Source organism: Dongia sp. (assembly GCF_041918875.1).
GTDB lineage: Bacteria > Pseudomonadota > Alphaproteobacteria > Dongiales > Dongiaceae > Dongia.
The window spans coordinates 1-57,047 of record NZ_JAYRUV010000018.1 but is presented as its reverse complement, the minus strand read 5'-3'; the positions used below and the strand labels follow the sequence as shown (position 1 = coordinate 57,047).

The window sequence follows — 57,047 nt, the reverse complement described above, 5'->3', positions numbered from 1 at the left end:
CGGCCGGTTGAGCAGTTCCGTGCCGCGGAAGCGTACGCTGCCGGTGGCGCGGCCGTTGCTGGCCAGCAACCCCATGATGGAAAGAAGCATCTGGCTTTTGCCGGACCCGGATTCGCCGACGATGCCGACCACTTCGCCGGGCCGTATGTCGAAGCCGACATTGTCGAGCGCCGTCACCCAGCCCTGCGGCAGCTTGAAGCGCACGCTCAAGCCCGCGACGGCCAATAGGGGCTGCTCAGCGTTCATTGGGGTCGAATGCATCGCGCAAGCCGTCGGTGATGTAGTTGAGGCAGAACAGCGTCAAGGCAAGGAAGCCGCCCGGCAGCAGCAGAAGGCGGGCGTCCGTTTCCAATTCCCGCGCGCCGTCGGAAATCAAGGTGCCCCAGCTCGCCGCCGGCGCCTGCACGCCGATGCCAAGGAACGAAAGGAAGCTCTCGGTGAGGATCGCCTCCAGCACCAGCAGGCTCGAATAGACGATGACGACATTGACCGAATTGGGTGCCACATGCTGCCAGATGATCTGCCAGCTGCTCATGCCGCCAGCCCGTGCCGCCTCGACGAATTCGCGATTGCGCAGGCTCACCGCCTGGCCTCGTGCGATGACTGCCGGGGTCAGCCACAGCGTGATCACCACGGCGATGAAGAGAGAGACATTCTTCATGCCCAGGAGGTCGCCCAGGCTCACATTGATCATGATCACCAGGAACATGAAGGGGACGCTGAGGAGGATATCGACGAAGCGCATCATCAGATCGTCGATGCGTCCGCCTAGATAACCGGCCGTGGCGCCGTAGACGACGCTGATGAGGACCGAGGCCAGGGCGCCGACGAAGCCCAGCGCCAGCGACACCTGCCCACCATCGAGCACGCGCAGCAGGAGATCCCGCCCCAGATCGTCGGTGCCGAAAGGATGCAGCGAGAAGAGATCGACCGGGGCCGAGAGGTTCTCGAAATCCGCATCTTCCGCCGTATAGGGCATGAAATGCGGCACGACGAAGCAACCGAAGATGATCAGCAGCAGGATACCGAAGCTGACGACCGCCAAGCGGTTGCGCGAAAAGCGATAGAGCGAGGCGCGGAAGGGCGAGAGCCCCCTCTGCGGCGCCGTCACCGGGGCGGCTTCGGCCAGATCACTCATAGCTCACCTTCGGGTCGAGCCAGCTGCGCGCAAGATCGGTCAGGATGTTGGCGCCGATGACGATGGCGCCATAGAACATGGTGACACCCATGACCAACGGATAGTCGCGGCCCGTCGCCCCTTCGACGAAGAAGCGGCCGATGCCGGGAATCTGGAAGATCTGCTCGATGACGATCGAGCCGGTGATGGTGACGGCGGTGGCGGGGCCCAGATAGGCCACGACCGGCAGGATGGCGCCGCGCATGGCGTGGGCGATGATCGTACGCCTGGCGCCGATGCCCTTGGCGCGCGCGGTCCGCACATAGTTGCTGCGCAGAGTTTCGATCATGCTGGCGCGCATCAGGCGCGAGACATAGGCGATGCCGGGCAAGGACAGCGTGACGATGGGCAAGACCTTGAAGGACCAGGTCCCATCCCATCCGGCGATGGGCAACCAGCGTAGATCGAGACCCAGCGCCAATTGCAGGACCGGGCCGATGACGAAGACCGGAATGGCAAGCCCCACCATGGCGACGGCCCCGGCGGCGTAGTCGACCGAACCGTTGCGGCGAAGCGCGCCGGCAATGCCGAGAGCAAGGCCGATGAGGGTGGAGATGATCATGGCCCAGATGCCGACTTCAAGCGAGGTAGGCAAGCCGATCGCGATCAGTTCCGAGACGTTATAGTCGCGGTATTTCATCGACGGGCCGAAATCGAAATGAAGCACACCCCAGATCCAGCGGCCGAACTGCATCCACAGCGGTTCGTCGAGGTGGAAGGCGCGCTCGACATTGGCGCGGATTTCATCGGGGACGCGGCGATTGCCCGAAAAGGGCCCGCCCGGGGCGATGCGCATCATGAAAAAGCTGATCACCGCCAGCGCGATCAAGGTCGGGATGGCGCCGAGCACGCGGCGGATGGCGTAAGTGAGCATGAGCTTCCAGTGGCGGCCAGGCTGTGACGGGGCGGCGCTCCCTGCGCCACCCCGCCCGCATCCTATTCGGAAAGCGACATGAAGCGTGTCGGATGCACGTCGGCCGGATTGTCCACCCAGCCCTGGAGCTTGCTGCCGATCAGATGACGGTTGGGACTGGAGGCGATCGGCGCCACCAGATAATCGTCGAGCAGCGCCTTCTCGGCCTCGGCCAGGACCTTCCAACGTTCGGCCTGATCGGTCAGCGGCATCGCCTTGTCGAAGGCCGCCTCGAAAGCCGGGCTCTTCCAGTGATAGCCGACCTCGGCGCGGGGATCCATATAGGCCAGATAAGTCTCCGGCCCCGGGAAATCGCCGATGAGGTTGTCGTTGAACACATCCCAGCCGCCGGCATTGAATGCCGCGAGCCAGCCGTCGCGGTCCTGCGCATTCACCTTGGCATCGACGCCCAGCACCTGCTTCCACATCACGGCGATGGTCTCGGCCTGCTTCTTATAGGCGTCGTTGTTGCTGGATTCGATGGTGAGCGAGACCGGCTTATCGGGACCGAAGCCCGCTTCGGCATAGAGCGCCTTGGCCTTGGCAACCCGGTCTTCCTTGCTCATGCCGGCCTCGGTCACTTTGGGCGCATCGTAGCCGGGAATCGGCACGACATAGCCATAGTTGACGACATAGCCGCCCTTCACCACCTTGTTGACCAGCGTCTCGCGGTCGATCGCCATGGAGAGCGCCTGCCGCAGCTTGATATTGTCGAAGGGCGGCTTGGTGATGTTGAAGCTCATATAGTTGGTCTCGGTCGAGGCCGAGATATGCACCTGCTCGCCGAATTCACCCTGCAGCGCATCGATCTGCGCGGTCGGGATATCGGCGGTGGTGTCGAGTTCGCCCGCGCGCCACAGTTTCACGGCGGTGCTGTCATCTTCGGTGACACGGTAGACGACCTTGTCGATCTTGACGCTGGCGGCATCCCAGTAATTGGGGTTCTTTTCCAGCGTCACATGGCTCTGCGGCACGTTCTCGGTCAGGATATAGGCGCCGTTGGTCACGATATTGCCCGGCTTGATGAAATCCTTGCCGAACTTCTCCAGACTCGCCTTGTGCAAGGGCGGCGCATAGAAGGAGCCCAGCACGAAGAGCGTATGCGGCGCCGGCGCGTCGAGCTTCAGCACCAGGGTACTGGCGTCCGGTGCGGAGATGCCGACCGATTTCGGATCCTTGCTCTTGCCCTCGACGAAATCCTGCGCGCCGGCGACGCGGATGGTCGAGGTGAAGATGTAGGATTTGTCGGAGGCGGTATCGGGCGAGATGGTGCGGATGATGCCGTCGACGAAATCCTGCGCCGACAGCGGATCGCCGTTCGACCATTTGAGGCCTGCGCGCAGATGGAAGGTATAGGTGAGGCCGTCGTCGCTGATGTCCCACTTTTCGGCGGCACCCGGAATGACGGCACCGGCGGCATCGCTGCCCACCAGCCCTTCATAGGCGTCGTCGAGCACCCAGCCTTCCCAGGCGAGGAAATTGATATGCGGGTCGAGCGTGCCGATGGTGGCGCCGATCCCGCGGTTGAGCACCGTCTCCGCCGACGCCGTGCCGGCCGAAAAAGCCAGCAGCGCCGCCACGCCGGTCGCCAGCGCGAACTTCCTCATCAACATGATTTTCTTCTCCCGATCGTTTCAAACCCTGTCGTCGATATCGCCGGTCGGTTGTTCCGACCTGTCCGCACCACCCTAGCGCCCCTCGCCCAAATTGCACAAATGGGCTAAAAGAGATGGTGAGCGCATTTGCTGCGCCGCAACAATGCGTTATAATTAGCTGTATACAGCTTTTCAGCCACTCTAATCGACGATATGGGGGCCCTGTCAAGCGGCTCCCCCGAATTCGAGGATCCCCCATGAACGTTTCCCTTGATGCCGCCCTTGCCGAAGCGGAAAGCCGCTATGCCGCCGCCAATCCGGCGAGCCTTGCCCGCCATGAGGGCGCCCGGAGCGCCATGCCGGGCGGCAATACCCGGACTGTCCTCCATTATTCGCCCTTTCCCCTGGCCTGGAGCAAGGGCGAAGGCGCCGTGCTGACCGATCTCGACGGTCACACCTACACGGACTTCCTCGGCGAATATTCGGCCGGCCTCTACGGCCATTCCAATCCGAAGATCCAGGCGGCGCTCAAGCGCGCGATCGACGACGGCACCGTGCTGGGCGGGCCTAATATCTATGAGGCCGAGCTCGCGGGCCTGCTCAAGAACCGCTTTCCCTCGCTGCAGCAATTGCGCTTCTGCAATTCCGGAACGGAAGCCAATGTCTTTGCGCTGATGACGGCGCAGGCCCATACGGGCCGCAGGAAGATCATGGTGTTCGACGGCGGCTATCATGGCGGGGTGCTTTATTTCGGCCATGGCGGCATTCCCATCAACCTGCCGCTCGACTGGATCGTCGCCCCCTATAACGATGTCGAGGGCACGCTCGACCTCATCCGCCGCCATGGCAGTGACCTCGCCGCCATCCTGGTCGAACCGATGCTGGGCAGCGGCGGCTGCCTGCCGGCGCGCAAGGATTTCCTCAGCGCGCTCCGCCAGGCCGCGAGCGAACTCGACATCATTCTCATCTTCGACGAAGTCATGACCTCGCGCCTCTCCTCCGGCGGCCTGCAGGCGGCCCTCGGCGTCACCCCGGACATGACGACCCTCGGCAAATATCTGGGCGGCGGCTCCTCCTTCGGCGCCTTTGGCGGGCGGGCCGATATCATGGGCCATTACGATCCGGAAAAGCCCGGCCATTGGCCCCATGCCGGCACCTTCAACAACAATGTGCTGAGCATGGCGGCGGGCCTCACGGGCCTGCGCGACATCTACACGCCGGCGGCCGCGATGGAACTCAATGCCAAGGGCGACCGCCTGCGCGACGGATTGAATGCGCTCGGCGAAAAGCACGATATCGGGCTGAGTACGACCGGTTACGGTTCCTTCATCGGCCTCCACTTCACCAGGGAGATCGTCGACCGGCCGCAGCATCTTTCGGCGGAAGAAGAAGCGCAGCACGGCAAGCTGCATAAGCTGATGCATCTCGATTTCATCGCCGCCGGCCTCTTCTTCGCCCGGCGCGGCTACATGGCGCTGAGCCTCGCCTTGACCGACGGTGATATCGACCGCTTCCTCTCGCAGACAGAGGAATTCATCACCTCGCGCCGGCCCCTGCTCGCGGCCTGATCATTAAGCCCCCTCGCCCCGCGACAGCGGGGTGAGGGCCGGGGTGAGGGGTTGTCGCGTCAGTCTCTCACGTCCCCAGATAGTCGCGGATGGCGGGGTGCCGTGATGCCAGCACCTCGGCCGTCGGACCGCTCACGGCGACCTTGCCGGCGGCAATGAAGGCGGTGTGATCGGCGGCGAAGGCCGCGTCCGCCGGATCGTGGGTCACCATCAGCACGGTCAGGCCGTTCTGGTCCTTGAGCGACAGGACCAGGTTCAGCATCTCGCGCCGCAGGGCGGGTCCCAGCGCGGCAAAGGCTTCATCCAGCATCAGCACAGGGCGCTTCCTCAGGATACAGCGGGCGATGGCGACACGCTGGCGCTCGCCGCCCGAAAGCTGGCCCGGCAGGCGGTCCTCGAAACCGGAAAGCCCGACCTCGCTCAGCGCCCAGGCGACCGCATCCTTCTCCGCCGCGTTGAGGCGCAGGCCCGGATGAAGTCCCAGCCCTACATTCTGCACGACGCTGAGATGCGCAAAGAGATTGTGATCCTGGAACAGCGTCGTCACCGGCCGCGCATCGGGGGCAAGGTCCGTGATATCCACGCCAGCGACGGCGATGCGGCCGGTCTGCGCCGTCTCGAAGCCGCCGATCAAGGCCAGCAGCGTGCTCTTCCCCGCCCCGCTCGGGCCGATGACGGCCATCACATCGCCCTGCTCGACGCCGAGGTCGAAATGCATCAGCAGGTCTTCATAGGTGAATTCGAGACCCGTTACCTCAATGTAGCTCACGGCCACCCACCACGCGTTCGATCGTTGCATAAGCGGCCAAGGTCAGCGCCAGCAGGACGAGCGCCGTGCTGGCGGCTCCTTCCAGGCGATAGGCGCCGAGCTGGCCATAGAGCAGCAAAGTCAGGTTGACCAGGTCTTGATTGCCGAACAAGGCGATGGCGCCGAGATCGCCCATCGAGATGACGCTGGCAAGCGCCAGCGCCGTGCCAACGGGCCGGCGCAGGGTCGGCCAGTCGATTTCGCGCCAGCGATGCCAGCCCTTGATGCCCAGGGCCGCGCAGAGCTTGTCATGGCGCTCGGCGGCGACGCCCAGGGCCGGCTCCAGGATGCCCAGCACGAAAGGCAGAGCCATCGCCGCATTCAGGATCATGACGCCCGGCATGGCCAGGCGGTAGAGATCGACGCGTCCGGCAGCCGCCAGGAAAATGCCCGTGCCGATCACCATCGGCGAAACGAAAAGGCCGAATCGCCCGACAAGGCCCAGGAAAACGGCGCTACGCCGATAAGCGCGCGCGATCAGGCGCTGGCGCGCCTGCGCCAGGAAATAGCCGCAAACAGTTGCGAGCGCGCCGCCGGCAAGGCCCAGAGCGAGACTGACGAACGACGCATCGATAAGGCTGGCCGGGGCGGCGGCGGCCTTCATCCCGGCAATCCCCCTTTGCAGCAGGGCCACCACCGGCAAGGCGAGGAACAGGGCGCCCGCCAGGATGAGTGCATAGTCGATAAGACGCGCCTGCAGGCCGTTGCCGTCATAGCGGCGGATCGAGAGACGCGTGCTGGTGCCCAGCGCCATCTCCCGCCCCGCGCGCCACACGGCCCATGCGCCGCCGGCACAAAGCACCACTTGCAGCAAGGCGAGCATCGCTCCCAGGCGCAAGTCGAAATCGAAGCGCAATGCCTGATAGATCGCCACCTCCAGCGTGGTCGCGGCGGGCCCGCCGCCCAGCGTCAGCGCCACGGCGAAGGTCGTGAAGCACAGCATGAACACGATGACGGCGATACCCGGCAATTGCTGGCGCAGGAGCGGCAGCTCGATGAAGCGGAACACGTCCCGCCCGCCCATGCCGAGCTGGGCGGCGAGGCGCCAACTTTCCGGCGGCACCGCGGCATAGGCCGGCAGCAGCAGACGGATGGCCAGCGGTAAATTGAAGAAGACGTGTGCGACGAGGATGCCGCCCAGCCCATAGAGGCGCGGCTGCCAGTCCACCCCCATGCCGGCGGCGGCGCTCGCGAGATAGCCGCTGCCGCCATAGACCGCGACGATTCCGAAAATGCCGACGATGGTCGGCATCACCATGGGGAGCGCGCACATCCGCAGCAGCCATGCGCGGCCGGGAAACGCCGCGCGCCGCGCCAAAGCCCGCGTCATCGGAACGGCTGAAAGCAGCGACAAGAGAGTCGAGAGCAGCGCCTGCCACAAGGTGAAGCCGAGAACCCGGCCCAGATAGGCGAAGGATATGGCGGATTCGCCACCGCCGCCGGCCACCAGCAACAGCACGAAAACGGCGACGGCAAACCCCGCCAGGACCGCCGCCAGTCCGAAACCGGTAAGGACAGACGCGGAGAATGCGCCCACCCTCCCCGTCCCGATCCGCGTTACTGGCTGATGCTCTCGACCCATGCCCTGATCCAATCGTCGCGGTGGGCCGCGGCATCGTCGGCCGAGAGCAGCAGCGATTTCCGCGGCTTGGACAGGGCGGCGAATTCCTGCGGCAGGTCGGCGCCGATATCGCGCACCGGATACATGTAGTTCGTGGTCGGGATGATCTTCTGCGCCTCAGCCGAAATCAGGAATTGCAGGAAGGATCTGGCGAGATCCGCATGGGTCGAGCTTGTCGTCCGCCCCGCGACCTCGACCTGCATGTAATTCCCTTCCGGAAAGACCAGCGCCTTGTAGCGGTCGGTCTTCTCCACGATCTGGTGATAGGCGGGCGAAGTCGTATAGGAGAGCACCATCGGCGCCTCCCCTTGCGTGAAGAGGCCGTAAGCCTCGCTCCAGCCCTTGGTCACGGTGAGAATCTTCGGCTTCAGCCCGGCCCAGGCATCGCCGGCCCTTTCGCCGTAAACCTCGCCCAGCCACATGACGAGGCCGAGCCCCGGCGTGCTGGTGCGCGGATCCTGGATGAGAATCTTCGGCGCATCCTTGCCGTCGATGAGTTCGGCAAGGCTCTGTGGCGGGTCTTTCAGCTTCTCGCTGTCATAGACGAAGGCGAAATAGCCCCAATCGTAGGGCACGAAATCCGCATCCCGCCAGTCGATCGGCAGGGCAAGACCGGAGAGATCGGCGCCGTGCGGCGCGATGAGGCCGGTAGCCTTCGCCTCGGCCGTGAGATTGGTGTCGAGGCCCAGCACCACATCGGCCTTGGTGTTCGCGCCTTCGAGCTTGAGCCGCGCCAGCAAGGCGGCGCCGTCTTCCAGCGCCACCCAGGAAACGTCGCACTGGCACTGCGCTTCGAAAGCCTTTTCCAGGACCGGGCCCGGGCCCCATTCGCTGGTGAAGGAATTATAGGTGTAGACGGTCAGGACCGGCTTTTCGTCGGCGCCGGCGGCGTTCGCCGCGAGAAGGCCGGCCGAAGCCAGGATGGTGGAAAGCAACAGATGGCGCAGCCGCATGATTTCATCTCCTCCGCTGGGGGTGCCGGCGGAAGATAGAAATCGGGATTGGCGCTGACGGAGCTTCAATCGCTGACTCATATCCCTCCGCCGGCATGACCCGGATCAGGTTCCGCGGGTTGAAGCGCCCATTCGCTTCTCTCAGCCCCTGGAAAAATGGGGCACCCCGTTGAGTGGCGGCCACTTTCTGCGAGGACGGGCTTGTTTGTCAAGCGGTGCGGGAATCAGGCTCGGCCCAGCCATTCGGCATGGCGCGGATGGGCAAGGCGTTCGCCGAGCCGGTGCAAGCGCGCGTCACGCAAGGCAATGAGGTATGGCGAGTCGTTGCCGGCCACCATCTCCGCCTCGCACCAGCTGGCGGCGACCAGATTGAGCGTGGTCTTATATAGTTCAAAGCGCGGCATCTGCGCGGCACCGATCCGCGGTTCGATCAGCGCTGTTTCCGCCGCGACACCGAGACCCGTTTCCATCGACACCGCCGCGAGATCCCAGAGCGGCTCCTCCATGGCGGCGAATTCCCAATCGATCAGCAGCAGCCGGCCATCGGCACGGCGCAGGAAATTGGCGGGGTTCGGATCGATATGGCAAGGCGCCAGCGGCATCGGGTTGCGCTGCAGGGCAAGGCGCACGGGTTCTAGCATGCGCCGCGCTTGCCGCATCGCCGGCGCGGGCGCCAGGTCCAGATAGAGATCGATCGCCTGGAAGAGTCCCTGCCGGAAGGGAAAGGCGATCTTCGACCGATGCAGCCGCGACAGAAGATCGAGCGCCGCCGCCAGGGTCGCGGGGTCGGCGAACGCCGCATCGTGCAGGGCTTCGGCGCCGCTTGCAAAGGCGGTGATGTACCAGCCGGCGTCGGGATCGGCGGCAAGCACGGGCGGCGCTATACCGAGATCGGCAACGGCGGCCGCATTGAGCGGTTCCGCGCGGCGGTCGAGATAGCGCGAGGCACTCGTTCCCGGCCAGCGCAGGACCAGATCCAGATCCGCCGCCTGCAGCCTAAAGGAACGATTGGTGATCCCGCCCAGCAGGCTGACCCGCCAGGCCGCGCGCGGATGGGCGGCCAGCAGGGGTACGATGGTAAACAGAGTCTCGATTTCAGGTGCCGGATGCATGCAGCCGCATAACTTATCGCGGGCCATGATGGCAAGGAACGCTTAGCGCCTTGCCAGAAAGGAACGGCTCTGTCACGGTCCCGGAACCCCGGCCCGGAACCCCAGCCAAGGAGCGAGCTAGAGATGCCCGGCGACGTCCATTTCTTTTCCGTCCCCGATTCCAGGGTGACGCTGGTTGCACTGACGGGCGACGCGACCTTGACCGCCGAACTGAAGCTTCACGTCTCGGCGGCCGGCCACGAAGCGGTGACGCTCGTCGTCGTGACGGACCCGGAGAAGGCCGCGAAGGCCCTTGCCGAGGCTGGCACGCAGGGTGTCGCCCTTTACGATCTGCGTGGCGGCGGCACCAGCCACCATAACCTGCTGGCGGCGATCCCCGCCATTTCGCGCGGCGGTCCCGTCATCGGCCTGGTCGACAGCGAAGCCTCGCAGATCGCCCAGGGCGCGCAGGCGGCGGGGGCTACCGATGTCATCGCGCGCGCCGATCTGTCGCCGCCGCTGCTGCGCCGCGCCTTGCGCTATGCCCTGGCCAGGAAGGAATCGGAACGAAAGCTGGCGCGCCTGCGCCTGTTCGATCCGGTGACCAGCCTGCCCAGCCAGATCCTGTTCTGGGAGATACTGTCGCTGGCGGTCCGCCGCGCCAAGCGCAACCGCGATTTTTTCGCCGTCATGCTGGTCGATATCGAGAATTTGCCCGACGGGCAGGGAGAAGACGGGCCCTATCGCGACGTCGCCATGCGCGAGCTGGCTGAACGCATCGCGCCGATCCTGCGCGCCAGCGATACGATCGCCCGCTTCGAGCAGCAGCAACTGGCGATCCTCGCCGAATCGATGCCGCGCGTCGAGGATATCCAGATCGTCGCCGAGAAGATCATCGAGGAAGTGACCAGGCCGCTCGCCCACGGCATTGGCCCGGAGGCGATCAATGTCGCCGTCGGCATCTCGCTCTATCCGACCAGCGCCACGGGGGCCGAGGGACTCCTCTCCCGCGCTACCGATGCCATGCTGCAGGCGCGCGAGAACGGCAACAATCTGTTCGTGTTTGCCTGACCCTGCGGTTTGCCCGCGCATGCCGGCACATCCCTTGCATCGTCCCCGACGATGGATGAAGCAAGGGGAAGAATCTGCCCATGTTATCGATGTTCTCGAAGCGCTCCGACGCTGAAAAACCGAACGATCGCAGCCGCATGGACTTAGGCGCGCGCAAGGCGGAAACAAATGGCAATGTCACCCCGCTCAAGGTCCCCCAGGCAGGCTTTGCCGATACGCGGCCGATGCGGCCGGCAACGCCGCAGGCGCCCCAGCGCGCCAAGGTGTTCGAGAATGTGCCCAGCGTCGGCCAGTATCTCTATCACCTCAACGCCGATATCCGCGCCTTCACCCGGGCCGAGACGGCTCATGCCGTCAATTCCTGCACCCCCGTCGAAGTGCAGCGCGTGGCGCGGCTGCTGGCCAAGCTCAAGGGCCGCTATCTGGCGCAGATCGTCGACCTGACCAGCGGCAAGCGCGGCCCGATCGGCGAAATGGATATCGCCGACATCCGCCGCTCGCGCGAAATGGCGGAGGAGGTCGAGCTGGGCCTTGCCGCCCTGCGCCATGCGATCGAGAATGGCGATCTGCCGCTGGACGGTGTCAAAGCCGACTGAAGCCGGAATCGACCGGCGCCGGGCATCTTGCCCGCGCGCATGAGATCGCCTAATCCTGAAGGCCTGCCGATCATTTCACCAGCCTTCAGGACGGATAACAGCATGCGCACGCTCTACCCGGCGATCGAACCCTATCGCACCGGCATCCTCGAAACCGGCGACGGCCACCAGGTCTATTGGGAAATCAGCGGCAATCCGGAGGGAAAGCCGGCCGTGTTCCTGCATGGCGGTCCCGGCGCCGGCTGCAGTCCGGCGCATCGCCGCCTGTTCGATCCGAAGAAGTACCGCGTCCTGCTGTTCGACCAGCGCGGCTGCGGCCGCTCCAAACCCCATGCCAGTCTGGAGAACAACACGACCTGGGATCTGGTGAAGGATATCGAGAAGCTGCGCGCCGTCATGGGCGTCGACAAATGGCAGGTCTTCGGCGGCTCCTGGGGCTCGACCCTGGCGCTCGCCTATGCCGAAACCCATCCCGAGCATGTGAGCGAACTGGTCGTGCGCGGCATCTTCACTCTGAAGCCGCGCGAGATCGCCTGGTACTATCAGGACGGCGCATCGAACCTGTTCCCCGATCTTTGGGAATCGTTCCTCGCCCCCATTCCGGAGCCGGAGCGCGGCGACCTGGTCGGCGCCTATCGCAAGCGCCTGACCGGCAGCGACCCCAAGGCCCAGCTCGAAGCGGCACGCGCCTGGAGCGTTTGGGAAGGCAGCACCATCAAGCTGCTGCCCAACAAGCAGAACAGCAGCAATTACGGCCAGGACCAGTTCGCCCTCGCCTTCGCGCGGATCGAGAATCATTATTTCGTCAATCACGGCTGGCTGGAACCCGACCAGCTCATCCGCGACGCGGGGAAGCTCAGGAACATTCCCGGCATCATCATCCAAGGCCGCTACGACATCTGCACCCCAGCCGTCACCGCCTGGGAATTGCACAAGGCCTGGCCCGAAGCCGATTTCGTCATCGTCGACGATGCTGGCCACGCCTTCGACGAACCAGGCATCCTGCACCAGCTGATCGAAGCGACGGACAGGTTCGCAAAATAAGCCCCCCTCTCCCTAGCCCTCCCCCACGTTGGGGTGAGGGAATCCGGACGAGCTTGTCGGGGCGGACGATACCCTCTCCCCAACGTGGGAGAGGGTCAGGGAGAGGGGGATGGTGCGACCGGGCTTGCTCTACGCCGTTAATTGCCCGTGGCAGTGCTTGTATTTCTTCCCCGAGCCGCAGGGACATTCGGCATTGCGGTTGAGATTGGCCCAGGTCGCTGGATTGTTCTTGTCGATCCCGCCCGGCGCGGCAGGTAGCGGGGCCGCCGGTTGCGGCGCTTCGGCGCGCACTTCGATATGGGAGAGCATCGAGGTCGCCTGTTCGCGCAGGCGGTCCAGCATGCCTTCGAACATCTCGAAGCCTTCGCGCTTATATTCGTTCAGCGGATCGCGCTGGCCATAGGCGCGCAGGCCGATGGCATGGCGCAGATGGTCCATGGCCAGCAGATGCTCTTTCCAATTCTGATCGAGCACCTGCAGGACCAGCGATTTCTCGATGGCGCGCATCAGGTCGGGACCGATATTGGCGGCCTTCTCGGCCATCTTGCGATCCACGGCCTCGACCAGGCGCTCGCGCATCGCCTCGTCGGCGATACCCTCTTCCTTGGCCCAATCGACGAACGGCAGGTCGAGCGCGAAGATGCGCAGCACCTCCTCATGCAGGCCGTTCACATCCCACTGTTCGGCAAAGGCCTTCTCCGGCACATAGCGGCCGATCAGATCCTCGATCACTTCATGGCGCATCGAGAGGACCTCTTCCTTGAGGTCGGGGGCCGCCATCATCTCCTTGCGCTGTTCGTAAACGACCTTGCGCTGGTCGTTCATCACGTTGTCGAATTTGAGCAGGTTCTTGCGGATCTCGAAATTGCGCGCTTCGACCTTCTGCTGCGCCTTTTCCAGCGCCTTGTTGATCCAGGGATGGACGATGGCCTCGCCTTCCTTGAGGCCCAGACGCTTCAGCATCGTGTCCATGCGTTCGGACCCGAAGATGCGCATGAGATCGTCTTCGAGGCTGAGGAAGAAGCGCGAGGCGCCCGGATCGCCCTGGCGGCCCGAGCGGCCGCGCAGCTGGTTGTCGATGCGCCGGCTTTCATGGCGTTCGGTCGCGATGACGAAGAGACCGCCGGCCTCGAGGGCCACTTTCTTGGCCGCCTCGACCTCAGCCACGATCGCCGCGATCTTCGCTTCGCGCTCTGGCCCCGCCGGCATGTCCTTCAATTCGCGCTCGACGCGCATCTTGACGTTGCCGCCCAGCTGGATGTCCGTGCCGCGGCCGGCCATGTTGGTGGCGATGGTGACGGCACCGGGCACGCCGGCATCGGCGATGATATAGGCTTCCTGCTCGTGATAGCGCGCATTCAGCACTGAATGCGGAATCTTCTTCTTCTTCAGATAATCGGCCAGGAGTTCCGATTTCTCGATCGACACGGTGCCGACCAGCACCGGCTGCTGGCGCGCGCGGCATTCCTCGACCAGTTCGGTGATCGCCTTGAACTTCTCGGCCGCGGTCCGATAGACCTCGTCGTCGTAATCCTTGCGGCTGACCGGCACGTTGGTGGGGATCTCCACCACGTCGAGGCCGTAAATATCCGAAAATTCAGGCGCTTCCGTCATCGCCGTGCCGGTCATGCCGGCAAGCTTCGGATACATGCGGAAATAGTTCTGGTAGGTGATCGAGGCCAGCGTCTGGTTCTCGTTCTGGATCGAGACGTTTTCCTTGGCCTCGAGCGCCTGGTGCAGCCCTTCCGAATAGCGCCGCCCTTCCATCATGCGGCCGGTGAATTCGTCGATGATGACGACCTTGTCGTCCTTGACGATATAGTCGACATCGCGCGTGAAGAGCTTATGCGCGCGCAGCGCCTGATTGACGTGGTGGACCAGGCTGATATTGCCGGTATCGTAGAGCGTTCCCGCCTTCATCAGGCCGACGCCGCGCAGCAGTTGCTCGATATGTTCGTTGCCGGCATCGGTCAGCGTGACATGGCGCGACTTTTCATCCTTCTCGAAATCGGCCTCCGCGAGATGCGGGATCAGCTTGTCGACCTTGTAATAAAGGTCGGAATTGTCCTCGGTCGGGCCGGAGATGATGAGCGGCGTGCGCGCCTCGTCGATGAGGATGCTGTCCACTTCGTCGACGATGGCGAAATTGAAGGGCCGCTGCACCATGTCCTCGACCCGGTGCTTCATGTTATCGCGCAAATAGTCGAAGCCGAACTCGTTATTGGTGCCGTAGGTCACGTCGCAGGCATAGGCGGCGCGGCGCTCGGCATCGTTGAGGCCGTGGACGATCGAACCGACGCTCAGCCCCAGGAAGCGGTAGACCTGCCCCATCCAGCCGGCGTCGCGACTGGCGAGATAGTCGTTCACCGTCACCACATGCACGCCCTTGCCTTCGAGCGCGTTGAGATAGACGGCCAGCGTCGCCACCAGCGTCTTGCCTTCGCCGGTCTTCATTTCGGAAATCTTGCCCTGGTGCTGGACCAGGCCGCCCTTGATCTGGACGTCGAAATGGCGCTGGCCGAGGGTGCGCTTGGCAGCTTCCCGGACGGTGGCGAAGGCGTCGGGCAGGATGTCGTCCAGGCTCTCGCCCTTCGTGAGGCGCTCGCGCAAGCCATCGGTGCGGGCCCGCAGATCCTGGTCGGAGAGGACCTGAACCTCGGGCTCCAATGCGTTCACCGCGGCGACCGTCTTGTCCAGGCTCTTAATAAAACGGTCATTCGCGGATCCGAAGACCCGCCTCGCCAACGCCGCGAACATGCTGAGAAACCCTTAAAAATCCGGAATCTGGTTGGGGAAGAGATAGGTCGCGGGCGGGCCCCTGTCAACTTGGGGTGAAGTCACGGAAATCCTTGACCTTTCCGCTTGTAAGGGCCGTTCCCGTTCGGCATAGTCCCCGGCGCCCGCGCGGTTTGCGGCCCCTTTCGGCCGGCCGTCCCGCGAGCGCTTTCAGGCACCAAAGGACACCCCTAATCCCATGGCCAAACAGATTTTCCGCCAGGCTTTGACGGCCGGATTCCTCCTCGCCCTCGCGGCCCATCCCGGCTTCGCCCAGGACAATAGCAGCACGACCGAGCCGCCCGCCGCGGCGCCGGCGCCAGCCGGCCAGCCCGACCCCAAGCTGGTGGTAGCCAAGCTCAACGGGACCGACATCACCCGCCAGGACGTCCTCGATTCCGCGGCTGGCCTCGATCCGCAGATCCGCAACAATGCCGACCAGTTCTTCCCGCAATTGCTCGACCGCTATATTTTCCTGAAGCTGGTGGCCGAGAAGGGCCGCGCCGACGGTCTCGACAAGGATCCGGAGGTGACGAGCCTGGTGCAGGAATCGGTCCGCCAGATCGAAGACAACGCCATCCGCCAGATCTTCTTCAAGAAACTCATCGACGAGAAGGTCACCGACGCCCAGGTCGATGCGCGCTACGACGAGCTCAAGGGCAAGTTCGACGAGGATGCGAAGAAGCTGCCGATCGAACGCGAGATAGCGGCCAGCCACATCCTGGTGAAGACCGAGGACGAGGCCAAGGCCCTCATCGCCGAACTCGACAAGGGCGGCGATTTCGAGAAGCTGGCCAAGGAAAAGTCGATCGACCCCAGCGCCGCCAAGAATGGCGGTGCGCTCGGCTGGTTCACCAAGGGCGCCATGGTCAAGGAATTCGAGGATGCCGCGTTTGCCTTGAAGGAAGGCGAGACCAGCACGGCGCCGGTCAAATCCCAGTTCGGCTATCACATCATCCGCGTCACCGGCGATCGCAACAAGGCGCTGCCGACCTTCGACAAGACGAAAGAAGAGGTGCGGCTCGATTTGGTCGAGGAACTGCGCCAGCAGATCTTCAAGGACCTGAAGGATGCCGCCAAGCTCGACATCGTCGATCCCACCGGCGGCATGAAGCCGGCCCAGTAATCCGGAACGAACGCAACAACCCGACGAAAGGGCCGACGACAGATGGGCGCCAAGGTCTCGCCGCTTGCACCGACCGTGATTCATCCGTTGCCGGCCCTGAAGGGTGTCCGGCTCGCCGCCAGGGAATGCGGCGTCCGCTATAAGGGCCGCAAGGATGTCATGCTGATGGAGGTTGCCGCCGGCAGCACCATCGCCGGCGTGCTGACGCGCTCGCTCACCTGTTCGGCACCGGTCGATTTCTGCCGCAAGCATTTGAAGGGTGGCAAGGCGCGCGCCATCCTGGTCAATGCCGGCAATGCCAATGCCTTCACCGGCAAGGTCGGCGTGCAATCCGCCGATCGCTGCATCAAGGCCGCCGCGAAACATCTAAAGTGCCAGCCGCGCGAAGTCTTCATCGCCTCCACCGGCGTCATCGGCGAGCCGCTCAACGATACCCGCATCACCGACAATCTGCCGGCACTCATCAAGGATCTGCACGAGGATTCCTGGAACGACGCCGCCCGCGCCATCATGACCACAGACACGTTCGAAAAGGTGGCGACGCGCACGGCCATGATCGGCGATGTGGAGGTCACCCTCAACGGCATCGCCAAGGGTTCCGGCATGATCGCGCCGGACATGGCGACCATGCTGGCTTTCGTCGCCACCGACGCCAAGATCCCCGCCGCCATCCTGCAGACCCTGCTTTCGAAGGCGGCCGACCGCTCGTTCAATTGCATCACGGTGGACGGCGACACCTCGACCAGCGACACGCTGCTGCTGGTGGCGACGGGGCAAGGGCCCAGGCACAGGAAGCCGGCCGCCGCCACCGACCCACTGCTCAAGGATTTCCGCGCCGCACTCGACTCGCTCCTCACCGATCTTGCCGTGCAGGTGGTGCAGGATGGCGAGGGTGCCGAAAAGCTCGTCACCATCGACGTCTCGGGCGCCGCCAGCGCCGCCGCCGCCCGCCGCATCGGTCTCTCCATCGCCAATTCACCTTTGGTGAAGACCGCGATCGCCGGCGAAGACGCCAATTGGGGACGCATCGTCATGGCCGTCGGCAAGTCCGGCGAAAAGGCCGACCGCGACAAGCTTTCCATCAGCATCGGCGGCGTCGAGATCACGCGGAACGGCCAGCGCCGCGCCGATTACGACGAGGCGCCCGTGGCCGCCCACATCAAGACGCGCGACGTGCATATCGGCGTCGATGTCGGAATCGGCAAGGGTTCGGCCCGCGTCTGGACCTGCGACCTCACCCATCGTTATATCGAGATCAATGCCGATTATCGTTCCTGAGATCGAGACGGAACGCCTGCGCCTGCGGCCGCTCACCCAGGCCGATGCGCCGGAGATTGTCCGCCTCGTGAACGATTTCGAAGTGGCGCGCTACACCGCGACCATTCCCTATCCCTATGACATGAAGATGGCGCTGGACTTCATCGCCACGCCGGAAGCGGCACCCGAGGCGGCGTCGCGTTTCATCGACGATCCGGAAGGAGCCATCGTCCTCGCCATTGCCTTGAAGGAAGGCGACCGGCTGCTTGGCTGCGTCGGCCTGCAGAAGACGCCGGAAGGACCGGAGCTTGGCTATTGGATCGGCCGCGAATACTGGCGCCGGGGTTACGCTTCCGAGGCCGCCGGACGCCTGGTGCGTCTTGCCTTCGAGAATTTCGCACTGCCCGAACTCATCGCCTCGGCCGTCACCGTCAACGATGCCTCGCACCGCGTGCTGGAAAAGATCGGCTTCGTCATCTGCGGCAAGGGTGAAATTCATTCCCGCGCGCAGAATAGCGACCTGCCGGTGATCCACCGCCGCCTCAGGCGCAACGACTGGCTCCGCGCCACCGGTCGCGCGGCATGAGCGACCCGAGGAAGACGGTGCTGGTCGTGGCGGCGGCCCTCGTCGATGCGGACGGCCGTGTGCTGCTGGCGCAGCGCCCCGAGGGCAAGAGCATGGCGGGCCTGTGGGAATTTCCCGGCGGCAAGGTGCATGAGGGCGAGCCGCCCGAAGCCGCCCTCATCCGCGAACTCCATGAAGAACTCGGCATCGACGTCAAGGAAAGCTGCCTCGCCCCGCTCACCTTCGCCTCGCATGCCTACGAGACCTTCCATCTCCTGATGCCGCTTTATGTCTGCCGCCGCTGGGAGGGTGCGGTGCATGGGCGCGAAGGCCAGAATCTGGCCTGGGTGCGCCCCACCCGCCTCGGCGACTATCCGATGCCGCCCGCCGACAAGCCGCTCATTGCCATGATCTGCGATTTGCTGTGAGATTGGGCCCGACTCGAATAGCGGCGGGGGGCCTGAACATGCGCTTACTTCTGGCAGCCGGGTGTATCGCGCTCGCCGCCTTCGCGACCGGCACACCGGCCCTGGCCGATCCGGTCGGCCTGGTGCAGCGCGTGCAGAACGCCGTCTACGGCACCGAACCGCAGGGTGCGCGGACCCCGAAGCAAAAGCGCGACGGCATCGCCTTCGAGGAATTGATCGAAACGACCCAGGACAGCGCCATCGAAATCGGTTTCGTCGACGGTTCCAGCCTGACCATCGGTGCCGAGGCGACCGTCCGGATCGACCGGTTCGCCTTCGATGAAAACGCCACCGCCGGCGAAGCGGCGCTCACGCTCAGCCGCGGCGCCTTCCGCTGGATCACCGGCCTGATGCCGCCCCAAGGCATCGACCTGGAAACGCCGACGGCCGTCATCAGCATCCGCGGCACCAATGTGAAGCTCGGCGTGCGCGCCAATGGCGACACGCTGCTGGGCCTCGAGGAGGGCGCCGTCAATGTCCGCGCCAAGGGCAATGGCGACACGGCGAGCCTCACCTCCGGACAAAGCGCCCGCATCACGCCACGGGGCATCGAAATCCTCGACGGGATGATTTCAGTTGCCGATGCCGTGGTGGATGACGGCTGGTTCAACGCCATCGGCCGCAATCGTGGCCGCGGCGGCGAGCGCGACAAGGATCAGGGCAGCGGCAATTAGCGCTTCTTTGCGAAGAACTCGGTCAGGCTGACCTCGCCGCTGCCCCGGCGTGCTGGTTGCTGCTGATTGGCGGCGGGTGACCAGCCGGTCATGAAGATAGCCTGGAACGTGGCCGCGATCCGGCCATCGCTGCCGGCAAAGCGCGCGGCGTAAAGGGCGCTGGCCCGGGCAAGAACCCGACGGCCGAGCGGTCGGCGCGCGCGCGCGACCAGCGCATTCCCCTCGCCCATGCCGCGCAGATCGCGCATCAGGGCCATGGCATCCGGGTAGGTGACGGTCAGTGTCTCGGCATCGGCCACCGGCAAGGCAAAGCTCGCGCGCTGCAGCAGGCCCGCCGCATCGCGCAGGCCCACCATGGGCGAGACGCGCGGGCTGGCGCCGCTTGCTTCGGCCAGCTCCGCTTCCATCAGGCACTGCCGCAATTCGGTCAGCGTCTCCCCGCCAAGCAACACCGCCAGAAACAGCCCGTCCGGCCGCAGGGCATCGCGGATCTGGACCAGGGCGCCAGGCAGATCGTTGACCCAGTGCAGGCCCATGCAGGAAAGAACCAGGTCGAGGCTCCCGGCCCGGAACGGCAGGGCCTCTTCGTCGCAGGCGAGGCGCAAACCCGCGGCACCTTCCGCACCGCCGACCATCGCCTCGATGCCGCCGAGGCGTGGATCGATCCCGCGGCGGATCGCCTCGAGCATCCCCGGCCGGGGCGACAGGTCGACGGCCAGCGGAAAACCCTGGCGTATGTCGGCCAGCCGGTCGAGCAGGCGCCAGGCCAGTTCCCGATAGAGGAAATCGTGGGCCGCAAAGCCGGCGGCGGCCCGTCGCCGCTGGCGGCGCAGCTGTGCGCGGTCGAAGACGAGGCTTTTGTCGTTCATGGGGGCGGAGTATGCCCATCGCGCCGCGCCGCGCAACTGCCCCGGGGCTGGAAGCTGCGCCAATGGTTGACGCCCTGCCTCGTCCGCCGTCAAATGACGTCATGACGATGCTTTCCGATATCGGCGCCAGCCTCCATCGCCCGTTGCGGCGCAACTGGCAGCGCATGCTGGATGCGGTCCTGCCGCCGCGCTGCCTCAAATGCGGCCAGGTGGTCGCGGCGGAGGCGGGAGCCCATGGCGCCCTCTGCCCCGGCTGTTGGCAGCAATTGAGCTTTCTGGGGCCACCCTGCTGCGCCTGCTGCGGCCAGCCCTTCGAATTCGACCTGGGGCCGGACGCCCTGTGCGGCGCCTGCATCGAGGCGCCACCCGCTTTCGACCGGGCGCGGGCGGTCCTGCGGTACGACGAGGCCAGCCGCGATCTCATTCTCGCCTTCAAGCATGCCGACCGCACCTCGCTCTCCCCCACTTTCGGCGCGTGGCTCAACCGGGTCGGCCAGGAAATTCTGGCCGACAGCGATATCGTCGTGCCCGTGCCGCTGCATTGGTCGCGCCTCTTCTCCCGGCGCTATAACCAGGCGGCCTTGCTGGCCAATGCGTTGGGCGCCTTGAGCGGCAAGCCGGTCCTGCCCGACTTGCTCGTCCGGCGCCGCGCCACGCGCAAACAAGGGCATCTTGGGCGCCTGGCGCGCCAGCGCAATGTCGCCGGCGCCTTCGCCCTGCATCCAGGCAAGGCGGCCGGCCTCGCCGGCCGGCGCGTTCTGCTGGTCGACGATGTCGTCACGACCGGCGCCACGATCACGAATTGCGCCAGGATTCTGCGTAAAGGCGGTGCCGAAACGGTGAATGTGCTGGCCTTGGCCCGCGTCGTCCATGCGGCCTGACCCCGCCGGCCGCCATTCCGGTAAAAAACCATTCCGGTAAAAAGCCATTCCGGAAAAAGATTGTGCCTTTGCGGACGAAAAGCTGGCGCGGCGTCCTGCCGGCCCCTCTTGTCAAGTGCCGGTCAAAGCCTGACATTATGGCTATGTAGGGTCCGGCGGGGCCTGATTTACCTTTGGATCGGTGTGTAAATGCCCAAGGTTGAAATCTACACCACCATGCTGTGCGGCTACTGCTACCGCGCCAAGAAGCTGCTGCAGGAACGCGGCGCCGAATTCACCGAGATCGACGTCATGACCGACGTCAAGCTGCGCGACCAGATGCGCCAGCGCGCCGGCGGCCGTACCTCGGTGCCGCAGATTTTCATCGACGGACGGCATATCGGCGGCTGCGACGACCTCTATGCGCTCGACCAGGCCGGCAAGCTGAAGCCGCTGCTGCAGGCCGCCCCGTAATTCTCTCCACCGGCCGGTTAAGGCCGCTTGACCTGAAGGGAACAATCTCATGACGGATGCCGTCTTTACCGCCGCCTGCGTGCAGATGAACTCGCAACGCGACGTGGCGCCCAACATCGCGGCGGCCAGCGACCTCATCCGCGCCGCCCATGCGCAGGGCGCCCGGCTCATCGTGACGCCCGAGAATACGACGATCATCGAGCCGGACAAGAAGGCGGCACTGGCCAAGACGCCGGCCGAGGAGGAGCATCCAGGCATTCCGGCCTTCTCCGACCTTGCCAGGAATCTCGGCGCCTGGCTGGTGATCGGCTCGATGCCGGTCAAGGCGGAACCCACCCGCATCGCCAACCGCCAGTTCGTCTTCAATCCGCAAGGTGAGATCGTCGCGCGTTACGACAAGATCCATATGTTCGATGTCGATCTGCCGACCGGCGAAAGCCACCGCGAATCCGCCCAGGTGCGTCCGGGCGTCGAAGCGGTCGTCGCCGACACGCCATGGGGTGGGCTCGGCCTTACCATCTGCTACGATGTGCGCTTTGCCTATCTGCACCGCGCGCTGGCGCAAGGCGGCGCCCGGTTCCTGACCGGCCCAGCCGCCTTTACCGTGCCCACGGGCGAGGCGCATTGGCATGTGCTCCTGCGCGCCCGCGCCATCGAGACCGGCTGCTTCATGTTCGCGGCGGCGCAAACCGGCATCCATGCCGACGGTCGCGGCACCTATGGCCATTCGCTGATCATCGACCCCTGGGGCAAGGTGCTGGCCGATGCCGGAACAGATGTTGGCGTGGTGACGGCTGAAATCGACACCGCCCTTGTCACCAAGGCGCGCCATGCCGTCCCTGCATTGACCCACGACCGCAGCTTCACCAAGCCGCGGGCGCGCCTCAGCGCCGCCGGCGAATAACGAATCTCACAGAGGAGGAAAGCATGACACTTCGACTTGGCGACACGGCTCCGGACTTCGAGCAGGATTCGACCGACGGCAGAATCAGGTTCCATGACTGGATCGGCAATTCCTGGGCCGTCCTCTTCTCGCACCCGAAGGATTTCACCCCGGTCTGCACCACCGAGCTTGGCGAAGTCGCGCGCCTGAAGCCCGAATTCGACAAGCGCAACACCAAGGTGATCGGCCTTTCGGTCGACGGCCTCAAGGAACATCAGGGCTGGGTCGGCGACATCAAGGAAACGCAGGGCCATGCGCTCAACTTCCCGCTGCTCGCCGATTCCGACCGCAAGGTCTCGGAACTCTATGACATGATCCACCCGAACATGGATCAGACCGCCACCGTGCGTTCGGTCTTCATCATCGGCCCGGACAAGAAGGTGAAGCTGCAGATCACCTATCCGATGAGCACGGGCCGCAATTTCGACGAAATCATTCGGGTCCTCGATTCCCTGCAGCTCACCGCCAACTTCAAGGTGGCGACGCCGGTCAACTGGCGCGACGGCCAGGATTGCATCATCCCGCCCAGCATCCCCGATGCCGAGGCCGACAAGCTCTTCCCCAAGGGCTACAAGAAGATCAAGCCGTATCTGCGCGTGACACCGCAGCCGAACAAGTAAGTTCGGCGCTGAGAACGAAAAGCCCCGCATGATGATGCGGGGCTTTTTCCCCTCACCCCGACCCGCTCCCCGCTGTCGCGGGGCGAGGGAGTTTCTAGCGAGCCTTGTTTTCAAGCCCCTCGCCCCACCGGGGAGAGGGGTTGGGGTGAGGGGCCTTTATCTCCGCCTACTCCATCACCTTCACCCCATCCCCGACCTTCGCCGCGCCCGCTGTCACCACAGAACCATAAACCCCGGCGATGGTCTTGTTGACGGCGGCGCTGTGCAGGATCCCGGGATCGTCGGGCAACGCGCCTTGCGCGCGCGTGGTGAGGGCGCAGCGTTTGCAGACATCGTTGACGTCGAAGGTGGCGCCGCCGATCTTGACCTGGCTCCCCAGCCAATCCTGTTCAAGAAAGCCCACTTCATCGCCGGCATCGAGCAGGATATTTGGCCGGAAGCGGTCCGGCGCGAAATTGCCGCTCGGATGCTCCTCAGCCAGGCGCTTCAACGTCGCGCTCGTCAGCAGATGACAATGGCTCTGTTCGTAGAGCTTCGGCACGCGGGATCCATCATTGCGCACGAAGGCGGCCTCCATGCCCAGCCGCTCGCTGATGATGCGGTCGATCGCCGGATCGTCGCTGCGGATCGTCGTGCCGTCGGCAAAGTCCAGCTCGACCGGCGGCATCTCGGCACCGAAGCGTGGCTCCGACAGAAAGCGCGCATTCCAGTTAATGAGCGCCCGGTACTGTTTCCTGGCGCGGCTGGCATGGGCGACGACACCCAGTTCCAGATCGGCGATGGCATAGGCGCGGTCGCCGGCGATCCCGCCCGGCCCGAATGTAGCCGCCTTCAATTCCTCGCCGCGCACGCTCTGCACGGGATAGCGATAGAGACCCATCACCTTCGCCACGGTCACGATAACGCTCCACTCTTGAGGCGCCAGACCAAAGTGAGGCGCATATCCTTGTCTTCCAGCTCGGTCGAGGTGGGCACTTGATAGCGCGCCATTTCAATGAGGCCTTTCCTCGGCAGATAGGCGCGGCCGGGATCGCCCATCAGCACGGTGACGCCGCTTTCCGCCAATTGCTCGAACCAGGCAAGGACCCGCTCCGCCATCGGCTGCTCGTAGCACACATCCCCGGCCAATACGATATCGAGGTCCAGATCCATCCGGCCGACAAGGTCTTCGGCGACGATATCGACCTTGGCCTTGTTGAGCTTCGCGTTGAGCGCGATCGCCGCCACGGCGAAATCGTCGATCTCGGCCGCAATCACCCGCGCCGCACCCGCGCGCGCCGCGGCAATGCCGGAAATACCGCTGCCCGCCGCGAAGTCGAGCACGCGCCGGCCCTTCACCCATTGCCGCTGGTCGATGAGAAAGCGCGTGAGCGCCTGCCCGCCCGGCCAGCAGAAGGCCCAATAAGGCGGTGGGACACCGGCATTGTCGAGTTCGGCCTGCGTTGCGCGCCAGATCGGGCTGATTTCGGTGGCGAGATGCAGCTTCAGTTCCGGCACCAGGCTGGGGCGTGCGACCCTCGTCTCTCGGCGGATGAAGGCCGCGGGGCCGCTCACCAGGCGGCCCGGTCCAGCACGATGCCGAAAAGCAAGATCCAGCCGATGAAGCGGTTGGCGCGGAACTTGGCATCGCAATCGGCGGGATCGTCGATATCGACGTCGTAGAGCTGCCACAGCAGATGCGTCAGCACGCCGGCAAGGCCCAGATAGGCGATGAACCCGCTCCCCGCCGACCACAAGGCGGCGCCAAGGCACAGCACCGCCGCGGCGGCGAAGGCCAGCAGCCAGGGCTTGGTCGCCGCCCCCAGGCGCCGGGCCGAGGATTTGACGCCGATCAACGCATCGTCCGTCTTGTCCTGATGGGCATAGATCGTGTCGTAGAACAGCGTCCAGAACAGCCCGCCGACATAAAGCCATATCGGTGCAGCGGAGAGGTTACCCCAGATCGCCGCCCAGCCCAGCAGCGCGCCCCAATTGAAGGTGAGGCCCAGGAAGGCCTGCGGCCACCAGGTGATGCGCTTCATGAACGGATAGGCGGCGACCAGGATCAGCGAGGCGGCCCCCAGCAGAATCGCAAAGAGCGGCAATTGCAGCAGGATGATGAGCCCGACGGCCAGCTGCAGCGCCAGAAAAACCAGCGCCTGCCTGAGGCTGAGCGCGCCGGAGGCCAAGGGCCGCGTCGCCGTCCGCGCCACCCTGGCATCGATATCCCGGTCGACGATATCGTTGAGCGTGCACCCCGCCCCGCGCATGACGAGGGCACCCAGCGCGAAGAGGGCCAGCAGTTTCAGATCGGGCCCGATCCCTCGCGGCATGGCCAGGCTGAGCGACCACCAGCAGGGAAAGAGCAGCAGCCAGGTGCCTATCGGCCGGCTGAGCCGCGCCAGGCGGCAATAGGGGCGCAGTCCCGCCGGAACGTAGCGGTCGATCCAATCCCCAACGCGAATGTCGCCGGCCTCGCTCATCGGTTTATCATGTCATCTTTTAAGGCTACGCTTCTCGCCCGCGACCATAGTGGCACAGTTGGAATAGCTCAAGAACATGATCCCACGCCTCTACGTGACCGTCGATCTGAAACCCGGCACCGTTTTCGCCGCCGGCGAGCGGGCGACACATTATCTGAAGAACGTCATGCGACGCGCGGCGGGCGATCCGGTGATTCTGTTCAACGGCCGGGACGGAGAGTTCGCGGCCACCGTCGCCAATGTCACCAAGCGTGCGGTCGAGATCGAAATCGGCACCCTGCGCCGGCCGCAAGCCGGCGTCCCGGATATTTGGCTCTGCTTTGCGCCCTTGAAGAAGGACGCGGTCGATTTCCTGGTCGAGAAGGCGACCGAACTCGGCGTGGCATGCTTCCAGCCCGTCTTCACCCAGCATACCAGCGCCACGCGCCTCAACCGCGATCGGCTTGAGGCCAATGCCATCGAGGCGGCCGAGCAGACCGAGCGCCTGACACTCCCTGAGATTCGCGAGCCTCTTTCGCTCGCCGATCTGCTGCAAGGTTGGGACCCCAGCCGCCATCTCATCCTCTGCGCCGAGGCCGGTCCTGCCCTTCCCATCGGCGAAGCGTTATCGAAGCTAAAGTTGGATGTGAGGCAAACTAACGCATGGGCCATGCTTTGTGGGCCAGAAGGGGGTTTTTCGCGTTCCGAGCTTGACCTGCTTTCAAATCTGCCATTTGTTACGCCGGTCGGGCTGGGGCCGAGAATCCTGCGCGCCGACACCGCGGCGCTGGCAGCGCTCGCGGTCTTTCAAAGCATCCTGGGCGACGGCGCCCAAAGGCCACCGGCACCGCTTCCGCCGATCGGCCAATCGCCGGATTAGAGGGGGATCAACGTGTCAGCACCGCCAAAATCGCGCGGCGAACCGGTGACGGCCAAGAGCCAGCTCATCGACTGGATCGCCGAAGGCAACAAACCCAAATCGGATTGGCGCATCGGCACCGAGCACGAGAAGTTCGTCTACGATCTCAAGACGCTGCGCCCCGTCAGCTACGAGGCACCCAACGGCATCGGCGCGCTCCTCAAGGGCCTCATCCGCTATGGCTGGGAGCCGATCGAGGAGAACGGCAAGATCATCGCCATGTCGCAGAATGGCGAGAGCATCACGCTTGAACCCGGCGGCCAGTTCGAACTATCCGGCGCGCCCTTGCGCACGATTCACGAAACCTGTCGCGAGGTCGGCCAGCATCTGAAGCAGGTCAAGACCATCTCCGAGGAACTGGGGATCGGCGTTCTCGGCATGGGCTTCAACCCGAAATGGTCGCGCGACGACACGCCCTGGATGCCCAAGGGCCGCTACAGGATCATGGGCGAATACATGCCCAAGCGCGGGAAGCTCGGTCTCGACATGATGCTCAGGACCTGCACCGTGCAGGTCAATCTCGATTTCTCGTCGGAAGCGGACATGGTGAAGAAGTTCCGCACCTCACTGGCGCTGCAGCCGATCGCCACCGCCCTCTTCGCCGATTCGCCCTTCACCGAGGGCAAGCCCAACGGCTTCCTCTCCTACCGCAGTCATATCTGGACCGACACCGACCCCGACCGCTGCGGCATCCTGCCCTTCGTCTTCGAGGACGGCATGGGCTTCGAGCGCTATGTCGATTACATGCTCGATGTGCCGATGTATTTCGTCTATCGCGACGGCAAGTATATCGACGCCTCGGGCCAATCCTTCCGCGCCTTCCTCGAGGGAAAGCTGCCGGCGCTGCCGGGTGAGATTCCGACCACGGGCGATTGGGCCGACCACATGACGACCGCCTTCCCGGAAGTGCGGCTGAAGCGCTTCCTGGAAATGCGCGGCGCCGATGGCGGGCCGTGGGAACGGCTCTGCGCCCTGCCGGCACTCTGGGTAGGCCTTCTTTATGACGGCCAGGCGCTCGATGCCGCCTGGGATCTGGTGAAGGATTGGACCATCGCCGAGCATGAAGCCCTGCGCCGCGACGTCCCGCGCCTGGCGCTGGGGACACCGTTCCGCGGCCGCAAGGTGCGCGACATCGCAATCGAGGTTCTCGGCATTGCAAGGGCCGGGCTGCAGCGCCGTGGTGCCGCGGATCTGGGCGGCATGGACGAATCCGGCTTCCTCAACCCGCTGCAGATCATCGCCGACAGCGGCAAGACGCCGGCCGAACTGAAGCTCGACCTCTATCACGGCAAATGGGCCGGCTCGGTCGACCCGGTGTTCAAGGAGTTTGCGTATTGAGGGGAAGCTCCCCTCTCCCCGCAAGCGGGGCGAGGGGTTGGGGTGAGGGGGCCGGTGTCAGCCCACAGGAGCCGACCATGTTCGATCCCGTGCATTTTGCGATCTTCATCGGCGCGGCCTGTTGGCGCTGCCGCGCTGGATGAAGCGCATCGAGCGCGCTTCGGGGGCCCTGCCGTGCGGCCCGGGTGTCGCGCTGCTCTTCGCGCGAAGGCCGGCGTGATCGCCACCATTTTTTAACCATTTCGCCGCACTCTGGCCGTTGCCCTAGCAATGGTTGCAGAGTCGCTGGATGTTCGACAATTCAAATGCCAAGAAGACCCGCCACAAGATTCTGATGCAGGTCGAGCTGGACGATGGCAGCGAACGGCTGATGGCTCTGTTCGTGGCGCCGGGCACGCGCGTCAGCGACACGCTCAACGACAACCGCCAGTTCCTGCCCTTCGAAGCCGCCGACGGCACGGTCGAGATCATCCGCAAGGACGCGATCCGCCGCGTGGTCCCGCAGGAAAGTTCGACCCGCCCGGCACGCGGGCCTTATGAGATTCTGGGTATTTCCGACACGGCGACGGATGCGGAAGTGAAGACCGCCTATCATAAGGCGATCACGCCCGTGCACCCCGACAATATCGCCGCCAAGGATCTGCCGCCCGACTTCGTGGCCCTGGCCAACCGCATGGCGGCCCAGGCCAACGAAGCCTATGCCAAGATCAAGAAGATGCGTGGGCGCGAGGATTAGCGAAACGCCCCTTGCTCTGTCATCCCCGCGAAAGCGGGGATCCATCCATCTTGTGTACGAGTCTATGGATGGCCCGCTTTCGCGGGCCATGACAAAAATGGCGTGAGGTTGACATCAATTGGATGGGCGGACCTCTAATGCGGTCGCCTGAGTTCCTTCAACGCCCCATCCAAGCCATCCAGCGTCAGCGGGAACATGCGCTCGCCCATCGTCTGTTTCAGCAGCTTCACCGAGGCGGTGAAGTCCCAGTAATGCGTGTCCCTGGGATTGATCCAGGCCGCCTTGGGATAGTGCTTCAGAAGCCGGTCCAGCCAAAGGGCGCCTGCTTCCTCGTTCCAATGTTCGACCGAGCCGCCGGCATGGGTGATCTCATAGGGGCTCATCGTTGCATCGCCGACGATGATCAGGCACCAGTCCGGCCCGTAGGTGTTCATGACCTGGGTTGTCGGCGTGAAATCGTCGTGGCGCCGGCGGCCTGATCCGTTTCTTGGGCGCCACAGTTTCTCATAGGGGCAATTGTGGAAGTAGAAGGTCTCCAGATGCTTGAACTCGGATTTGGCGGCCGAGAATAGCTGCGCCGATTCCTCGATATGATCGTCCATCGACCCGCCGATATCGAGCAGCAGCAGCACCTTCACCTTGTTGCGCCGCTCGGGCCGCAGATGCAGATCGAGCACGCCGCCATTGGCCGCCGTCGCGCGGACCGTGCCGTTGAGGTCGAGTTCATTGGCCTCGCCCTCGCGCCCCCAGCGCCGCAACCGCCGCAGTGCGAGCTTGATGCCGCGCGTGCCAAGCTCGACCTCGCCATCGAGATCCTTGAATTCGCGCTTGTCCCAGACCTTGACCGCGCGGCGATGGCGCGATTCCGCCTGCCCGATCCGCACGCCCTCCGGATTGTAGCCATGGGCGCCGAAGGGCGAAGTGCCGGCCGTGCCGATCCATTTCGAGCCGCCTTCATGGCGTTCCTGCTGTTCGGCCAGGCGCTGGCGCAGCGTCTCCATCAATTTCTCGAATCCACCCAGCGCCTTGACCGCCGCCATCTCCTCCGGACTGAGATATTTCTCGGCCAGTTTCTTCAGCCATTCGTCGGGAATCTCGGCCAACAGATCGCCGCCGATGCCGGTGAGCCCCTGGAAATAGAGCGCAAAGACGCGGTCGAACCGATCCACCAGCCGCTCGTCCTTCACCAGGGTGGCGCGGGCGAGATAATAGAAATCCTCGACGTCGAGTACCGCCACCTGGGCCTGCATCGCCTTGAGCAAGGTGAGATATTCGGTGAGGCTCACCGCCACCCCTTCATTGCGCAAGCTCGTGATGAAGCCCGCGAACATCGGCTACTGACCGCGCCGGGCGAGGAAGGCCACGCGCTCGAACAGATGCACATCCTGCTCGTTCTTGAGCAGTGCACCGTAAAGCGGCGGCACCACCATCTTCGGATCGTTGGATTTCAGGATCTCCGGCGCGATGTCGTCGACCATGAGGAGCTTCAGCCAGTCGAGCAGCTCCGAGGTGGCCGGCTTCTTCTTCAGCCCCGGCACCTCGCGGATGTCGAAAAAGAGGTTCAAGGCCTCCCGCACCAGATCGTGCTTGATCGCGGGATAGTGCGCCGCGACGATCCGCTCCATCGTCGCGCGGTCGGGGAAACGGATGAAATGGAAGAAGCAGCGGCGCAGGAAGGCGTCCGGCAATTCCTTCTCATTGTTCGAGGTGATGATGACCAGCGGGCGGAACTTCGCCTTCACCGTTTCCTTCGTCTCGTAGACGAAGAACTCCATGCGGTCGAGTTCCTGCAGCAGATCGTTGGGAAATTCGATGTCCGCCTTGTCGATCTCGTCGATGAGCAGCACCACTTGGCGGTCGGCCGTGAAGGCTTCCCACAATTTGCCGCGCACGATGTAATTGGCGATGTCGTGGACCCTGACTTCGCCCAGCTGCCCGTCGCGCAGGCGCGCCACCGCGTCATATTCATAGAGGCCCTGCGCCGCCTTGGTGGTCGACTTCACATGCCATTCGATGAGCGGCATCTTGAGAGCCTGCGCCACCTCGCGCGCCAGCACGGTCTTGCCGGTGCCGGGTTCGCCCTTCACCAGCAGCGGTCTTTCCAACGTCATCGCCGCATTCACGGCGATCTCCAGATCCCGGGTCGTGATATAGGCATCCGTGCCGGTGAATCTGACGGGGGCGAACTTGACGGGCTTGCTCATGAAAGTGGCGTCCTCAATGGCCGATTTGGATCGCAGCAGAATGAAGCATGGGCTTTTAGTCCGGCAAGATCCTTGTTTTTCGGAGACCTCGGTGAAAATGAACCCGCGCAAGCAACGGTTATGTCCGACTGACTGTCAATTGTTGTTGGATTCGCCGCCTTCACACTTATAATTCGCAGCATAGCCGTGGAGAGCAATGGCAATGCGCTGGGTATCCAAGCTGCGGCACCGCCTGCTGGTCCTCATCCTGCTCGTGCTGGCGCCGGCGGCGGCGGTCATCGCCTACGACGTGGTCGAAAGCCGCGCCCGGCAGGTCGGCGAGGCGCAGCAGCAGGGCCGGCAACTTGCCCAGTCGGTCGTCAGTTCGCTCGATCGCGTGTTCTCCCATGTCGAAGGAACGCTCGATCTGCTCGCGCGCATTCCGCAGGTCAAGCATCTGGTCGCACCCGATTGTTCGGAACTGATGGCCGAATTCGTGCGCACGCAGCCGCGCTATGCCACCATCATCGCCGTCGATAAAAGCGGCACGACCCTGTGCGCCAGCAATCCGAAGGCCATCGGCGTGACGGCCGCGGACCGCCCCTGGTTCACCCAGGCCGTGGACAGCCGCAGCTTCACCGTCGGCGACTATGCGATCGGCCGGGTATCCAGGCGTCCCATTCTCGGTTTCGCGCAACCCATCATGGCCTATGGCGACGATGTCACGGGCGTTGCCTATGCGTCGATCGATCTTGCCTGGTTCGGCGAGCATGACGCGGCGCAGGGGTTTCCGCTCAACGCCAGCTTCACCTTGATCGAACGGTCCGGCCTGGTCATGGCGCGCTATCCGGAAAACGGCGAATGGACCGCGAAGTCCGCCGCCCAAACGCCCTTGTTCGCGGAACTGCAGAAGGTTTCGACCGAGACGGACCTGGTCGTCCAGGACCTCAACGGCAGCGACAGCTTTTTCCACCTCGTCAAGCTGCAGCGCGATCCCGATACGACACCGATCTTTCTGGCCGTCGGACTGCAGCTCGACCGGAGCATGGCGGAGATCAACGAAAGCATGGCCGTCAAGGTCGCCTTGTTGATCGGCATCGCCATCGCCATCACCTTGCTTTCCTACCTGACCAGCACGCGGATGATATCGCGCCCCGTCCAGGACATGGTGGCGTTGAGTTCGCGCATCGCCGGCGGCGACCTCTCGGTGCGCAGCGGCATCGCCCACGACGGCAGCGAGCTCGGCACGCTGGCGCAGAGCCTGGACAGCATGGCCCGGGCGCTGGAGCAGAATCAGCAGCAGTTGCTGGAACAGCAGCGCTTCATGCGGGCGGTGCTCGACAATACGTCCGAGATGATCCTCTGCTTCGACAATAGCGGAACTCTCGCCTTCATGAACGCGACGGCCCGCGCCAAGGGCCTGCCGGACGGCCCCGTCTCGTTCAAGGAGATTGTCGCCTCCTACGATGCCATCCTCGACGGCAATATGAAGCCGATGGCCTACGAAGACGTGCCCCTGGTACGCGTCATGAACGGCCAGTCCGTCAACAATGTCGAGGTGATGGCGCGCCGGAGCAGGGGCGAACCGGTGGCGACCATGCTCGTAAACGGTCAGCCGATCCTTGACGAACAGGGTCACCGCCTTGGCGTCGTGATCGCCGCGCGCGACGTGACCGCCTTGCGGGCTACCGAGGCCACCTTGCGCCAGGCGCAGAAGATGGAAGCGGTGGGCCAGCTTACCGGCGGCGTCGCGCACGATTTCAACAATCTGCTGGGCGTCGTCATCGGCAATATCGATACGCTGATACCGCGCCTCACGAAGCCCGATGATATCGAACTGGCGAACGAAGCGCTCGACGGCGCCCTGCGCGGCGCCGCCTTGACCCGCCAGATGCTGGCTTTCGCGCGCCGGCAGGCACTCAAACCGGAGATGGTGGATCTTGGGCAGCATCTGCCGCAGCTTGCGGCGATGCTGCGGCGGACCCTGGGCGAGCAGATCGCCGTCACGACGCATTGCCCCGACGGCATCTGGCCCTGTCGGGTCGATGCCAGCCAGCTCGACAGCGTCCTGCTCAATTGCGCCATCAATGCGCGCGACGCCATGCCGAATGGCGGCACCTTGACCATCGAGGCCAGCAACGTGCAGCTCGACGCCCAATATGCCGCCGGCAATGCCGAAGTCGCGGCCGGCGACTATGTCCGCATCGCGGTCACCGATAACGGCCAGGGCATTGCGCCGGAGATATTGGGGCGCGTGATGGAGCCTTTCTTCACCACGAAGGCGCCCGGCCAGGGGACCGGCCTCGGCCTCAGCATGGCATTCGGCTTCGCCAAGCAATCGGGCGGGCATCTCAAGATCTACAGCGAGGTTTCGCACGGCACGACCGTCAACCTCTATTTGCCGCGGGCGCAGTCGGCGGATCGGCCGGCCGCGACCGAGACGGCCGGCGAAACGGTGGCGGCCACGGGGCGCGAATGCATCCTCCTGGTCGACGACAACGAAGCCGTGCGCAAGACGGCGGCCCGCCAGCTTCACGATCTCGGCTACCGGGTGGTCGAGGCGGCGAACGGTCCGGCGGCCCTCGGCATTCTGGCCGACGGGGCCAATGTCGACCTGCTGTTTTCGGATGTGGTGATGCCGGGCGGCCTCAGCGGCTTCGACCTGGCCGCCAAGGTGAGGGAACGCTACCCCGCCTTGAAGGTTCTCCTGGTGACGGGGTTTGCCGAAGCCGCGGCCAGGAACAACGCCACCGTGGATCGCAGCGTCGAATTGATGAGCAAGCCATATCGCCGCCAGGAACTCGCCAGCCGCATCAGGGCGATCCTCGACAATCCCCATAAGCCAGACCGGGGCCAGCCGTGAGCGAGAAGCGAAAGATCCTTGTCATCGATGACGATCCGGCAATCCTGCGGATGATCGATCGCATGCTCGCCGACGCCGGCTACGAATGCCTGGCCTTCAGCGACGCCAAGGAAGGGTTGGCCTGCCTCGGCCGCGTGGCCGTCCATCTCATCGTCACCGACATACTGATGCCGGGCATGGAGGGCATCGAGCTGATCCTGAACACGCATGCGCTGCTGCCGGAACTGCCCATCATCGCCATCTCGGGCGGCGGGCGCACCGACAGGATGGATGTGCTGCACATGGCGCACCGGCTGGGCGCCGTCATGATCCTGCCCAAGCCCTTCACCCGGGCCGAGCTGCTGGGTGCGATCGATACGGTCCTTGCCGGGGCTTGACGCCCGACCAAATCGCGCCAAATTGAGAGGCATGAAGGAACGCCCCCGGAAGAACGGCAACGCTGGCGGCAACACCGCCCGCTTCAATATCGGCGACATCGTCAGGCATCGCGTCTACCCGTTCCGCGGGGTGGTGTTCGACATCGATCCCGTCTTTGCCAACACCGATGAATGGCTGCAGGCCATTCCGGCCGAAATGCGGCCGCATCGCGATCAGCCCTTCTACCATCTGCTGGCCGAGAATGCCGAGACGACCTATGTCGCCTACGTGTCGGAGCAGAACCTGCTGCCGGACGAGACCGGCAAGCCGTGCCGCCATCCCTTGCTGCGCGACATGTTCGAGGCGTTCGCCAGCGGCACCTACCGGCGAAAGGCGCTCCCGATGAACTGACGGCGATGACGGATGCTTGACATTGGAACCTAAATAGAACATAAAGGGTCCATAAACGATACTCACGGGAGTTCGCCATGGCCTTCAGTCTCCGCAGCGCCTTCGAAGCCGTCGCCTTTTCCGCCCTGATGATGCTCATCCTTGCGTTACCGAGCTTCGCGTAACTGCTGTTTTCCTTAAGATATCAAACCGTTAACCCGCCCAAACCTATTCCGGGCGACAGAATCATCCAGCCTTCGTTATGTTAGGCGCCTTTCGCGCCAGCAGAGGGAGCAACCCGGGTGATCGATCTGACCACGCATTGGACCGGCCTCGCCGTTCTTGGCATTTTCGTTGCCGCCTACGTCCTCGTCGTCTGCGAAGAAGCCATCGAGATGCGCAAATCGAAGCCCGTCCTGGTGGCGGCCGGGTTGATCTGGGCCCTGGTGGCGGTCGGCTATGACATCGTCGGCCAGACCGAGGCGGCCCATGCCCAGATCGAGCAGATCATCCTCGAATATGGCGAGCTGTTCCTCTTCCTGATGGTCGCCATCACCTATGTGAACACGCTGGAGGAACGCCGGGTTTTTGACGTCCTGCGTGCCCGCCTCGTGGGGTTGGGCCTCTCTTATCGCAGCCTGTTCTGGCTGACCGGCGCCCTCGCCTTTCCGCTCTCCGCCGTTCTCGACAATCTTACCACCGCGCTGGTCATGGGTACGGTTGTCGTCGCCCTGGGTGCCGGTTCGCGCGTCTTCATTGCCATGGGCTGCGTCAATATCGTCGTGGCGGCCAATGCCGGCGGCGCCTTCTCGCCCTTCGGCGACATCACGACCCTGATGGTCTGGCAGGCCGGCAAACTGCATTTCACCGAATTCTTCGACCTTTTTCTTCCTTCGCTCGTCAACTGGCTGGTGCCTGCCGTGCTGATGCATTTCGCCCTGCCCAAGACCAAGCCGGCGCCGAAGCAGGAACGGGCATTTCTGAAGCCGGGCGCGAAGGGCGTCATGCTGCTGTTTGCCGCTACGATCGCCACCGCCGTTTCCTTCAAGAACTTCCTGCACCTGCCGCCGGCGATCGGCATGATGCTGGGCCTCGGCTACCTGCAGCTCTGGGCCTATTACCTGACCGTCGCCAGCAAGAAGCGCGACGATTCCGACATGCTGCTCGATTCCTTCAAGGAGATTCAGCGCATCGAATTCGACACCCTGCTGTTCTTCTTCGGCATCATCTTCGCGGTGGGCGGCCTTGGCGCCATGGGCTATCTCGCCCTTTCGTCGCAGCTTCTCTATACCGACATGGGACCGACCACGGCCAATATCGTGATCGGCGCACTGTCGGCGATCGTCGACAACATCCCGCTGATGTTCGCCGTCCTCAAGATGGACCCGACCATGAGCGACGGGCAATGGCTCCTCATTACCCTCACCTGCGGCGTCGGCGGGTCGATCCTCTCGATCGGCTCGGCGGCCGGCGTCGCCCTCATGGGCCAGGCGAAGGAAAGCTATACCTTTTTCAGCCATCTGAAATGGAGCTGGGCCATCGGTGCCGGATATGCCGCCAGCATCGGCGTCCACCGCCTGCTCAACGCCGCCTTGTTCTAGGCCGATGCTCGCCCCCCTCACACCGCTCCGCCAGTTCCTGCAGCTTGAATCGAGTGGCGGCATCCTGCTGCTGCTGGCGGCCGTGCTGGCGCTGATTTGCAGCAATTCCGCCCTCGCGCCCTTCTACCAGGGTTTCCTGGACCTGCCCTTCGGCGTGACCCTGGGCCCGCTCGGCCTGCTGAAGCCCTTGATCCTGTGGGTCAATGACGGGCTGATGGCGGTGTTCTTCTTTCTGGTCGGTCTCGAGATCAAGCGCGAAGTGCTGGGCGGGGAATTGTCGAGCCCGGCCCAGGCGGGCCTGCCCGGCATCGCCGCCCTGGGCGGCATGGCGGCGCCAGCCCTGGTCTATTTTCTCGTCAATCGCGCCAGCCCCGAATATCTGGGTGGCTGGGCCATTCCGGCGGCGACCGACATCGCCTTCGCCCTCGCCGTGCTCACATTGCTCGGCGGCCGGGTTCCACCCAGCCTCAAGGTTTTCCTGCTGGCACTGGCCATCATCGACGATCTGGGCGCCATCGTCATCATCGCCATATTTTACACGGTCGATCTGTCGCTGCTCTCGCTCTCGCTGGCGACCGTTGGCCTGGCGGGCCTCCTCATCCTCAACCGCCTCCGCGTCATGCGCATCACCCCCTATGTGCTGATCGGAATCTTCATCTGGGTCTGCGTGCTGAAGTCGGGCGTGCATGCGACGCTGGCCGGCGTCGCGGTCGCCTTCTTCATTCCCTATCGCGGTGCCGGCGATCCGGAACATTCGCCGCTCAGCCGCGCCGAGCATGGCCTTCATCCATGGGTCAGCTTCGGCGTGATGCCGATCTTCGCCTTCGCCAATGCCGGTGTGAGTCTGGCCGGCCTGTCGCTCGATTCCCTCCTCCATCCCTTGACGCTCGGCATCGCGCTTGGCCTCTTTCTGGGCAAGCAGGCGGGCGTGCTGGCCGCCGTTTCGGCCGGCGTCCTGCTGCGACTGTGCCGCCGGCCCGGCGGCGCCAGCTGGCCGCAGCTTTACGGCGTCGCCTTGCTGACGGGAATCGGCTTCACCATGTCGCTCTTCATCGGCGGGCTCGCCTTTCCAGATCCGGCATTGGCGGCGGAAGTGCGCCTGGGCGTGCTCGGCGGCTCGATCGCCTCGGCAGTCTGCGGCTATCTGGTGCTGCGCTTCAGCGCGGCAGGGCCGGACTGATCGACCAGGCCGGCACGGCGGCGCCGCGTTCTGACTTGTCCTTGAGCTGCAGGACGCCGCTCAAGACGCCGACGATTTCCACCTTGTCGCCATCGATCAGCAGCAAAGGCCCGCCGGACGCGCCGAACGTCGTGTCGCAGCGATGGATGATCAGCGGCCGCCCTTCCAGCACGCCTTCCAGCGGACAGCCGGCATCGCGCATCAGTATCTCCGACCAGTCGCCATTATAGCCGGCGGCACTCACCTCTTCCGATTTCTGCCGCGCGACGATATCGCCCTTGGAGGTCGTGAGCGGCACCGGCCGCAGCGGCAGCTTCCGGTCCAGTTCGACGATCGCCCAGTCGCGCGCCATCTCCCCCACGCTGGTGGCCTTCTTCGGATTGTATCCGGGATCGCGGGTGAACGTCTTGCCCCGCGCGTGCGCGGCAAAGGAACCGCGATCGTAGCCCGCCACGAAATGCACCTCGAAGGGCACGGTCCAGCGCCCGTCGCTGCTGTTATAGAGGCAATGCGCGGCGGTCAGCACCAGATCGGGCGCAATCAGCGTGCCCGTGCAATGCCCGCCCACCTCGCGGTTGATGCGGCCGATGGCGATCCAGGGCCACGCCGTGGAATCGACGCGAATGCGGTTGTCGCTGCCTTCGATGCCGATCTTGGGCAGGGGCGGCAGCTTCTTGCTGTCTGCAATGACCGGCGCCGCCGGCAGCAGCAGGGCAAGGCCGATCGAAAGGAACAGGAATTTACGCACAGAAATGATCTTACGGCGCCAGGACCGCGTTGTGGAACAGCAGCGCGATGAAGGCCGCCAGCGTGAAGGCCGCCAACCCCAGGCCGAAGACGACGATCTGGCTGAGCCGGTCGGTCGGCCGCAGCTCCTTTTCGAGCTGCAGGCGCGCGGTCGATCGCTTTTCCTTGCCGATGAGGAAGACGAGATAGGCACGCTCGCCGAACAGCAAGGGCATGGAAATGCGGAAATCGACCGGGTGCCGACGCTGAATCGTTCCCTGTGCCACGCGGCTGATCGCTTCCGCCTGCGCCGGGGTCAGACTGTCCCGGACATCTTGCGGTAACTTGCGCAGGAACGCTTCGCCGCGGACCTCGTCCATCAGCATGATCCATCTCCTTCGGGCGCCATGATCGGCCCATCGCCTTCTCTTTCTCCGAGAATGACCGGCGATGGTTTAAATTTTCTTTACCAAAACAGGATTAGATGCGTGAAAACGGCGCCGAAGGCCCGCGAAACAATCGATTAGGCATCTTTCCGCCGGGGATTGCCGGCTTTGTGCCGGATTGGCTCTTTCGCTCCGCATCGGCTAGAATTGCAAATAAATACAAAGACTAACCCACCAATAACTGTCATCGGGGATATCATTATCATGCGAGCGGAAAAGCTGAAGGACCAGCTGATCGACGAGGTCGTGCGATTTGTCGGCGAACGGATTGAACGCAAACGCGGACCACAGATCGAAACCTTCATCCGCGAATTTTACGCCAATGTCCCGCAATCGGACATTGCCGGCGAAAGCCCGGAAGATCTGTTCAGCGCCGCCTTGTCGCTGGCCAATTTCGCGCAAGGCCGGACGCCCGGCCAGGCGAAGGTGCGCGTTTTCAATCCCCGCATCGACGAGCATGGCTGGCGCAGCCCGCATACGGTGGTCGAGCTCGTCAACGACGACATGCCCTTCCTGGTCGATTCGCTGACGGCGGAAATGAACCGCCAGGAACTCGGCGTGCATCTCGTGATCCACCCGATCATGCGCACCGTGCGCGACGCCAAGGGCCAGCTGACCGCCATTGCCGCCGAGGGCGGCCAATCCGATTCCGCCAAGCCCGAATCCATCATGCAGCTTCGCGTCAACCAGGTGGCCACGCAAGGCGAGCTGGACGCCATCAAGGCGCGGATCGAAATCGTGCTGCGCGACGTGCGCCTGGCCGTCGAGGACTGGCAGAAGATGCGCGCCAAGCTCGCCGCCGCGATCGACGAAACGGCCAAGCGCAAGCTGCCGCTGCCCAAGGAGGAAGTGACCGAAGTGGTCGATTTCCTCAAATGGATCAATGACGATCACTTCACCTTCCTCGGCTACCGCGAATATATCTTCGCCGGCGAGAAGGAGAGCATCACCTACCACATCAAGAAGGAGGCCGGCCTCGGCGTGCTGCGCGATGCCGAAGTTCGCGTCTTCGAAGGCATGCGCAATCTCGATGCGCTGCCGCCGGATGTCCGCAGCTTCCTCGCCCAGCCGAAGATGATCCTGGTCACCAAGGCCAATCTCCGTTCGACCGTGCACCGCAACGTGCATCTCGACACGATCGGCATCAAGATCTTCAACACCAAGGGCGAAGTGGTCGGCGAGCATCTCTTTGCCGGCCTCTTCACGTCGGTGGCCTATAACCGCTCGCCCTGGGACATTCCGCTGCTGCGCGACAAGGTGGAATCGGTCGCCCGCCGCGCCGGCTTCAGCCGGCAGAGCCATGACGGCAAGGCGCTGGCCCATATTCTCGAAACCTATCCGCGCGACGAACTGTTCCAGATCGATGCCGACGAATTGCTGGAAACGTCGCTGGGCATCCTCAACCTGCAGGACCGCCAGCGGGTGGCCCTTTTCGTCCGCCGCGATCCCTACGAACGGTTCCTGTCCTGCTTCGTCTATCTGCCGCGCGACTGGCAGACGACGGAACTCAGGCAGCGCATCCAGAACATCCTCAGCAAGGCCTTCAACGGCCGCGTCTCCAACTTCTTCGTCTATCTCACCGAAAGCCCGCTGGCGCGCGTGCATCTCATCATCGCGACGACGCCGGGCGAAATTCCGCCCTATGACGTGAAGGAACTGGAACAGCTGGTGGCCGATGCCTGCCGCTCCTGGGCCGATCATCTGAAGGACGCCCTCATCGAGGCCAAGGGCGAGGCCGAGGGGCTGACGCTCCTGCGCAGCTACGGCGATGCCTTCCCGCTGGGCTTCGAGGAATATTTCAACGCCCATGCGGCGGTCTCCGACATCGACCGGATCGAGGAAGCGCTGAAGGAGAACAAGACCGCGATCAACCTCTACCGGCCGATCGAGGCCGGCGAGAACGAGTTGCACCTGAAACTCTATAAATCCGGCGAGAAGATCGCCCTTTCCACCGTGCTGCCGTCGCTGGAGAATTTCGGCCTCAAGGTCATCAGCGAAAACCCGTTCGACGTGCGCCCGCAAGGCCAGGAGCAGCCGATCTGGATTCACGCCTTCACCATGGTGACGGCCGACGGCGCCGAGGTGGATATCGCCGCCATCCGCGACAAGTTCCACGAGGCCTATGCCAAGATCTGGACCGGGCAGATGGAGGATGACGGCTTCAACCGCCTGGTCATCACCGCCGGCCTCGACTGGCGCGACATCACGCTTGTGCGCGCCTATTGCAAATATCTGCGCCAGGCCGCGATCGCCTTCAGCCAGTCCTATATGGAAGCGACGCTCAACGCCAATCCCGGCATCACCCGCAACATCCTGCAGCTGTTCCACGTCCGCAACGATCCGGACTTTGCCGGCGACCGGGATGCCAAATCGCTGAAGATCTCCGAGAAGATCGCCGCCAAGCTCGATGCCGTCGTCAATCTCGACGAGGACCGCATCCTGAGGCGCTATCTCAACGCCGTGCAGTGCACCTTGCGCACGAACTTCTATCAGCCGGCAGCCGAGGGCGGGCCCAGGGAATATGTTTCCTTCAAGCTCGATTCGGCCAGGATCGACGAATTGCCGCTGCCCCGTCCGATGGTCGAGGTCTTCGTCTATTCCCCGCGCGCCGAGGCCATTCACCTGCGCGGCGGCAAGGTCGCCCGCGGCGGCATCCGCTGGTCGGACCGGCGCGAGGATTTCCGTACCGAAATTCTGGGCCTGATGAAGGCGCAGATGGTGAAGAACGCCGTCATCGTGCCGGTGGGCTCCAAGGGTGGCTTCGTGGTGAAGCGCCCGGCGCAGGGCGACCGCGACGCCGTCATGGCCGAAGTGGTGCATTGCTACAAGACCCTGATGCGCGGCCTTCTCGACATCACCGACAATCTGGTGGGCGGCGCCGTGAAGCCGCCCTTGAAGGTCGTGCGCCACGATGGCGACGATCCCTATCTGGTCGTGGCCGCCGACAAGGGCACGGCGACCTTCTCCGACATCGCCAATTCGGTTTCGCGCGATTACGGCTTCTGGCTCGACGATGCCTTTGCGTCAGGTGGCTCGGCCGGCTACGACCATAAGAAGATGGGCATCACCGCCCGCGGCGCCTGGGAATGCGTGAAACGCCATTTCCGCGAGCTTGATCACGACATCCAGAATGTCGACTTCACCTGCGTCGGCGTGGGCGACATGTCGGGCGACGTGTTCGGCAATGGGATGCTGCTGTCGCAGCACACCAAGCTGGTCGCCGCCTTCAATCATATGCACATCTTCCTCGACCCCAATCCGGATGTGGGGGCGAGTTTTGCCGAGCGCCAGCGGCTCTTCAACCTGCCCCGCTCCGGCTGGAACGATTACAAGCCCGAACTGATCTCGGCCGGCGGCGGCGTGTTCGAAAGGAAGGCCAAATCGATCAAGCTCAGCCCGGAAGTGAAGCAGCGTTTCGGCTTCACCAAGGATCAGATGACGCCCAATGAGCTCATCCAGCTGCTCTTGAAGGCGGAAGTGGATCTGCTCTGGTTCGGCGGCATCGGCACTTACGTCAAGTCGGCCGACGAGACTCATGCCGATGTCGGCGACCGCGCCAACGATGCAACCCGCGTCAATGCGGTGGATCTGCGCTGCCGGGTCGTGGGCGAGGGCGCCAATCTGGGTTGCACCCAGCGCGGCCGCATCGAAGCGGCCCTCTCCGGCAAGCGCCTCAACACCGACGCGGTCGATAATTCGGCCGGCGTCGATACCTCCGACCACGAGGTCAATATCAAGATCCTCATCAACGAGGCGATCTCCGGCGGCGACCTCACCATGAAGCAGCGCGACAAGCTGCTGGCCGAGATGACCGACGAGGTTGGCACCCTGGTGCTGCGGGACAATTACCTGCAATCCCAGGCGCTCTCGGTCGCTGAGGCGCAGAATTACACGCTCCTCGACCAGCAGGGCCGCTTCATGCGCGGGCTCGAACGCGCCGGCCGCCTGGACCGCGCCATCGAATTCCTGCCCGATGACGAGATCATGCGCCATCGCCTGACGCAGCGCGTCGGCATGACGCGCTCGGAAAGTGCCGTGCTGCTCGCTTATTCCAAGATGGCGCTCTATGACGAATTGCTGCCGTCCGATCTACCGGACGATCCGCAATTGGCCGACGATCTCGTCTCCTATTTTCCGGTGAAGCTGCAGGAAGGCTATAAGCCGCTCATCCAGAAGCACCGCCTGCGGCGCGAGATCATCTGCACGGTCGTCACCAACAGCCTCGTCAACCGCATGGGCGCCACTTTCGTCCATGTGACCAAGGAGAAGACCGGGCAGAGCGCCTCCGCCATCGCCCGCGCCTATGCCATCACCCGCGGCGCCTTCAAGCTGCGTGAAATGTGGTCGGCCATCCAGGCGCTCGACAACAAGGTCTCGGCCAGCGTGCAGACGTCGATGCTGATCGAAGTCAACCGGCTCGCCGAGGCTTCCACCCTATGGTTCCTCAGGAATGGCGAGCAGCCGCTCAACATCGCCGCCAATATCGCCGCGACCGAGCCCGGCATCGTCGCCATCGAAGCGGCGCTCCCGAAGATCCTGTCGGCGGCGGACCAGCAGGCCAACACCAAGCGCTATGGCGCGCTCATGTCGGCCGGCGTCCCGGACCAGCTGGCGCGCCGCGTGTCGCAGCTGGGGAGCATCGGCACGACCCTCGACGTGGTGAAGATCGCGGCCCAGACCAGGATCAAGGTCGAGGATGTGGCGGCGACCTATTTCGCCATCGGCGACCAGTTCGATATCGACTGGCTGCGCGCCGGCGCCAAGGGGCTGATCGGCGACAGCCACTGGCAGCGGCTCGCGGTCTTCGCCATCGTCGACGACCTCAACACGCACCAGCGCGATCTGACCAGCGCGGTGCTCGCCAACGATCTGGCCTTGACCGGCGAAAAGGCGATCGAGGGCTGGAAGTCCAAACGCTCCGGCGCCCTGCCTCGCGCCGAAGCCCTCTTCGCCGATCTCCGCCAGGTCGGCAAACTGGAACTGGCCATGCTGGCGGTGGCCAACAGGGCGCTGAGGAGCTTGCTGGATTAGGTCGATTGGCTTTCCCTCATTGTCATCCCCCGCGCAGGCGGGGGATCCACGAGTTGCTTTCGTCAGTCTCGAATGGACTCGTGGATGGCCCGCCTGAAGCGGGCCATGACAATTGAAAGAACCGACTCAGACCTTCGCCGCCCCCAGGATCAGCCGCAGGCCCAGCGCCGTCATCAGCGCCCCGGCCGTGCGGTCGATCCAGCTCTTGGCGCTCAGATAAGCCGCGCGCGGGCGTTGCGCCGAGAAGGCCAGCGCCACGGCGCTGTACCAGCCGCCTTCGACCAGGAACAGCAGGAAGGGCAGCGCCACGATCACCGCCGCCGATGGATGGGCGGGAAGAAGTGCCGCGAACACGCTTGAATAGAAGATCACCGTCTTCGGGTTGGAAAGCTGGGTTGCCAGCGACAGCAGGAAAGTACGCAACAGGCCTCTGCCGCCGGCCGCCAAGTCACTGTCCGATGCCAGCGGCCGCTTCGCCCCACGCCACAACATGTAGCCAAGATAGACGAGATAGGCGCCGCCGCCGATCTTGAAGCCCATATAGAGCCATTCGACCTGCATGAAGAGCGCCTGCAGCCCGATGACGGCGAGTGTCGCCAGCACCATGCCGCCCGCCCCCATGCCGAGTGCCGCCGCAAGGCCGTGCCCCCGCGATTGCGACAGCGAGATGCGCGCCACCAGCAGGAAGCTGGGACCCGGACTGATGGCACCCACCAGCATCGCGAGCATGATGGCCAGAACAGCATATGCTTCGATCATGAACGGCTCCTTTCTCATTCGTCATGGCGGCCAGGCAAGTTCGCCCGCATTATGCGGCAAAATGCCTCACGACATGCTCGAATCGCCGCCCCGGGCGGCCCTCAAGGCTCGACGAATCGTATTGTAGCCTGGGTGCCGGTTCGGCTAAATAGAGCCCTTCCGTGGTGATTTGGCCGGCCGGCTTGCAGCCACGTAAAAAAACTCGCTAAAGGGCCGCCCGAGATTTTCAAGACTGGAATCTCAGGGCTGCGGGCCCCGGAGCGAGCCATTTGCCGTTTTTTTGGGTGACCGCACATGCCGATCAAGATTGCCGACAAGCTTCCTGCCTTCCAGGCCCTCCAGAACGAGGGCGTGCGCGTGATGACCGAGACGGCGGCGATCCGCCAGGATATCCGTCCGCTGCAGATCGGCCTCTTGAACCTGATGCCGAACAAGATCAAGACCGAGCTGCAGATCGCGCGCCTGCTCGGCGCCACCCCCTTGCAGATCGATCTCTCCCTGATCCGCATCGGCAACCATGTCGCCAAGAACACGGCGGAAGACCATCTGCGCACTTTCTATCAGACCTGGGAGGATGCGCGGCATCGCAAGTTCGACGGCTTCATCATCACCGGCACGCCGGTCGAGACGATCTCCTATGAAGACGTTACCTATTGGCGGGAGATGCGGCAGATTTTCGACTGGACCACGACCAACGCCCATTCGACGATCAATGTCTGCTGGGGCGCCATGGCGGCGCTTTACCATTTCCACGGCATACCGAAGCATCAGCTCACCGAGAAGGCGTTCGGCGTCTACGCCCAAAAGATCATGAAGCCGTCATCGCCGTACTTGATCGGCTTCTCGGATGATTTCGTGATACCGATCTCGCGCTGGGCTGAAATCAGAACCGCCGATGTGGCGGCGTGCCCGGATGTCGAGGTGCTGGCCTATTCCGACGAGAAGGGTGTCTGCATCGCCCAGAGTCGCGGCACGCGCCGTCTCCACGTGCTCGATCATATGGAATATGACGCGACGTCGCTGGGCGACGAGTATGCCCGCGATGTCGCGGCCAAGGTTCCCATCAAATTGCCCCACGACTATTTTCCGAACAATGATCCGGCCCAGGCGCCCCTGAACCGCTGGCGCCCGCACGCCCATCTCTTCTTCTCGAACTGGATCAACGAGATCTATCAGACGACACCCTTCGAGATCGAGAAGATCGGCCAGTAGGGTCCGCGGACCCTACCCTTTCCGCCAATCTTCCGGAATCCGGCATTTGAGCCTTTGGGGCCGCGATTTCCCGGCTGAGGCCACCCCCAGGCTCAGGGCCCGGAAACCGGACCGGCGCCAGGGAATTGGCGGCCCTGGCAACGGTTTCTTGCAAGGTTTTCTTTGCTTTTCCGCCCCTTGGCGGCTATCACTGGCGCCGATCGGCCGCCCCGCCGGACCGAGCCGGTTGGATCGAAGCGGGCGGGTTCGGATAGCCTAGGGATGGTTGGGGGACATGCAGGGGCCAAGTGGCACTGAGGGCGGCACCGGGGACGAGCTGGTCCAGCTGCGCCAGAAGATCGATGCGGTCGACAGCCAGCTGCACGATCTCCTCATGCAGCGGACGGAACTCGCGGTCGCGGTCGGTGCCGCCAAGGCGGCGCGCCAGCCGGTGAGCGGGGATTCCCCCGCCGAGGGCGCCAAATTCATTCGCCCCGCGCGCGAAGCCAAGATTCTCCGCCGCCTCATCGCCCGCCACAGCGGCAAGCTGCCCAAGGCCGTCATCGTGCGCATGTGGCGCGAGATGATCTCGGCCCTGCTGCAGGTCGAAGGCCCCTTTGCGGTGGCCGTCTATGCCCCGGCCGGCCAGCCCGGCTTCTGGGACCTGGCGCGCGACCATTACGGCAGCCGCGTCAGGATCGTGACCTGCAGCCGCGTCGATCGCGCCCTTTCCGCCGTCATGGACGGATCGGCCACGGTCGCGGTCCTGCCCTTCCCGCGTGAGGACGATAGCGGCCCCTGGTGGCGCCGGCTTGTGGGCTCCGCGCAGCTCCCCCATGTCATCGCGCGCCTGCCCTTCGGCGATCCCGGCAACCAGCGCAACCCGGATCTGCAGGCGCTCGTCGTCGGCCGCACGCCGACCGAACCCACCGACCGGGACCATTCGCTGCTGGTGCTGGAAGCGCCCGAACCGGTCAGCCGCTCGACACTGAGGCAAGCCCTGGCCGGTGTCGGCTTCGTCACCAGCTTCATCCATGGCGGGCGCGACCATCAGGATTCCGACCTCAACCTGGTCGAGGTCGCGGGCTATGTCGATGGGCTCGATCCGCGCCTGGGGCTGGTCGCCGCGGCGCTCGGCAAGGATGCGCGGCTGCACAGCATCGGCTCCTATGCCGAACCGCTCACCAAGGAAGAACTGGCCGACGAACCGGCCGACCACTGATATCCGGCGCCCAGCGCCTGGGAGAAGACAATGACCCTCACCGTTCGTCCCGGAATCCTCGACATCGCCGCCTATGTGCCGGGCGAGCATGACCTCCCCGGCTCCGGCCCCATCTACAAGATGTCGTCGAACGAAAGCGCGCTCGGCGCCAGCCCGCTTGCCATGGACGCCTACCGGCAGGGTGCCGCCGAGCTGCACCGCTATCCCGACGGCGCCAGCCATCACCTGCGCAAGGCCCTCGCGCGCGAGGTTGGGGCCAAGGAAGACGAGATCATCTGCGGCACCGGCTCGGACGATATCCTGGTCCTCATCACCCGCGCCTATGCCGGCCCCGGCGACGAAGTGCTCTATTCGCGCCATGGCTTCCTCATCTATCCCATCGCCGCGCAATCGGTCGGCGCCACACCGGTGACGGCGCCGGAAAAGGACCTCACCACCGATGTCGATGCGTTGCTGGCGGCGGTGACGCCACGGACCAAGATCTGTTTCGTCGCCAATCCGAACAATCCCACCGGCAGCTACATTCCGGCCACCGAGATGAAGCGCCTGCGCGACGGGCTGCCCGCCAACGTGCTGCTCGTCATCGACGCGGCTTACGCCGAATATGTCGACAAGCCGGATTACACCGACGGCGCCGAGCTGGTGAAGCAGTACGACAATGTCATCATGTCCAGGACCTTCTCCAAGATCCACGGCCTCGCTGCCCTGCGCCTCGGCTGGGCTTACGGCCAGAAATCGATCATGGACGTGCTGCACCGCATCCGCGGCGTCTTCAACGTGGCGGCCCCGGCGCAGCTTGCCGGCATCGCCGGCCTGGCCGACACCGATCATGTGAAGCGCTCCAAGGCGCATAACGATTATTGGCTGCCCTGGTTCGCGGCCGAGGTGAAGCGCATCGGCCTCCACCCCTACCCAAGCGTCGGCAATTTCCTGCTGGTGCGCTTCCCGTCCGATCCGAAATTGAACGCCGACGCCGCCGAGAAATTCTTGAAATCGCGCCGCGTGCTGGTGCGCAAGATGGGCGCCTATGGCCTTGCCGATTGCCTGCGCATCACCATCGCCGAGGAAGCGGCCTTGAAAGCCTGCGCGCAGGGCCTCGCTGACTTTGTGGCCAGGGCGGCTACGCAATGACGGGCCCGCTCTTCAGCCGCATCGCCATAATCGGCATCGGCCTCATCGGCTCGTCGCTCGCGCGCGCCATCGCGGCCGAAAAGCTCAGCAGCGAAATCGCCATCTTCGACGCCAGCGCCGATGCGCGCGCGGCGGCGGTCGAACTGAAGCTCGGCAAGGTCGCGGACAATCTCGGCGCGGCCGCGGCCGATGCAGACCTCGTCATCGTTGCGACGCCGATCGGCGCCTATGCGGATCTGGGCCCCGCCCTCGCCCCGCATCTCAAAGCCGGTGCCATCCTCACCGATGTCGGCTCAGTGAAGCAGGCGGTCATCCGCGATCTCGGGCCCCATGTGCCGGAAGGCGTCCATTTCATTCCCGGCCACCCGCTCGCCGGCACCGAGCATTCCGGCCCCCGCGCCGGCTTCGCCGAACTCTTCAAGGGCCGCTGGGCGATCGTGACGCCGGTTCCCGGCAGCGATCCAACGGCCACCGAAAAGCTCAAGGCATTCTGGTCCGCCCTGGGTTCGATGGTCGAAGTGATGGAACCCAGCCATCACGACCAGGTGCTGGCCATCACCTCGCATCTGCCGCATCTCATCGCCTACACGATCGTCGACACGGCAACGCAGCTCGAAACCTCCACCCAGTCGGAAGTCATCAAATTTTCCGCCACGGGCTTCCGCGACTTCACGCGTATTGCCGCGTCGGATCCGACGATGTGGCGCGACATCTTCCTCAACAACCGCGAGGCGGTGCTGGAGATCCTTGGCCGTTTCACCGAGGATCTGACCGCGATGCAGCGCGCGATCCGCTGGGGCGAGGGCGACAAGCTCTTCGACGTCTTCACCCGCACCCGCGCCGTCCGCCGCGCCATCATCGACGCCAAGCAGGCGTGACACGATGGGCGCCCGCCGCAAGACCTGCAAGGACATGAACGATGTGCGCGACGCGATCGACGCCCTCGACCGCGAGATCGTGACCTTGCTTGCCGACCGCCTGCATTTCATCGGCGAGGCGGCGCGCATCAAGAATAGCCGCGACGCCGTGCGCGACGAGGCGCGCATCGAGGATGTGATCGCCAAGATCCGTGCCGCCGCGACGGCCACCGGCATGAACCCCGACTTTATAGAACCGCTCTATCGCGACCTCGTCGAACGCTCGATCGCACACGAATTCGCTCTCTTCGACCGGCGCCACGCGGACAAGGGATCGCGCTAGGATTCCAATCATCGAAATCCGTCATCGCGCTTAACGACCACTTAAGTCCCTCCGCCCTACACTGCGCTGCCCCGTTCCCGACCGCCACGCCGGTCCGGACCGCGCCAACGACGACCGTGCGCAAGCCGCGCCAAACGCAGATGTGAGGAAAACCATGTTTAGGAACATCATTCTAAGCGCCGCTCTCATTGTTGCCGCCGGCGGCAGCGCATTCGCCGACGATGCCGAAATCAAGGCCAAGGCGGAAAGCTTCGCCAAGAGCGATATCGCCGCCTGGGCGACCGATCCCGCGATCGTCGCGGCGGTCGAGGCCGCCAATGCCGAGCATGCCGCGTTCGACCAGGCGAAGATCGACGGGCTCGACGCGCAGTGGAAGGCGGAGGTCGGCGCCGCCGCGCAGCCGCTGATCGATTCAGTGGTCAACGCGCCCATTTCCGCCAAGCTCAAGGAGAAGTGCGGCGGCTCCAATGGCCTCGTCACCGAAATGATCCTGATGGACAATAAGGGCCTCAATGTCGGCGTCTGCGATGCCACCAGCGATTACTGGCAGGGCGACGAAGGCAAATGGCAGAAATCGTTCGGTGCCGGTGCCGGCGCCATCTTCGCCGACGATGTCGAACAGGATGAATCGACGCAGCGCTTCCAGCTGCAGACCAGCGTCACCGTTGTCGATGCCAGCGGCGCTCCAATCGGCGCACTCACCGTCGGTCTCGATGCCGAAGGATTGATGGCGCAATAATCCGGTATGGCCGGCCGGCGTCATCGGCGCCGGCCGGCTGCGGCGATTGCACCATCTGGACGGAGGCGATCCATGCAGACGATTGGGGAGAATGCACCGCATCGCAGGCGCCGCTGGAACATCGGGCGCAAGCTTGCGGCGATCATCGCGGTCGGCGTGGTCATCGGCTTTGCACTGGTATTGACGCTGCAATCCTGGGCGCAGCGCCAGATGGCGCTCGACGAAGCCGGCGTCAATCGCCTGGCCATCGCCAGGCTGATCGCGGGCCAGGTGGCGGGCGGCGTCAAGTTCAAGAAGGCGGACGCCATCGCCAAGGGCTATCAGGGCTATCTTGGCGAACCCAGTTCCGCGCTCACCGCCATTCTCATCTTCGATGTCGGCGACGCCAGGCTTTCCGAGGGCGTCAACAAGGATCTGCCCGCGATCGACCTTGCTGCCCTGCTGCCGGCCGCCAAGCCGGCGGTCGAGAAGAACGAGGCCTATGCCGAGCTCACGCCCACCCATCAGATCGTTTTCGTTCCGGTGCTGGAGGGCGCCGGCGACAAGGCGCGGCGCATCGGCACGGCAGGCCTTGCCTGGAGCACGGCGCCGCTGGCGGCCGCTTTGCACCAGCAGTTGGTCCGAGCCGTCTCGATCGCCCTGGGTGTCATGCTGGTCCTGCTCGCCGCGGTGCTGTGGATGATCCGCGTTTCAGTGAGCAAGCCGCTGGTCAAGGTGGCGAGCCTCATCGGCGGCAAGCAATCCGGCGAGCGATTGCAGGCCGAGCTGGGCACCACGGTGCGGCGCGCCGACGAGATCGGCGACATCGCCCGCGCGCTCACGGCGTTCCACGATGCCGAGGACGAGCTGGCGCGCCTGCAGCGGCAGCAGAACGACGCCCGCACCCAAAGCGAGCGCGAACGCCAGGACACGGCCCAGCGCCTGGCCCGGGAATTCCGCGAGACCGTGGGTTCGATGGCCGAGGCGCTCTCGACCGCGATCGGGCAAGTGCGCGCCACGACCGATCGATTGGCCAGCGCCGCCGACGAGACCGAGCATAAATCCTCGATCGCCGTGCGCGGGGCGGAAGCGACCAGCCAGAACGTGCAGACGGTGGCGGCCGCGGCGGAACAGCTTTCGGCCTCCGTGAGCGAGATTTCGCGCCAGGTCGGCGAATCGGCGCGCCGCGCGGAGACCGCCGCGGCAGGCTCGGAGCATTCCAACCAGAAAATCGCCAGCCTGGACGAATCCGTGGCGCGGATCGGCCAGGTGGCGCAATTGATCAGCGATATCGCCAGCCAGACCAATCTGCTTGCGCTCAACGCCACGATCGAGGCGGCGCGCGCGGGCGAGGCGGGCAAGGGCTTCGCCGTCGTGGCCCAGGAAGTGAAGAACCTCGCCACCCAGACCGGGCGCGCCACCGGCGACATCTCGGTGCAGATCGATGCGGTGCAGCAGGCGACCGCCGGCACGGTCGCCGCCATCAAGGCCATCATCGACGGCATCCAGGAGATCAATCACCTGGCGCGCGGCATCGCCACCGCCGTCGACCAGCAACAGGCGGCGACGTCGGAAATCGCGCGCAGCGCCCAGGATGCGGCGGCCAGCACGCAGCAAGTGCATTCGAGCGTGCTGGAGATTTCCGGCTCGGCCGCCCTCACGCGCGAAGCCGCCACCATCATCCGGCGCGAGACCGACCAGCTCTTCGCCGAGACGCAGCGCTTCCGCACCGAGGCCGGTCATTTCCTCGAGCGCCTGGCCGGTGGTCCCGGCGCCTGAGGCGCCGTCGCGCAACATAAAAATTTCCCTTGCGAGTCCGCCCGATTTTCCGTAAGTGCCGAAGTTCGGGGCTTTTCGGTCGACAATCCCGCGTTTGTGGCGTCCTTTTCGGGCAAAGCCGGCTGTGCAGAACGACGCAGCAACACCGACCGCCGTTTTTCAGACATGAGGTAGATGATGGCAAAGTTTCCCTTCAAGGGCCGTATTGTAATGATTGGTTATGGCTCGGTCGGCCGGTGCACGATGCCGCTGATCGAGCGTCACTTCGACATGCCTTTGAGCCGCGTCACGGTGGTCGACGGTCATGACCATTCGGAAGACGCCGCGCGTTTCATCGAGAAGGGTGTCAATTACATCGTCGAGCCCTTGCACGAGGGCAATTACACCAAGGTTCTCGCCAAGCAGCTGGGCAAAGGCGATCTCCTGATCAACCTGTCGGTCGAGGTCGATTCCCTGGCGCTCATCGCCTGGTGCCAGAAGCAGGGCGTGCTCTACATCGACACCTGCATCGAGCCCTGGGCCAACTACTACGACAATACCGCCATTCCCGAAGAGCAGCGGACCAATTACTATCTGCGGCACCGCGCCCTGGAAGCAGCGAAGAAATTCCCCAAGAACGGTCCCTCGGCCCTGCTCACGCACGGTGCCAACCCGGGACTCATCACCCATTTCATCAAGCAGGGCGTGCTCGACATCGCCCGCATGCGCGGCCTCAAATTCTCCAAGCCCAAGAACCGCGAGGAATGGGCCAGGCTGATGCGCGATTGCGGCGTCAAGGTCATCCACGTGGCCGAGCATGATCTGCAGGTCACCGACGTGCCGAAGATGCCGGGCGAGTTCTGCAACACCTGGTCGATCCCCGGCTTCGTCGGCGAAGGCTGCCAGCCGGCCGAACTGGGCTGGGGCACGCATGAGAAGAAGCTGCCCGAAAACGCGGTCGAGCATAAGGTCGGCTGCAAGGCCGCGATCTATCTCCGGCAGCCCGGCTGCACGACCGAGGTCAGGTCCTGGACCCCGCATGGCGGGCCGATGATCGCCTATCTCATCACCCATGGTGAGTCGGTCACCACCGCCGACTATTTCACCGTGACCGAGAAGGGCAAGGCGGTCTTCCGCCCGACCGTGCATTACGCCTATCACCCCTGCGACGATGCCGTTCTGTCGGTGCGCGAGTTCCAGGAAAAGAACTTCACCATGCAGAAGGATGTGCGTCTGCTGGGCGAGGAGATCGTCGAAGGGATCGACGAACTGGGTGCTCTCCTGATGGGCGATTTCGGCGCCTATTGGTACGGCTCGCAGCTTTCGATCCACGAAGCGCGCCGCATCATGGGCCCGGAATATAACGCGACCTCCCCGCAGATCGCCTCGCCGGTGCTGGCCGGCGCCATGTGGCTGATCGAGAATCCCAATCGCGGCGTGGTCGAGCCGGAAGAGATCGACCACGACTACATCCTCGACATCTGCCGCCCGTATCTCGGCCCGGTGGTCGGCTGCTACACCGATTGGACCCCCTTGAAGGACCGCAACGTCCTCTTCAAGGAAACCAATCTCGATCAGACCGACCCCTGGCAGTTCGAAAACTTCCGCGTGCGGCGGTAGAATGAGAAAGGCCCGCTCCCTGGAGTGGGCCTTTTTGTTCAAGCCTTCACGATAAAGCCCTCCCACCTTCAGGGGGGAGGGTTGGGTGGGGGCCGCAAGCGATTGCTGCCGCGAAAACGAGACCGAACCGCCCCCCTCCCGACCTCCCCCCTGAAGGTGGGAGGAGTTTCATTCCCCTACCAGTTCAACCTCGGCAGCGGCGCAAGCTTGATCGGCCCCACCCAGACGAAACCCTCTTGCAGGCTGAGGCTGATCTTCACCAGGGCCTTGCCCGCTTCATCGGGCTTGGCGAGGCCGTTGACCATCAGCAGCGCCGTCTTGGCGTTGCGCGCATCCAGGAGCCCGTCCTGCTGCAGCAATGCGACCGTCTCAGCCACGCCATGGGCACGCAGCGTCAGCGCGCCCAGCGGCTGCAGCGCCTCGTCGAGCGCCAGCGTGCCCTCGCCGGCTGCCGCGAGCGGCGCCTGGGCGAAGTTGAATGATTTCAGCTCCAGCACGCCGCCGGCATTGGCCCAGCCGGCCAGGGCCTGGCCGACATCCGGCGCCATCGGCACCGGCCCCATGATGGCACCACGCGCTGCCAACGCCTCGATCGGACCGGCGGTCACCGCGCGCTGGCCTTCCGGCAGCGTCACATCCGTCGCCGTCAGGTCGAACTCCAGCAGCGGCTGGTGATAATCCGCGGGCGGCGCCGTCGGGATATCGATGCTGCCATCGAGCGCGGCGGCCTTGTAGATGCCGGGCGCGCCGCTGACGCTGACATCGCGGGCCGTGACGATGACTGTGTTGAGATTCCACGGCTTGATCTCGGCAATCGCCGAACCCGCCGCGATCCGGGCCGCCACGCCACCCTGCAGCCGCATCTCCGCCGCGCCGAAATCGCGGCGGAAAGCGAAGGGAAAGCCGCCGATCGACCCGTCCGCGATGGCAACCTCGTTGCCGGCGGCGCGCTGCTGCTCGACCCAGGCGTCGATCCCATCCTGCAGCCGTCCGGCCACGTAATACCAATAGCCGGCATAGGCACCGCCAAGAACCAGAAGCGCCACGCCGAGGCAGAGGGCGACCGTCTGCAGCTTCACGCCTTGGCTGCTGCTTTGACGCTGCCGGGTATGGCCAGCCGGTCCTTGTTGAGCTTGCGCTCCATCCAGTTGAGGCCACGCGTCAGCACATAGACCGTGACGAAATAGATGATTCCGGCGCCGATCAACGTGTCGTAGACGCGGAACGTATCGACGCGGATCGTCGTCGCCGTGCCCATCACTTCATAGACGGTGACCAGCGAGGCAAGCGACGTAGCCTTCAGAAGCAGGATCGTTTCCGAACTCATGGTGGGCAGACAGATGCGCACCGCGCGCGGCAGCGTGATGCGCCGGAAGACCTGGAAGCGGCTCATGCCGAAGGCGCGCCCCGCCTCGATCTCGCCATGCGGCACGGCAAGGATCGCGCCGCGCAGGATCTCCCCCGTATAGCCGGCCGTGTTGAGGCTCAATGCGAAGACCGCGTACCACAGCCCGTCGCGCAGGAACGGAAAGCCGCGCATCATCCAGCCCGGGATCAGCTGGCCGAGGCCGTAATAGATGAAATAGAGCTGGATGAGAAACGGCGTCCCCCGCATCGTGAAGATGAAGACGCGCGCTGGAATCCACAGCAGCGGGTTGGGCGACAGGCGCGCCACGGCGACGGGCACGGCGAGGATGTTGCCGACGACGCTCGACGAGATGGTGAGGAACAGCGTCAGGGGCAATGCCATGATGAGCTGCGGCATCACCACGGAGAACATATAGATCGGATCGAATTTCATATGGCTGGCTTCCCGGTCTCAGGCCCCGTCTCAGGCTCGTCGCACGCCGCGATTGGCGCGCTTCTCCAGACGGCCGGTGACATACATCGAGATCCCCGACACGATCATGAAGACGATAGCCGTCGCACCGAGATAGAAGATGAAATGCTTGGTCTGGTTGGCGGCACCCCGCCCCACCGCCATGATATCGCCGATATCGGCCACGACGCTGACTAGCGCGCTGTCCTTGGTGATGTTGAGCCATTGGTTGCCGAGGCCCGAAATGGCATAGCGGATCATCTGCGGCAGGATGATGCGGATGAATCGCTGCGGCCCGTGCATGCCGAAGGCCTTGGCGGCCTCGATCTGCCCCTTGGGCACCGCCTGGATGCCGCCCCTCAAGACGTCGGTGAGATAGGCGCCGTAGATGATGCCCAGTGCCGCTATGACAGCGCCGAACGGATTGATCTCGACACCGCGCTCGGCAATGCCCACGGCCACCAGCAGGCTGGAGAGCGACGAGGTGCCGGCATAGAAGATGAGGAAGATAAGCAACAGTTCCGGCACCGATCTCACGACGGTGGTGTAGACCTCGCCGGCGCGGTTGAGCGACCTCACGTGGCAGAGCTTCGCCCAGGCCCCCAGCATGCCGATGCCGAAGGCGATCGTATAGGCGCATGCCGAGATGAACAGCGTGTTGTAGACGCCCCGGAAGAACTCGTCGCCATAGCCCGTATCCCCCCAGGCCAGGGTCGCCAATAAGGATTGTTCAGCCGCCAAAGCTGGTCCCCTCGTAATGCCTCAAAACCTTCCCCGTCGGCCGGGTTCGCCCCGGCTCGCTTGTCTCTGCGGATCGTACCCCCCGCCCCCCGCCGGCAGCAACACCGCATTGCGTTGCGGGCCGAGGTAATGGCCGGTTTTACCACCTATTGTCATGCCCCGCGCAGGCGGGGCATCCATGAGTTACTTGCTTGAAAGACAAACTCGCGGATGGCCCGCCTAAAGCGGGCCATGACAGCCGAGTTGAACCGGCACCCTTGCGAAAGCAAAACCGCCCGGTCCTGTCGGGCCGGGCGGTCTGTCACATGACTTAAACCGATCTTAGAAGGTCGGCTTCACCAGCATGCCGTCCAGTTCCGGATACTTCTTGGTGATCTCGTCATACTTGCCGCTCACCACCACTTCCTTGATCGCCGCGTTGAGCATGTCGAGCGTCGCCTGATCGTCCTTGCGGACGGCGGCACCGACACCTTCACCCATGATCGGATCGGCCGGAACGACGGCCTTTTCCTCGTAATCCTTGCCGGCGTCCGAAGCCATGAACGGAGCCAGGGTCGAACGGCCTTCCTGGACGTAATCGACGCGGCCGGCGGCGAGGTCGGCCAGCGCCGTGTCGAGACCGTCATAGGTCTTGACCTCGGCGGCGGAACCGAAGCGCTTCTGCAGGAACTTCGAATGGATGGTGGCGTTCTGCGCCCCCATGATCTTGCCGCTCATCGATTCCGGCTTGTCGAAGTCGATCTTGGTCGCATCCGATTTCGGGCCGATGATGATGGTGGTCGAATCGTAATAGAAGTGCGTGAAATTGACCTGCTGCTTGCGGTCGTCGTTGATCGTCATCGAGGCGAAGATGAAGTCGATCTTGCCTTCCTGCAGCGCCGGGATGATGCCGTCCCAGGCGGTCGGGGTCATTTCGCACTTGATCTTCGCCGCGTCGCACACCGCCAAGGCGAGGTCGACTTCCCAGCCGGTCCACTTGCCGCTGGTGTCCTTGGTGGCGAAGGGCGGATAGTCGGTCTGGTCCATGCCGACCTTGTAAACCTTGTCCTGCGCCTGCGCGCTGACCGCCATGACGGCCAGGACTGCACCGGCGACGAGGCTCCCAAACAAGCTCTTTTTCATGATCATTCCCTGGTCAAAGTTGACGACACCGATACCTGTCTCATCTGCCGTCCCGCTGGCCGTTCTGCTGTCGGCCGTTAGGCGGGGGGTGGATCGGCTGTGTGAAAGACTAGCATAAGGAAATCCGGCTTGGGTAGCCGCGATACAGGCGTCAAATAGACAATTCCGCGTGAGAAACGCCTGTGATTGGGCGGTATTAACCTTCGAAACGCCGGATTTCCAAGGCCGTCATCGCACGGCGCCACAACCCCTCACCCCACCCCCTCTCCCCATTTCATGGGGCGAGGGGCTTATTGCCGAGACTCGCTCGAACCTCCCTCGCCCCGCTTGCGGGGAGAGGGTCGGGGTGAGGGGTGGTTGCATGGTATAGACCGGAGAGATAGGTAACAGTTTGGACCGGAGAGATGGGTAACAGGTCAACATGGTCGGCAAGGGGGACTTGCCGATGCCTTGGAAAGAGACCTGTGTCATGGATGAGCGTTTGCAGT

General features: G+C 64.2%; 52 protein-coding genes and 2 riboswitches (1 of these 54 running past the window's edge). Of the genes, 30 read left to right on the top strand and 22 right to left on the bottom strand.

What is annotated here, in order from left to right; all coding sequences use genetic code 11:
* From ACE3TY_RS17795 to ACE3TY_RS17780, 4 genes are all read right to left on the bottom strand, one after another.
* A protein-coding gene (locus ACE3TY_RS17795) for an ABC transporter ATP-binding protein (protein ID WP_374655445.1) crosses the window boundary here: on the bottom strand, positions 1-246 show its beginning. 732 nt of this gene lie to the left of the window's left edge; 246 of the gene's 978 nt are visible here — the first part of the coding sequence; it begins with the start codon at positions 244-246; its stop codon lies beyond the left edge, outside the window.
* The gene (locus ACE3TY_RS17790; protein WP_374655443.1) at positions 236-1,138 is read right to left on the bottom strand and encodes an ABC transporter permease; all 903 of its coding nucleotides are present in this window, start codon (positions 1,136-1,138) and stop codon (positions 236-238) included. The genes ACE3TY_RS17795 and ACE3TY_RS17790 overlap by 11 nt, the downstream gene beginning before the upstream one ends.
* Positions 1,131-2,051, bottom strand: coding sequence for an ABC transporter permease (locus ACE3TY_RS17785; protein WP_374655441.1), 921 nt, complete (start codon positions 2,049-2,051; stop codon positions 1,131-1,133). Before ACE3TY_RS17785 ends, ACE3TY_RS17790 begins: the two co-directional genes overlap by 8 nt.
* 62 nt (positions 2,052-2,113) lie before the next feature.
* Positions 2,114-3,703, bottom strand: coding sequence for a peptide ABC transporter substrate-binding protein (locus ACE3TY_RS17780; RefSeq protein WP_374655439.1), 1,590 nt, complete (start codon positions 3,701-3,703; stop codon positions 2,114-2,116).
* Between the two features lie 239 nt (positions 3,704-3,942).
* Between ACE3TY_RS17780 and ACE3TY_RS17775 the strand changes: the two genes are divergently transcribed.
* The gene (locus ACE3TY_RS17775; RefSeq protein WP_374655437.1) at positions 3,943-5,253 is read left to right on the top strand and encodes an aspartate aminotransferase family protein; all 1,311 of its coding nucleotides are present in this window, start codon (positions 3,943-3,945) and stop codon (positions 5,251-5,253) included.
* Between the two features lie 67 nt (positions 5,254-5,320).
* Here ACE3TY_RS17775 and thiQ read toward each other — a convergent pair whose 3' ends face one another.
* From thiQ to ACE3TY_RS17755, 4 genes are all read right to left on the bottom strand, one after another.
* Positions 5,321-6,022 (bottom strand): thiamine ABC transporter ATP-binding protein, encoded by a 702-nt coding sequence (gene thiQ / locus ACE3TY_RS17770; RefSeq protein ID WP_374655435.1) that lies wholly within the window; start codon positions 6,020-6,022, stop codon positions 5,321-5,323.
* Positions 6,009-7,598 carry a thiamine/thiamine pyrophosphate ABC transporter permease gene (gene thiP / locus ACE3TY_RS17765; protein WP_374655433.1) on the bottom strand — a complete coding sequence of 530 codons (1,590 nt, stop codon included), beginning with the start codon at positions 7,596-7,598 and terminating at the stop codon, positions 6,009-6,011. The genes thiQ and thiP overlap by 14 nt, the downstream gene beginning before the upstream one ends.
* 20 nt (positions 7,599-7,618) lie before the next feature.
* Complete coding sequence (gene thiB / locus ACE3TY_RS17760) at positions 7,619-8,635, bottom strand: thiamine ABC transporter substrate binding subunit (protein WP_374655431.1); 1,017 nt, start codon at positions 8,633-8,635, stop codon at positions 7,619-7,621.
* 64 nt (positions 8,636-8,699) lie between these two features.
* Positions 8,700-8,814: riboswitch (TPP riboswitch) on the bottom strand.
* Between the two features lie 45 nt (positions 8,815-8,859).
* Positions 8,860-9,774 carry a phosphotransferase gene (locus ACE3TY_RS17755; RefSeq protein ID WP_374655429.1) on the bottom strand — a complete coding sequence of 305 codons (915 nt, stop codon included), beginning with the start codon at positions 9,772-9,774 and terminating at the stop codon, positions 8,860-8,862.
* A gap of 96 nt (positions 9,775-9,870) precedes the next feature.
* On the opposite strand from ACE3TY_RS17755, the gene ACE3TY_RS17750 reads away from it, so the two are divergent.
* The 3 genes from ACE3TY_RS17750 (at position 9,871) to pip (ending at position 12,437) form a co-directional block, all read left to right on the top strand.
* Entirely contained in the window at positions 9,871-10,797 is a 927-nt protein-coding gene (locus ACE3TY_RS17750; protein ID WP_374655427.1) for a diguanylate cyclase domain-containing protein, read from the top strand.
* A gap of 80 nt (positions 10,798-10,877) precedes the next feature.
* Positions 10,878-11,393, top strand: coding sequence for a hypothetical protein (locus ACE3TY_RS17745; RefSeq protein WP_374655425.1), 516 nt, complete (start codon positions 10,878-10,880; stop codon positions 11,391-11,393).
* A 102-nt stretch (positions 11,394-11,495) separates the two neighbouring features.
* On the top strand, positions 11,496-12,437 hold the full coding sequence (gene pip / locus ACE3TY_RS17740) for a prolyl aminopeptidase (protein WP_374655423.1): 942 nt from the start codon (positions 11,496-11,498) through the stop codon (positions 12,435-12,437).
* Between the two features lie 129 nt (positions 12,438-12,566).
* On the opposite strand, the gene secA is transcribed toward pip, so the two are convergent.
* Entirely contained in the window at positions 12,567-15,194 is a 2,628-nt protein-coding gene (secA, locus tag ACE3TY_RS17735) for a preprotein translocase subunit SecA (protein ID WP_374655421.1), read from the bottom strand.
* Positions 15,195-15,411: 217 nt separating this feature from the next.
* Between secA and ACE3TY_RS17730 the strand changes: the two genes are divergently transcribed.
* From ACE3TY_RS17730 to ACE3TY_RS17710, 5 genes are read left to right on the top strand one after another with little or no spacing between them, the layout of a single operon-like run.
* Positions 15,412-16,338 carry a peptidylprolyl isomerase gene (locus ACE3TY_RS17730; RefSeq protein WP_374655419.1) on the top strand — a complete coding sequence of 309 codons (927 nt, stop codon included), beginning with the start codon at positions 15,412-15,414 and terminating at the stop codon, positions 16,336-16,338.
* Between the two features lie 42 nt (positions 16,339-16,380).
* A complete protein-coding gene (gene argJ, locus ACE3TY_RS17725; protein WP_374655417.1) occupies positions 16,381-17,616 on the top strand; it encodes a bifunctional glutamate N-acetyltransferase/amino-acid acetyltransferase ArgJ in 1,236 nt (411 codons plus the stop codon).
* A complete protein-coding gene (locus ACE3TY_RS17720; RefSeq protein ID WP_374655415.1) occupies positions 17,597-18,181 on the top strand; it encodes a GNAT family N-acetyltransferase in 585 nt (194 codons plus the stop codon). Before argJ ends, ACE3TY_RS17720 begins: the two co-directional genes overlap by 20 nt.
* Positions 18,178-18,588, top strand: a complete 411-nt coding sequence (locus tag ACE3TY_RS17715; RefSeq protein ID WP_374655413.1) for a (deoxy)nucleoside triphosphate pyrophosphohydrolase — start codon at positions 18,178-18,180, stop codon at positions 18,586-18,588. The genes ACE3TY_RS17720 and ACE3TY_RS17715 overlap by 4 nt, the downstream gene beginning before the upstream one ends.
* A gap of 38 nt (positions 18,589-18,626) precedes the next feature.
* Positions 18,627-19,301, top strand: a complete 675-nt coding sequence (locus ACE3TY_RS17710) for a FecR domain-containing protein (RefSeq protein ID WP_374655411.1) — start codon at positions 18,627-18,629, stop codon at positions 19,299-19,301.
* On the opposite strand, the gene ACE3TY_RS17705 is transcribed toward ACE3TY_RS17710, so the two are convergent.
* Positions 19,298-20,170: a methyltransferase domain-containing protein gene (locus ACE3TY_RS17705; protein WP_374655409.1), complete on the bottom strand. Its 873-nt coding sequence runs from the start codon at positions 20,168-20,170 to the stop codon at positions 19,298-19,300. The two genes, ACE3TY_RS17710 and ACE3TY_RS17705, sit on opposite strands and share 4 nt — an antisense overlap.
* 101 nt (positions 20,171-20,271) lie before the next feature.
* Between ACE3TY_RS17705 and ACE3TY_RS17700 the strand changes: the two genes are divergently transcribed.
* From ACE3TY_RS17700 to ACE3TY_RS17685, 4 genes are all read left to right on the top strand, one after another.
* On the top strand, positions 20,272-21,051 hold the full coding sequence (locus ACE3TY_RS17700; RefSeq protein ID WP_374655407.1) for a ComF family protein: 780 nt from the start codon (positions 20,272-20,274) through the stop codon (positions 21,049-21,051).
* Positions 21,052-21,240: 189 nt separating this feature from the next.
* Complete coding sequence (gene grxC / locus ACE3TY_RS17695; protein WP_374655405.1) at positions 21,241-21,504, top strand: glutaredoxin 3; 264 nt, start codon at positions 21,241-21,243, stop codon at positions 21,502-21,504.
* A gap of 49 nt (positions 21,505-21,553) precedes the next feature.
* Positions 21,554-22,408 carry a carbon-nitrogen hydrolase family protein gene (locus ACE3TY_RS17690; RefSeq protein WP_374655403.1) on the top strand — a complete coding sequence of 285 codons (855 nt, stop codon included), beginning with the start codon at positions 21,554-21,556 and terminating at the stop codon, positions 22,406-22,408.
* A gap of 23 nt (positions 22,409-22,431) precedes the next feature.
* Entirely contained in the window at positions 22,432-23,067 is a 636-nt protein-coding gene (locus tag ACE3TY_RS17685; RefSeq protein ID WP_374655401.1) for a peroxiredoxin, read from the top strand.
* A gap of 166 nt (positions 23,068-23,233) precedes the next feature.
* Here the strand turns inward: ACE3TY_RS17685 and ACE3TY_RS17680 are convergent, their stop codons facing one another.
* The 3 genes from ACE3TY_RS17680 to ubiA are packed head-to-tail and all read right to left on the bottom strand — an operon-like array spanning position 23,234 to position 25,529.
* Positions 23,234-23,965 (bottom strand): MOSC domain-containing protein, encoded by a 732-nt coding sequence (locus tag ACE3TY_RS17680; RefSeq protein WP_374655399.1) that lies wholly within the window; start codon positions 23,963-23,965, stop codon positions 23,234-23,236.
* Positions 23,962-24,621, bottom strand: a complete 660-nt coding sequence (locus ACE3TY_RS17675) for a methyltransferase (RefSeq protein WP_374655397.1) — start codon at positions 24,619-24,621, stop codon at positions 23,962-23,964. Before ACE3TY_RS17675 ends, ACE3TY_RS17680 begins: the two co-directional genes overlap by 4 nt.
* The gene (gene ubiA / locus ACE3TY_RS17670) at positions 24,618-25,529 is read right to left on the bottom strand and encodes a 4-hydroxybenzoate octaprenyltransferase (RefSeq protein ID WP_374655395.1); all 912 of its coding nucleotides are present in this window, start codon (positions 25,527-25,529) and stop codon (positions 24,618-24,620) included. The genes ACE3TY_RS17675 and ubiA overlap by 4 nt, the downstream gene beginning before the upstream one ends.
* 76 nt (positions 25,530-25,605) lie before the next feature.
* Between ubiA and ACE3TY_RS17665 the strand changes: the two genes are divergently transcribed.
* The 3 genes from ACE3TY_RS17665 to ACE3TY_RS17655 all read left to right on the top strand — a co-directional run bounded on the left by ACE3TY_RS17665 (position 25,606) and on the right by ACE3TY_RS17655 (position 28,501).
* Positions 25,606-26,388, top strand: a complete 783-nt coding sequence (locus ACE3TY_RS17665) for a 16S rRNA (uracil(1498)-N(3))-methyltransferase (RefSeq protein WP_374655393.1) — start codon at positions 25,606-25,608, stop codon at positions 26,386-26,388.
* A 12-nt stretch (positions 26,389-26,400) separates the two neighbouring features.
* The gene (locus ACE3TY_RS17660; protein WP_374655391.1) at positions 26,401-27,765 is read left to right on the top strand and encodes a glutamate--cysteine ligase; all 1,365 of its coding nucleotides are present in this window, start codon (positions 26,401-26,403) and stop codon (positions 27,763-27,765) included.
* Between the two features lie 289 nt (positions 27,766-28,054).
* Complete coding sequence (locus ACE3TY_RS17655) at positions 28,055-28,501, top strand: DnaJ family molecular chaperone (protein WP_374655389.1); 447 nt, start codon at positions 28,055-28,057, stop codon at positions 28,499-28,501.
* Between the two features lie 134 nt (positions 28,502-28,635).
* Here ACE3TY_RS17655 and ACE3TY_RS17650 read toward each other — a convergent pair whose 3' ends face one another.
* Positions 28,636-29,832, bottom strand: coding sequence for a VWA domain-containing protein (locus ACE3TY_RS17650; protein ID WP_374655387.1), 1,197 nt, complete (start codon positions 29,830-29,832; stop codon positions 28,636-28,638).
* A gap of 3 nt (positions 29,833-29,835) precedes the next feature.
* Positions 29,836-30,705, bottom strand: coding sequence for an AAA family ATPase (locus ACE3TY_RS17645; RefSeq protein ID WP_374655385.1), 870 nt, complete (start codon positions 30,703-30,705; stop codon positions 29,836-29,838).
* A gap of 202 nt (positions 30,706-30,907) precedes the next feature.
* Between ACE3TY_RS17645 and ACE3TY_RS17640 the strand changes: the two genes are divergently transcribed.
* From ACE3TY_RS17640 to nhaA, 5 genes are all read left to right on the top strand, one after another.
* A complete protein-coding gene (locus ACE3TY_RS17640) occupies positions 30,908-33,547 on the top strand; it encodes a response regulator (protein ID WP_374655383.1) in 2,640 nt (879 codons plus the stop codon).
* Entirely contained in the window at positions 33,544-33,924 is a 381-nt protein-coding gene (locus ACE3TY_RS17635) for a response regulator (protein WP_374655381.1), read from the top strand. The genes ACE3TY_RS17640 and ACE3TY_RS17635 overlap by 4 nt, the downstream gene beginning before the upstream one ends.
* A 31-nt stretch (positions 33,925-33,955) precedes the next feature.
* Entirely contained in the window at positions 33,956-34,315 is a 360-nt protein-coding gene (gene hspQ / locus ACE3TY_RS17630; protein WP_374655379.1) for a heat shock protein HspQ, read from the top strand.
* Positions 34,316-34,596: 281 nt separating this feature from the next.
* Complete coding sequence (gene nhaD, locus ACE3TY_RS17625) at positions 34,597-35,895, top strand: sodium:proton antiporter NhaD (protein ID WP_374655377.1); 1,299 nt, start codon at positions 34,597-34,599, stop codon at positions 35,893-35,895.
* Positions 35,896-35,899: 4 nt separating this feature from the next.
* On the top strand, positions 35,900-37,075 hold the full coding sequence (gene nhaA, locus ACE3TY_RS17620; protein ID WP_374655375.1) for a Na+/H+ antiporter NhaA: 1,176 nt from the start codon (positions 35,900-35,902) through the stop codon (positions 37,073-37,075).
* Here nhaA and ACE3TY_RS17615 read toward each other — a convergent pair.
* The gene (locus ACE3TY_RS17615) at positions 37,053-37,823 is read right to left on the bottom strand and encodes a serine protease (RefSeq protein ID WP_374655373.1); all 771 of its coding nucleotides are present in this window, start codon (positions 37,821-37,823) and stop codon (positions 37,053-37,055) included. The genes nhaA and ACE3TY_RS17615 overlap by 23 nt on opposite strands.
* Before the next feature lie 10 nt (positions 37,824-37,833).
* Positions 37,834-38,187, bottom strand: a complete 354-nt coding sequence (locus ACE3TY_RS17610; protein ID WP_374655371.1) for a hypothetical protein — start codon at positions 38,185-38,187, stop codon at positions 37,834-37,836.
* A gap of 264 nt (positions 38,188-38,451) precedes the next feature.
* On the opposite strand from ACE3TY_RS17610, the gene ACE3TY_RS17605 reads away from it, so the two are divergent.
* Positions 38,452-43,278 (top strand): NAD-glutamate dehydrogenase, encoded by a 4,827-nt coding sequence (locus tag ACE3TY_RS17605; RefSeq protein ID WP_374655369.1) that lies wholly within the window; start codon positions 38,452-38,454, stop codon positions 43,276-43,278.
* A gap of 126 nt (positions 43,279-43,404) precedes the next feature.
* Here ACE3TY_RS17605 and ACE3TY_RS17600 read toward each other — a convergent pair whose 3' ends face one another.
* Complete coding sequence (locus ACE3TY_RS17600; RefSeq protein ID WP_374655367.1) at positions 43,405-44,037, bottom strand: LysE family translocator; 633 nt, start codon at positions 44,035-44,037, stop codon at positions 43,405-43,407.
* Between the two features lie 151 nt (positions 44,038-44,188).
* A riboswitch (SAM riboswitch) is annotated at positions 44,189-44,266 on the top strand.
* Between the two features lie 65 nt (positions 44,267-44,331).
* Between ACE3TY_RS17600 and metA the strand changes: the two genes are divergently transcribed.
* From metA to ACE3TY_RS17560, 8 genes are all read left to right on the top strand, one after another.
* Positions 44,332-45,249 (top strand): homoserine O-succinyltransferase, encoded by a 918-nt coding sequence (gene metA / locus ACE3TY_RS17595; protein ID WP_374655365.1) that lies wholly within the window; start codon positions 44,332-44,334, stop codon positions 45,247-45,249.
* A gap of 274 nt (positions 45,250-45,523) precedes the next feature.
* On the top strand, positions 45,524-46,450 hold the full coding sequence (gene pheA / locus ACE3TY_RS17590) for a chorismate mutase (protein ID WP_374655363.1): 927 nt from the start codon (positions 45,524-45,526) through the stop codon (positions 46,448-46,450).
* 30 nt (positions 46,451-46,480) lie between these two features.
* Positions 46,481-47,581, top strand: coding sequence for a histidinol-phosphate transaminase (gene hisC, locus ACE3TY_RS17585; protein WP_374655361.1), 1,101 nt, complete (start codon positions 46,481-46,483; stop codon positions 47,579-47,581).
* A complete protein-coding gene (locus tag ACE3TY_RS17580) occupies positions 47,578-48,459 on the top strand; it encodes a prephenate/arogenate dehydrogenase family protein (RefSeq protein ID WP_374655359.1) in 882 nt (293 codons plus the stop codon). The genes hisC and ACE3TY_RS17580 overlap by 4 nt, the downstream gene beginning before the upstream one ends.
* Before the next feature lie 4 nt (positions 48,460-48,463).
* Positions 48,464-48,781, top strand: coding sequence for a chorismate mutase (locus ACE3TY_RS17575; RefSeq protein ID WP_374655357.1), 318 nt, complete (start codon positions 48,464-48,466; stop codon positions 48,779-48,781).
* A gap of 154 nt (positions 48,782-48,935) precedes the next feature.
* Positions 48,936-49,520, top strand: a complete 585-nt coding sequence (locus tag ACE3TY_RS17570) for a hypothetical protein (RefSeq protein ID WP_374655355.1) — start codon at positions 48,936-48,938, stop codon at positions 49,518-49,520.
* Positions 49,521-49,592: 72 nt separating this feature from the next.
* Positions 49,593-51,278: a methyl-accepting chemotaxis protein gene (locus ACE3TY_RS17565; RefSeq protein ID WP_374655353.1), complete on the top strand. Its 1,686-nt coding sequence runs from the start codon at positions 49,593-49,595 to the stop codon at positions 51,276-51,278.
* A 174-nt stretch (positions 51,279-51,452) separates the two neighbouring features.
* Positions 51,453-52,877 (top strand): homospermidine synthase, encoded by a 1,425-nt coding sequence (locus ACE3TY_RS17560; RefSeq protein WP_374655351.1) that lies wholly within the window; start codon positions 51,453-51,455, stop codon positions 52,875-52,877.
* A 176-nt stretch (positions 52,878-53,053) separates the two neighbouring features.
* Here ACE3TY_RS17560 and ACE3TY_RS17555 read toward each other — a convergent pair whose 3' ends face one another.
* The 4 genes from ACE3TY_RS17555 to ACE3TY_RS17540 all read right to left on the bottom strand — a co-directional run bounded on the left by ACE3TY_RS17555 (position 53,054) and on the right by ACE3TY_RS17540 (position 56,559).
* Complete coding sequence (locus tag ACE3TY_RS17555) at positions 53,054-53,956, bottom strand: DUF2125 domain-containing protein (RefSeq protein WP_374655349.1); 903 nt, start codon at positions 53,954-53,956, stop codon at positions 53,054-53,056.
* Positions 53,953-54,678, bottom strand: coding sequence for an ABC transporter permease (locus ACE3TY_RS17550; protein ID WP_374655347.1), 726 nt, complete (start codon positions 54,676-54,678; stop codon positions 53,953-53,955). Before ACE3TY_RS17550 ends, ACE3TY_RS17555 begins: the two co-directional genes overlap by 4 nt.
* Before the next feature lie 30 nt (positions 54,679-54,708).
* The gene (locus ACE3TY_RS17545) at positions 54,709-55,437 is read right to left on the bottom strand and encodes an ABC transporter permease (RefSeq protein ID WP_374655345.1); all 729 of its coding nucleotides are present in this window, start codon (positions 55,435-55,437) and stop codon (positions 54,709-54,711) included.
* Between the two features lie 321 nt (positions 55,438-55,758).
* Positions 55,759-56,559: a transporter substrate-binding domain-containing protein gene (locus tag ACE3TY_RS17540; protein WP_374655343.1), complete on the bottom strand. Its 801-nt coding sequence runs from the start codon at positions 56,557-56,559 to the stop codon at positions 55,759-55,761.
* Between the last annotated feature and the right edge of the window lie 488 nt (positions 56,560-57,047).

Excerpts from the sequence above, each read along its gene's own strand:
- ACE3TY_RS17790 (WP_374655443.1), bottom strand. The coding sequence starts at position 1,138 with ATGAGTGATCTGGCCGAAGCCGCCCCGGTGACGGCGCCGCAGAGGGGG.
- ACE3TY_RS17785 (WP_374655441.1), bottom strand. The coding sequence starts at position 2,051 with ATGCTCACTTACGCCATCCGCCGCGTGCTCGGCGCCATCCCGACCTTG.
- ACE3TY_RS17780 (WP_374655439.1), bottom strand. The coding sequence starts at position 3,703 with ATGTTGATGAGGAAGTTCGCGCTGGCGACCGGCGTGGCGGCGCTGCTG.
- ACE3TY_RS17775 (WP_374655437.1), top strand. The coding sequence starts at position 3,943 with ATGAACGTTTCCCTTGATGCCGCCCTTGCCGAAGCGGAAAGCCGCTAT.
- thiB (WP_374655431.1), bottom strand. The coding sequence starts at position 8,635 with ATGCGGCTGCGCCATCTGTTGCTTTCCACCATCCTGGCTTCGGCCGGC.
- ACE3TY_RS17755 (WP_374655429.1), bottom strand. The coding sequence starts at position 9,774 with ATGGCCCGCGATAAGTTATGCGGCTGCATGCATCCGGCACCTGAAATC.
- ACE3TY_RS17750 (WP_374655427.1), top strand. The coding sequence starts at position 9,871 with ATGCCCGGCGACGTCCATTTCTTTTCCGTCCCCGATTCCAGGGTGACG.
- ACE3TY_RS17745 (WP_374655425.1), top strand. The coding sequence starts at position 10,878 with ATGTTATCGATGTTCTCGAAGCGCTCCGACGCTGAAAAACCGAACGAT.
- pip (WP_374655423.1), top strand. The coding sequence starts at position 11,496 with ATGCGCACGCTCTACCCGGCGATCGAACCCTATCGCACCGGCATCCTC.
- secA (WP_374655421.1), bottom strand. The coding sequence starts at position 15,194 with ATGTTCGCGGCGTTGGCGAGGCGGGTCTTCGGATCCGCGAATGACCGT.
- ACE3TY_RS17730 (WP_374655419.1), top strand. The coding sequence starts at position 15,412 with ATGGCCAAACAGATTTTCCGCCAGGCTTTGACGGCCGGATTCCTCCTC.
- argJ (WP_374655417.1), top strand. The coding sequence starts at position 16,381 with ATGGGCGCCAAGGTCTCGCCGCTTGCACCGACCGTGATTCATCCGTTG.
- ACE3TY_RS17720 (WP_374655415.1), top strand. The coding sequence starts at position 17,597 with ATGCCGATTATCGTTCCTGAGATCGAGACGGAACGCCTGCGCCTGCGG.
- ACE3TY_RS17715 (WP_374655413.1), top strand. The coding sequence starts at position 18,178 with ATGAGCGACCCGAGGAAGACGGTGCTGGTCGTGGCGGCGGCCCTCGTC.
- ACE3TY_RS17710 (WP_374655411.1), top strand. The coding sequence starts at position 18,627 with ATGCGCTTACTTCTGGCAGCCGGGTGTATCGCGCTCGCCGCCTTCGCG.
- ACE3TY_RS17705 (WP_374655409.1), bottom strand. The coding sequence starts at position 20,170 with ATGAACGACAAAAGCCTCGTCTTCGACCGCGCACAGCTGCGCCGCCAG.
- ACE3TY_RS17700 (WP_374655407.1), top strand. The coding sequence starts at position 20,272 with ATGACGATGCTTTCCGATATCGGCGCCAGCCTCCATCGCCCGTTGCGG.
- grxC (WP_374655405.1), top strand. The coding sequence starts at position 21,241 with ATGCCCAAGGTTGAAATCTACACCACCATGCTGTGCGGCTACTGCTAC.
- ACE3TY_RS17690 (WP_374655403.1), top strand. The coding sequence starts at position 21,554 with ATGACGGATGCCGTCTTTACCGCCGCCTGCGTGCAGATGAACTCGCAA.
- ACE3TY_RS17685 (WP_374655401.1), top strand. The coding sequence starts at position 22,432 with ATGACACTTCGACTTGGCGACACGGCTCCGGACTTCGAGCAGGATTCG.
- ubiA (WP_374655395.1), bottom strand. The coding sequence starts at position 25,529 with ATGAGCGAGGCCGGCGACATTCGCGTTGGGGATTGGATCGACCGCTAC.
- ACE3TY_RS17665 (WP_374655393.1), top strand. The coding sequence starts at position 25,606 with ATGATCCCACGCCTCTACGTGACCGTCGATCTGAAACCCGGCACCGTT.
- ACE3TY_RS17655 (WP_374655389.1), top strand. The coding sequence starts at position 28,055 with ATGTTCGACAATTCAAATGCCAAGAAGACCCGCCACAAGATTCTGATG.
- ACE3TY_RS17650 (WP_374655387.1), bottom strand. The coding sequence starts at position 29,832 with ATGTTCGCGGGCTTCATCACGAGCTTGCGCAATGAAGGGGTGGCGGTG.
- ACE3TY_RS17645 (WP_374655385.1), bottom strand. The coding sequence starts at position 30,705 with ATGAGCAAGCCCGTCAAGTTCGCCCCCGTCAGATTCACCGGCACGGAT.
- ACE3TY_RS17640 (WP_374655383.1), top strand. The coding sequence starts at position 30,908 with ATGCGCTGGGTATCCAAGCTGCGGCACCGCCTGCTGGTCCTCATCCTG.
- hspQ (WP_374655379.1), top strand. The coding sequence starts at position 33,956 with ATGAAGGAACGCCCCCGGAAGAACGGCAACGCTGGCGGCAACACCGCC.
- nhaA (WP_374655375.1), top strand. The coding sequence starts at position 35,900 with ATGCTCGCCCCCCTCACACCGCTCCGCCAGTTCCTGCAGCTTGAATCG.
- ACE3TY_RS17610 (WP_374655371.1), bottom strand. The coding sequence starts at position 38,187 with ATGCTGATGGACGAGGTCCGCGGCGAAGCGTTCCTGCGCAAGTTACCG.
- ACE3TY_RS17605 (WP_374655369.1), top strand. The coding sequence starts at position 38,452 with ATGCGAGCGGAAAAGCTGAAGGACCAGCTGATCGACGAGGTCGTGCGA.
- ACE3TY_RS17600 (WP_374655367.1), bottom strand. The coding sequence starts at position 44,037 with ATGATCGAAGCATATGCTGTTCTGGCCATCATGCTCGCGATGCTGGTG.
- metA (WP_374655365.1), top strand. The coding sequence starts at position 44,332 with ATGCCGATCAAGATTGCCGACAAGCTTCCTGCCTTCCAGGCCCTCCAG.
- pheA (WP_374655363.1), top strand. The coding sequence starts at position 45,524 with ATGCAGGGGCCAAGTGGCACTGAGGGCGGCACCGGGGACGAGCTGGTC.
- hisC (WP_374655361.1), top strand. The coding sequence starts at position 46,481 with ATGACCCTCACCGTTCGTCCCGGAATCCTCGACATCGCCGCCTATGTG.
- ACE3TY_RS17580 (WP_374655359.1), top strand. The coding sequence starts at position 47,578 with ATGACGGGCCCGCTCTTCAGCCGCATCGCCATAATCGGCATCGGCCTC.
- ACE3TY_RS17575 (WP_374655357.1), top strand. The coding sequence starts at position 48,464 with ATGGGCGCCCGCCGCAAGACCTGCAAGGACATGAACGATGTGCGCGAC.
- ACE3TY_RS17570 (WP_374655355.1), top strand. The coding sequence starts at position 48,936 with ATGTTTAGGAACATCATTCTAAGCGCCGCTCTCATTGTTGCCGCCGGC.
- ACE3TY_RS17565 (WP_374655353.1), top strand. The coding sequence starts at position 49,593 with ATGCAGACGATTGGGGAGAATGCACCGCATCGCAGGCGCCGCTGGAAC.
- ACE3TY_RS17560 (WP_374655351.1), top strand. The coding sequence starts at position 51,453 with ATGATGGCAAAGTTTCCCTTCAAGGGCCGTATTGTAATGATTGGTTAT.
- ACE3TY_RS17550 (WP_374655347.1), bottom strand. The coding sequence starts at position 54,678 with ATGAAATTCGATCCGATCTATATGTTCTCCGTGGTGATGCCGCAGCTC.
- ACE3TY_RS17540 (WP_374655343.1), bottom strand. The coding sequence starts at position 56,559 with ATGAAAAAGAGCTTGTTTGGGAGCCTCGTCGCCGGTGCAGTCCTGGCC.